This is a genomic window from Streptomyces sp. NPDC001068 (genome assembly GCF_042897315.1).
GTDB lineage: Bacteria > Actinomycetota > Actinomycetes > Streptomycetales > Streptomycetaceae > Streptomyces.
This window is the reverse complement of the sequence record NZ_JBIAYD010000010.1, coordinates 1-56,947: the sequence shown is the minus strand read 5'-3', so window position 1 is coordinate 56,947 and position 56,947 is coordinate 1. Positions and strand designations below refer to the sequence as shown.

General features: G+C 71.5%; 52 protein-coding genes (1 of these 52 cut by a window edge). 16 read left to right on the top strand and 36 right to left on the bottom strand.

The window, feature by feature from the left end; genetic code table 11:
* From ACFY3I_RS26990 to ACFY3I_RS26910, 17 genes are all read right to left on the bottom strand, one after another.
* Positions 1-180, bottom strand: the 5' portion of a protein-coding gene (locus tag ACFY3I_RS26990; protein ID WP_390863413.1) for a phosphatidylglycerol lysyltransferase domain-containing protein. Its footprint begins 1,620 nt before the window's first position; 180 of the gene's 1,800 nt are visible here — the first part of the coding sequence; the start codon lies at positions 178-180; its stop codon lies beyond the left edge, outside the window.
* A gap of 142 nt (positions 181-322) precedes the next feature.
* Positions 323-586, bottom strand: a complete 264-nt coding sequence (locus ACFY3I_RS26985) for a hypothetical protein (RefSeq protein ID WP_365289012.1) — start codon at positions 584-586, stop codon at positions 323-325.
* A gap of 349 nt (positions 587-935) precedes the next feature.
* The gene (gene pstB / locus ACFY3I_RS26980; RefSeq protein WP_390863410.1) at positions 936-1,817 is read right to left on the bottom strand and encodes a phosphate ABC transporter ATP-binding protein PstB; all 882 of its coding nucleotides are present in this window, start codon (positions 1,815-1,817) and stop codon (positions 936-938) included.
* 14 nt (positions 1,818-1,831) lie between these two features.
* Complete coding sequence (locus tag ACFY3I_RS26975; RefSeq protein WP_390863407.1) at positions 1,832-2,746, bottom strand: sortase; 915 nt, start codon at positions 2,744-2,746, stop codon at positions 1,832-1,834.
* Between the two features lie 74 nt (positions 2,747-2,820).
* The gene (locus ACFY3I_RS26970) at positions 2,821-4,812 is read right to left on the bottom strand and encodes an Ig-like domain repeat protein (RefSeq protein ID WP_390863405.1); all 1,992 of its coding nucleotides are present in this window, start codon (positions 4,810-4,812) and stop codon (positions 2,821-2,823) included.
* Positions 4,813-4,946: 134 nt separating this feature from the next.
* Complete coding sequence (locus tag ACFY3I_RS26965; RefSeq protein WP_390863403.1) at positions 4,947-7,559, bottom strand: hypothetical protein; 2,613 nt, start codon at positions 7,557-7,559, stop codon at positions 4,947-4,949.
* Entirely contained in the window at positions 7,556-9,241 is a 1,686-nt protein-coding gene (locus ACFY3I_RS26960; RefSeq protein ID WP_365289007.1) for a phosphate ABC transporter substrate-binding protein PstS, read from the bottom strand. The genes ACFY3I_RS26965 and ACFY3I_RS26960 overlap by 4 nt, the downstream gene beginning before the upstream one ends.
* Complete coding sequence (gene pstA, locus ACFY3I_RS26955; protein ID WP_390863401.1) at positions 9,241-10,623, bottom strand: phosphate ABC transporter permease PstA; 1,383 nt, start codon at positions 10,621-10,623, stop codon at positions 9,241-9,243. Before pstA ends, ACFY3I_RS26960 begins: the two co-directional genes overlap by 1 nt.
* 2 nt (positions 10,624-10,625) lie before the next feature.
* Positions 10,626-11,600: a phosphate ABC transporter permease subunit PstC gene (gene pstC / locus ACFY3I_RS26950; protein WP_390863399.1), complete on the bottom strand. Its 975-nt coding sequence runs from the start codon at positions 11,598-11,600 to the stop codon at positions 10,626-10,628.
* Positions 11,601-12,202: 602 nt separating this feature from the next.
* On the bottom strand, positions 12,203-12,865 hold the full coding sequence (locus ACFY3I_RS26945; protein ID WP_390863397.1) for a hypothetical protein: 663 nt from the start codon (positions 12,863-12,865) through the stop codon (positions 12,203-12,205).
* A 174-nt stretch (positions 12,866-13,039) separates the two neighbouring features.
* Positions 13,040-13,612, bottom strand: coding sequence for a hypothetical protein (locus ACFY3I_RS26940; RefSeq protein WP_390863395.1), 573 nt, complete (start codon positions 13,610-13,612; stop codon positions 13,040-13,042).
* Between the two features lie 120 nt (positions 13,613-13,732).
* Entirely contained in the window at positions 13,733-15,175 is a 1,443-nt protein-coding gene (locus ACFY3I_RS26935; RefSeq protein ID WP_390863830.1) for an ATP-binding protein, read from the bottom strand.
* Positions 15,176-15,184: 9 nt separating this feature from the next.
* Complete coding sequence (locus ACFY3I_RS26930; RefSeq protein WP_365289002.1) at positions 15,185-15,919, bottom strand: response regulator transcription factor; 735 nt, start codon at positions 15,917-15,919, stop codon at positions 15,185-15,187.
* Positions 15,920-16,088: 169 nt separating this feature from the next.
* Entirely contained in the window at positions 16,089-16,676 is a 588-nt protein-coding gene (locus ACFY3I_RS26925; protein WP_390863393.1) for an FMN reductase, read from the bottom strand.
* On the bottom strand, positions 16,673-17,770 hold the full coding sequence (locus ACFY3I_RS26920) for an LLM class flavin-dependent oxidoreductase (protein ID WP_365289000.1): 1,098 nt from the start codon (positions 17,768-17,770) through the stop codon (positions 16,673-16,675). Before ACFY3I_RS26920 ends, ACFY3I_RS26925 begins: the two co-directional genes overlap by 4 nt.
* Positions 17,771-17,880: 110 nt before the next feature.
* A complete protein-coding gene (locus tag ACFY3I_RS26915; protein ID WP_390863391.1) occupies positions 17,881-19,824 on the bottom strand; it encodes a sigma-70 family RNA polymerase sigma factor in 1,944 nt (647 codons plus the stop codon).
* 289 nt (positions 19,825-20,113) lie between these two features.
* Positions 20,114-20,584, bottom strand: a complete 471-nt coding sequence (locus tag ACFY3I_RS26910) for a hypothetical protein (RefSeq protein ID WP_365288998.1) — start codon at positions 20,582-20,584, stop codon at positions 20,114-20,116.
* A gap of 112 nt (positions 20,585-20,696) precedes the next feature.
* Here ACFY3I_RS26910 and ACFY3I_RS26905 point away from each other — a divergent pair, with 112 nt between their 5' ends.
* The 4 genes from ACFY3I_RS26905 (at position 20,697) to ACFY3I_RS26890 (ending at position 22,980) form a co-directional block, all read left to right on the top strand.
* Positions 20,697-21,035: a YnfA family protein gene (locus ACFY3I_RS26905; protein WP_365288997.1), complete on the top strand. Its 339-nt coding sequence runs from the start codon at positions 20,697-20,699 to the stop codon at positions 21,033-21,035.
* Positions 21,036-21,153: 118 nt separating this feature from the next.
* The gene (locus ACFY3I_RS26900) at positions 21,154-21,912 is read left to right on the top strand and encodes an SDR family NAD(P)-dependent oxidoreductase (protein ID WP_390863389.1); all 759 of its coding nucleotides are present in this window, start codon (positions 21,154-21,156) and stop codon (positions 21,910-21,912) included.
* A complete protein-coding gene (locus ACFY3I_RS26895) occupies positions 21,912-22,079 on the top strand; it encodes a hypothetical protein (protein ID WP_365288995.1) in 168 nt (55 codons plus the stop codon). The genes ACFY3I_RS26900 and ACFY3I_RS26895 overlap by 1 nt, the downstream gene beginning before the upstream one ends.
* A 100-nt stretch (positions 22,080-22,179) precedes the next feature.
* Positions 22,180-22,980, top strand: a complete 801-nt coding sequence (locus tag ACFY3I_RS26890) for an LAGLIDADG family homing endonuclease (RefSeq protein ID WP_390863387.1) — start codon at positions 22,180-22,182, stop codon at positions 22,978-22,980.
* Positions 22,981-23,023: 43 nt separating this feature from the next.
* On the opposite strand, the gene ACFY3I_RS26885 is transcribed toward ACFY3I_RS26890, so the two are convergent.
* Positions 23,024-24,217, bottom strand: a complete 1,194-nt coding sequence (locus tag ACFY3I_RS26885; protein ID WP_390863385.1) for an RtcB family protein — start codon at positions 24,215-24,217, stop codon at positions 23,024-23,026.
* Positions 24,218-24,445: 228 nt separating this feature from the next.
* Here ACFY3I_RS26885 and ACFY3I_RS26880 point away from each other — a divergent pair, with 228 nt between their 5' ends.
* The 3 genes from ACFY3I_RS26880 (at position 24,446) to ACFY3I_RS26870 (ending at position 27,754) form a co-directional block, all read left to right on the top strand.
* Positions 24,446-25,312 carry a DUF3558 domain-containing protein gene (locus ACFY3I_RS26880; protein ID WP_390863383.1) on the top strand — a complete coding sequence of 289 codons (867 nt, stop codon included), beginning with the start codon at positions 24,446-24,448 and terminating at the stop codon, positions 25,310-25,312.
* A gap of 132 nt (positions 25,313-25,444) precedes the next feature.
* Positions 25,445-26,353, top strand: coding sequence for a DUF3558 domain-containing protein (locus ACFY3I_RS26875; protein ID WP_390863381.1), 909 nt, complete (start codon positions 25,445-25,447; stop codon positions 26,351-26,353).
* Positions 26,354-26,452: 99 nt separating this feature from the next.
* Positions 26,453-27,754, top strand: a complete 1,302-nt coding sequence (locus ACFY3I_RS26870) for a DUF2637 domain-containing protein (protein WP_390863380.1) — start codon at positions 26,453-26,455, stop codon at positions 27,752-27,754.
* A 56-nt stretch (positions 27,755-27,810) separates the two neighbouring features.
* Here the strand turns inward: ACFY3I_RS26870 and lysS are convergent, their stop codons facing one another.
* A complete protein-coding gene (lysS, locus tag ACFY3I_RS26865; protein WP_390863378.1) occupies positions 27,811-29,553 on the bottom strand; it encodes a lysine--tRNA ligase in 1,743 nt (580 codons plus the stop codon).
* Between the two features lie 210 nt (positions 29,554-29,763).
* On the opposite strand from lysS, the gene argS reads away from it, so the two are divergent.
* The 3 genes from argS to ACFY3I_RS26850 all read left to right on the top strand — a co-directional run bounded on the left by argS (position 29,764) and on the right by ACFY3I_RS26850 (position 32,912).
* Positions 29,764-31,521: an arginine--tRNA ligase gene (gene argS / locus ACFY3I_RS26860; RefSeq protein ID WP_390863376.1), complete on the top strand. Its 1,758-nt coding sequence runs from the start codon at positions 29,764-29,766 to the stop codon at positions 31,519-31,521.
* Positions 31,522-31,603: 82 nt separating this feature from the next.
* Positions 31,604-32,377, top strand: coding sequence for a DUF4253 domain-containing protein (locus tag ACFY3I_RS26855; RefSeq protein WP_390863374.1), 774 nt, complete (start codon positions 31,604-31,606; stop codon positions 32,375-32,377).
* A gap of 331 nt (positions 32,378-32,708) precedes the next feature.
* Positions 32,709-32,912 carry a hypothetical protein gene (locus ACFY3I_RS26850; RefSeq protein ID WP_390863372.1) on the top strand — a complete coding sequence of 68 codons (204 nt, stop codon included), beginning with the start codon at positions 32,709-32,711 and terminating at the stop codon, positions 32,910-32,912.
* Here ACFY3I_RS26850 and ACFY3I_RS26845 read toward each other — a convergent pair.
* Positions 32,855-34,270: a helix-turn-helix domain-containing protein gene (locus tag ACFY3I_RS26845; protein WP_390863370.1), complete on the bottom strand. Its 1,416-nt coding sequence runs from the start codon at positions 34,268-34,270 to the stop codon at positions 32,855-32,857. The two genes, ACFY3I_RS26850 and ACFY3I_RS26845, sit on opposite strands and share 58 nt — an antisense overlap.
* Before the next feature lie 175 nt (positions 34,271-34,445).
* Here ACFY3I_RS26845 and ACFY3I_RS26840 point away from each other — a divergent pair, with 175 nt between their 5' ends.
* Positions 34,446-35,198 (top strand): DUF4232 domain-containing protein, encoded by a 753-nt coding sequence (locus ACFY3I_RS26840; RefSeq protein ID WP_390863367.1) that lies wholly within the window; start codon positions 34,446-34,448, stop codon positions 35,196-35,198.
* Between the two features lie 42 nt (positions 35,199-35,240).
* On the opposite strand, the gene hemB is transcribed toward ACFY3I_RS26840, so the two are convergent.
* Positions 35,241-36,233, bottom strand: coding sequence for a porphobilinogen synthase (gene hemB / locus ACFY3I_RS26835; RefSeq protein WP_390863365.1), 993 nt, complete (start codon positions 36,231-36,233; stop codon positions 35,241-35,243).
* Between the two features lie 241 nt (positions 36,234-36,474).
* On the opposite strand from hemB, the gene ACFY3I_RS26830 reads away from it, so the two are divergent.
* Entirely contained in the window at positions 36,475-37,272 is a 798-nt protein-coding gene (locus ACFY3I_RS26830) for a hypothetical protein (RefSeq protein ID WP_390863363.1), read from the top strand.
* Positions 37,273-37,326: 54 nt separating this feature from the next.
* Complete coding sequence (locus tag ACFY3I_RS26825) at positions 37,327-37,698, top strand: roadblock/LC7 domain-containing protein (protein ID WP_390863361.1); 372 nt, start codon at positions 37,327-37,329, stop codon at positions 37,696-37,698.
* A gap of 152 nt (positions 37,699-37,850) precedes the next feature.
* On the opposite strand, the gene ACFY3I_RS26820 is transcribed toward ACFY3I_RS26825, so the two are convergent.
* From ACFY3I_RS26820 to ACFY3I_RS26795, 6 genes are all read right to left on the bottom strand, one after another.
* The gene (locus ACFY3I_RS26820) at positions 37,851-38,927 is read right to left on the bottom strand and encodes a helix-turn-helix domain-containing protein (protein ID WP_390863359.1); all 1,077 of its coding nucleotides are present in this window, start codon (positions 38,925-38,927) and stop codon (positions 37,851-37,853) included.
* Between the two features lie 373 nt (positions 38,928-39,300).
* Positions 39,301-41,007 (bottom strand): uroporphyrinogen-III synthase, encoded by a 1,707-nt coding sequence (locus ACFY3I_RS26815; protein ID WP_365288977.1) that lies wholly within the window; start codon positions 41,005-41,007, stop codon positions 39,301-39,303.
* Positions 41,004-41,963 (bottom strand): hydroxymethylbilane synthase, encoded by a 960-nt coding sequence (gene hemC / locus ACFY3I_RS26810; RefSeq protein WP_365288976.1) that lies wholly within the window; start codon positions 41,961-41,963, stop codon positions 41,004-41,006. Before hemC ends, ACFY3I_RS26815 begins: the two co-directional genes overlap by 4 nt.
* On the bottom strand, positions 41,960-43,651 hold the full coding sequence (locus ACFY3I_RS26805; RefSeq protein ID WP_390863355.1) for a glutamyl-tRNA reductase: 1,692 nt from the start codon (positions 43,649-43,651) through the stop codon (positions 41,960-41,962). Before ACFY3I_RS26805 ends, hemC begins: the two co-directional genes overlap by 4 nt.
* Positions 43,648-44,403, bottom strand: a complete 756-nt coding sequence (locus ACFY3I_RS26800) for a redox-sensing transcriptional repressor Rex (RefSeq protein ID WP_365288974.1) — start codon at positions 44,401-44,403, stop codon at positions 43,648-43,650. Before ACFY3I_RS26800 ends, ACFY3I_RS26805 begins: the two co-directional genes overlap by 4 nt.
* Positions 44,404-44,683: 280 nt before the next feature.
* Complete coding sequence (locus ACFY3I_RS26795; protein WP_365288973.1) at positions 44,684-44,959, bottom strand: glutaredoxin family protein; 276 nt, start codon at positions 44,957-44,959, stop codon at positions 44,684-44,686.
* Between the two features lie 127 nt (positions 44,960-45,086).
* Between ACFY3I_RS26795 and ACFY3I_RS26790 the strand changes: the two genes are divergently transcribed.
* From ACFY3I_RS26790 to ACFY3I_RS26780, 3 genes are all read left to right on the top strand, one after another.
* Positions 45,087-46,025: an HAD family hydrolase gene (locus ACFY3I_RS26790; RefSeq protein WP_390863353.1), complete on the top strand. Its 939-nt coding sequence runs from the start codon at positions 45,087-45,089 to the stop codon at positions 46,023-46,025.
* A gap of 488 nt (positions 46,026-46,513) precedes the next feature.
* On the top strand, positions 46,514-47,299 hold the full coding sequence (locus ACFY3I_RS26785) for an ECF subfamily RNA polymerase sigma factor, BldN family (RefSeq protein WP_390863351.1): 786 nt from the start codon (positions 46,514-46,516) through the stop codon (positions 47,297-47,299).
* Positions 47,300-47,533: 234 nt separating this feature from the next.
* Positions 47,534-48,787: a DUF5667 domain-containing protein gene (locus ACFY3I_RS26780; protein ID WP_365288970.1), complete on the top strand. Its 1,254-nt coding sequence runs from the start codon at positions 47,534-47,536 to the stop codon at positions 48,785-48,787.
* Positions 48,788-48,917: 130 nt separating this feature from the next.
* Here the strand turns inward: ACFY3I_RS26780 and ACFY3I_RS26775 are convergent, their stop codons facing one another.
* The 9 genes from ACFY3I_RS26775 to ACFY3I_RS26735 all read right to left on the bottom strand — a co-directional run bounded on the left by ACFY3I_RS26775 (position 48,918) and on the right by ACFY3I_RS26735 (position 56,815).
* The gene (locus ACFY3I_RS26775) at positions 48,918-49,997 is read right to left on the bottom strand and encodes a lysophospholipid acyltransferase family protein (RefSeq protein ID WP_390863349.1); all 1,080 of its coding nucleotides are present in this window, start codon (positions 49,995-49,997) and stop codon (positions 48,918-48,920) included.
* 13 nt (positions 49,998-50,010) lie between these two features.
* Positions 50,011-51,072: an NAD-dependent epimerase/dehydratase family protein gene (locus ACFY3I_RS26770; RefSeq protein ID WP_365288968.1), complete on the bottom strand. Its 1,062-nt coding sequence runs from the start codon at positions 51,070-51,072 to the stop codon at positions 50,011-50,013.
* Between the two features lie 171 nt (positions 51,073-51,243).
* Positions 51,244-51,342: a 30S ribosomal protein bS22 gene (locus tag ACFY3I_RS26765; RefSeq protein WP_003948845.1), complete on the bottom strand. Its 99-nt coding sequence runs from the start codon at positions 51,340-51,342 to the stop codon at positions 51,244-51,246.
* A 132-nt stretch (positions 51,343-51,474) separates the two neighbouring features.
* Entirely contained in the window at positions 51,475-51,684 is a 210-nt protein-coding gene (locus ACFY3I_RS26760) for a helix-turn-helix domain-containing protein (protein WP_067299677.1), read from the bottom strand.
* Positions 51,685-51,814: 130 nt separating this feature from the next.
* Entirely contained in the window at positions 51,815-52,630 is an 816-nt protein-coding gene (locus ACFY3I_RS26755) for a phosphatase (RefSeq protein WP_390863347.1), read from the bottom strand.
* A gap of 208 nt (positions 52,631-52,838) precedes the next feature.
* Positions 52,839-54,011, bottom strand: a complete 1,173-nt coding sequence (locus tag ACFY3I_RS26750; protein ID WP_365288966.1) for an acetoin utilization protein AcuC — start codon at positions 54,009-54,011, stop codon at positions 52,839-52,841.
* Positions 53,962-55,209 (bottom strand): MFS transporter, encoded by a 1,248-nt coding sequence (locus tag ACFY3I_RS26745; RefSeq protein WP_390863345.1) that lies wholly within the window; start codon positions 55,207-55,209, stop codon positions 53,962-53,964. The genes ACFY3I_RS26750 and ACFY3I_RS26745 overlap by 50 nt, the downstream gene beginning before the upstream one ends.
* A gap of 118 nt (positions 55,210-55,327) precedes the next feature.
* A complete protein-coding gene (locus ACFY3I_RS26740) occupies positions 55,328-56,077 on the bottom strand; it encodes a VC0807 family protein (RefSeq protein ID WP_390863343.1) in 750 nt (249 codons plus the stop codon).
* A gap of 93 nt (positions 56,078-56,170) precedes the next feature.
* Positions 56,171-56,815: an HAD family hydrolase gene (locus ACFY3I_RS26735; RefSeq protein WP_390863342.1), complete on the bottom strand. Its 645-nt coding sequence runs from the start codon at positions 56,813-56,815 to the stop codon at positions 56,171-56,173.
* Between the last annotated feature and the right edge of the window lie 132 nt (positions 56,816-56,947).

The following is a 56,947-nucleotide window of genomic DNA, read 5'->3' as shown; positions in this document are numbered from 1 at the left end:
GACCTCGTGGCGGAACGGCAGGGACAGCACCGCCGCTATGTTCAGTACGGCGATCAGCCGCAGGTACCAGACGGTGGCGTCGGCGGCCCGCCTGCGCAGTGCGGCGCCGGGCGGGCCGGCGCAGGCGCGGCGGTCGGCGGATGCACGTGCGGAGGGCAGGGTCGACTGCTGTGCGGGCATGGTGACCGGTCACCTTGGGGACGGGGGCGGGGACGGGGCGATGGCGGAGGGAGCTGACCCTACAGTCAGTAGGGTAACGGCGGGAGACGGCGGAACGACCGCGCGTGGTGCGGAATACGGTGAGAAAGGGGAGGGCGTCCTCTTACGGACACTCCCGGTCGGCCCGACGGCGGGCCACCAGCACCCACGCGAGGTTCCCGACCGCCGCCCCCGCCGCCACCGCGGCGACGATCACCCCGCCCGTGGCCAGCCCGTCGCTGAACAGGTGCGGGCGCCGGTCGAGGCTGTGCAGGCCGAAGCCGGACAGCTCGTACACGCCCACCGCCGCGACCAGCAGACTCGCCACCAGCATCGCCACCGTGGGTGCGAGGCTGCGCCGCGTCTCCGTTGCGTCCGTGCCCTGCATGAGTACCCCCGATGAGCTGACGAGCCGCCGTGGCCGATGGGGAACCTACAATACGTAGGGTCCGGATGGCCTCAGGACGTGCGCATTCCTGTCGGCGTGCACGCGGCGGGGCAGCGCGCGCGGGGCCTGTGTGCACGGCGTACTCGGCGTACTCGGTGCGTTCGGTGTGCTCGTGCGCCGGCTCGCAGCCTCCCACCCTCGTGGTCCGCACGGGTGACGGCGCGGCGTACGCGGGGATGACGCCGGGGGGCGGACCGCCCTGTCCGGCCGGACCCACCGACACGTGCGCCGCCGGTTCCGCTCCCTGCGGAGACCCGGCGGCGCTCGACCGTCCTGCTGTGGGCGTGGCTCAGCCGAACCGGCCCGCCACGTAGTCGGCGGTGCGCTGGTCCTGCGGCGAGTTGAACACCGCGTCCGTGCCGCCGTGTTCGACGATGCCGCCCGGGGTGCCCTGCTCCGCGAGGAAGAAGGCGCACTGCTGGGAGACGCGGGCCGCCTGCTGCATGTTGTGGGTGACGATCACGATCGTGACCTCGCCGGCCAGGTCCTGGATGGTCTCCTCCACCCGGCGGGTGGAGGTGGGGTCCAGGGCCGAGCACGGCTCGTCCATCAGCAGCACCCGGGGACGGACCGCCAGGGCCCGCGCGATGCACAGACGCTGCTGCTGGCCGCCGGAGAGGGCGCCACCGGGCTGGCGGAGCCGGTCACGGACCTCCTTCCACAGGCCCGCGCGGGTCAGGGACTCCTCGACCAGTTCGTCCTTCTCCCGGCGGTTCACCTTGGTGCCGGTCAGCTTCAGGCCCGCCACCACGTTGTCGTAGATCGACATGGCGGGGAACGGGTTCGGCTTCTGGAAGACCATGCCGATCCTGCGGCGCGCGTCGGTCAGCCGCCACGACGCTTCGTAGATGTCCTCGCCCTCGAAGAGCACCTCGCCGCCGAACTGGGCCGAGGGGATCATCTCGTGCATCCGGTTGAGGGTGCGCAGGAACGTGGACTTGCCGCAGCCCGACGGGCCGATGAGCGCCGTGACCTCGCCCGCGGGCATGGTCAGCGACACCCGGCTGAGCACCTGGTGGGAGCCGAACCAGGCGGAGACGGCACGGGCTTCCAGGGTGGCGGGGGCGGGGCCCTCCGCCACCGGGACGGCGGCGGGGAGCACGGCGGTGTCAGCCGTCGCGCTGTCGGTCGTGGCGGTCTCGTCGACTTCGGTCGTGGCGGTCTCGGTCATCTCATTCACCTGGTTCACAGCAGATTCGGCAGCAGTTCGGTGGTCCGCGTGGCGACCTGGAGGCCGAGCACCGCGACGACGGGGGCGAAGACGATCCACGTCTGGTGGCGCCCCCAGCGGTGCCAGGTCCAGACGGCGGCCACGGCGGTGAGCAGCAGCGCCTGCAGCCACATCACCAGCGGCCACGGCACCCCGGAGGGGCGGGCGAGGGGTTCCTCGGAGGCCGGCAGGGTCCCGGCGCGGATCACCGCCGAGGGGGTCTGGAAGGCCTCGGAGACCAGGTCGGCGTCGACGCGCAGGATGCCAGAGGGGGCGAACTTCGGGCCCGTGGCCGTGATCAGCACCAGGCGGCTCTTGCCGGCGGCCAGCGCGGTCGGCGCCGGATCCCCGGCCCGTCGTACGTCGATGACCTGGTAGTTCGCCTTGCCCTGGCCGGTGATCACGGTGAAGGTGTCGCCGCTGGTCAGCTCGGCGAGCCGGCCGAACGGGCCGCCGTAGGCGCCGGCCCGGCCCATCAGCACGCTGGTGCCGGCCTGACCGGGCATCGGGGTGTCCCGGCGGTGCCCGGGGCCGTCGGTCAGCACGGAGGAGTCGGTGCCCTCCAGGACGACCTGGCTCAGACCGAGCTTCGGGATCTTGACGAGCGCGAGCGGGGTGCCCGGTGCCAGGAGCTTGCCGTCCTGGCCGGTCTGGGACACCGGGGCGGTGCCGAGGGCGAGTTGCTCGCGCAGCTGGTCGAAGTCGGCGTGCTGGGCCGCGTGCTGCTGGGCGCCGCTGACCACCAGCAGCTGCACGGTGATGCCGAGCAGCAGGGCGGCGAGGCTGAGCAGTCCGCCACGCGAGAGGTGGCGGACGAAGGTGACACTGCGGACGGGCCTGCGCGGCACGGCCGCAGCCAGAGCTTTCGGTGTCGGTACGGCGACGGTCACGATGCCCGCCTCCTTCGGAAGACGCGTGCGGGACCGCCGGGAGCGCTGAGGCTCCCGGCGGGCCCGTCAGGGGGTTACTTGGAGGTGATGGTGAAGTAGGCGCCGGTCTTCGAGTTCACGGTCGAGGAACCGACGTAGAAGGCGTGCAGGCTGTGCTTGCCCTTGGACAGCTTCGGCAGCGTGATGGTGACGTGGCCGCCGCTCAGGGTGCCGGTCGCGATGACCTTGGAGCCCTGGTAGATACGGACGGAGCCGCCCGGGGTGGTGCCGGTCGCGGTGACCTTGACGGTGACCTTGGCCTTGGCGGTGTGGCTCACCGAGGTCGGGTGCGAGGTGGAGACCGCCGCCGACGCCTTGGTGATCTTCAGGGAGACCAGCGAGGAGGACGCGTTGAGCTTGGAGGTGCCGGGGTACGACACCGACAGCGCGTGCGTGGCGACCTTGAGGTGGTTCGACAGGCCGATGGTGACCTTGCCGGACGAGTCCAGGGTGCCGGTGCCGACGACCGTGGTGCCGTCCTTGACGGTGACCTTGCCGGTCGGCTTCACACCGTGCGTGCCGGTGACCGTGACGGCGACCTTCGGGGTCTTGCCGTAGGCGGTGGTGGCGGTGGTGGCCTTGGTGGTGCTGGCGTACTTGACGGCGCCGGTCCAGGTGGCCGCCGCGCCGGTGCCGTTCACGTTGTTGGCGGTGACGGTGGCGGTGTAGGTACCGGTCGCCAGGGCCGTGAAGGACAGCGACCGGGTGGCGGCCGTGACGTCCTTGACGGCGACGACGCCGCCGTCCGGGCCGGTCAGCGTGACCCGGTAGTCGGTGACCGGCATGGCCGGGGCCGCGCTGTTCGGGGTCCAGGTGAGCTTGAGGCTCGCGTCGCCGACGGTGCTCTTGACGGCGGGCGCGTTCGGCACCGAGGAGTCGAAGGTGCCGCCCTCCTCCAGGCCGCCGAGCTTGGCGTGCCGGGCGACGGAGACCGAGCCGTTGTAGGACTCGTTGACGAAGCCGAACTTGGCGATGACCGTCTCGGCGTTGTCCGACGCCAGCTGCGCGGTGTGGCTGCCGCTGGTGACGAAGACGTCGTAGAGGTCCTTGTCGAAGAAGATGCTGGTCGGGTCGATCGCCCGGCTCGGCACGACGTTGTACACGTCACGGCCGAACGTCGAGTTCTCGTAGTAGGCGTTGACCGGGGCCAGCTTGCCGTTCACCGTGGTGATCGGGCTGGTGGCGCCGTCGTCGCCGGGCAGCTGCACGGAGGCCAGGTGACCGCCGGCGGCGGCCGCCTCCTTGCTGTAGTTGGGGGAGACGCCGTTGTTCTGGGCGATCCAGGAGCCGACGGAGAACGGGACGAGCGCGCCGTCCTCGGTGAGGGCCGCGTTGGCCTGGTTCTCCTGGACGACACCGATGTTCGCGGGAACGTCGCTGTCCTGAACGCCGATCGCGTTCAGGAAGAACTTGCGGGTGCCCGAGCCGCTCTGCGGGATCTTCGGGTGCACGGTCTGGCCGTTCACCACGGTCAGCGCACCGATGTAGATGTCGTGCAGCTGCTTCACCGTCAGGGTGTCCAGGCCCGAGCCCTTGACCGCGACGCCGACCGCGTCACGCGCCATCGGGATGTAGGTGAGCGCGGTGCCGGAGTTGGACGGACCGCCGGAGGAGCGGGCGAAGTCGACCTGGCCCTTGACCGAGGCGCCGGAGGCGTCCAGGTCACCCGTCAGGGACTGGCTCAGGGCGGTGCGGCCGGCGCCGGAACCGTTCGGGCGCAGGAAGGTGGTGCCGCCGGTACGGGTGGTGATCTTCGTTCCGGTGGCGCCCGTGAGGGGCTGGATCGCGTCGTACGAGGCGATGCCCGCGCCGTTCACCGACTTCACCGCGGTACCGCTGTAGCTGGTGGTGTTGACGGTGTCGCCGGCCAGGGCGTTGAGCACGTCCTGGGTGGTGTCCGAGCCGACGCCGACCAGCTGGCGGAAGGCACCGGCGTCGGGGTCGGCGACCGCCGGGCTGGCGAGGGCGATGCCGCCGGCCACCACGGCCGCGGCGACGAACGCCGCCTGAGAGCGCAGTCTGCGCATCGAGAGTCTCCTGTGACGAGAGCTGGCTAGCTGGGGTGTTGCCAGAGGTATCTGGCAGGGTGGTACGGGCCGTCCGCCCCGACTGCCTTTCGGGGCGGGCGGCCGTCTGTGGGAGCGCGCGAGGCGCTCGGTGGCTACGGGAACAGTCGGCGCAGTCGGCGCGACAGCTCCGGTAGTTCGGGTACGACGGTCACGGTCCGGCCGCCCGGCAGCGGGAGGCGCAGCGGGAGCCTGAGCCGGCCGCCGCCCGCGAAGGGCGCCCCGACTCCGGCGAACGCACCGAGCGCGGCCCCGACCGGGACGGCGTACCGCAGCGGGTTGGCCGGGTCGGCCGGGGTGTTTCCGGCCGCGGTGGTCTCCAGCGACTTGCCGCCGTCGAAGGACGCCTTGGGGCTCGGCGTGGCACTGGCGCCGTCGGCCGGTGTGTCCGTGCCGGGGCCGCCGGTGCTGCCGCCGTCGACACCGTCGGTGCCGGAGGGGGCGCCGCCCTCGGTGCTGGGACCGCCGCCGTCGGCCGGGCCGCCGGTGGAGGTCGGGCCGGTGTAGTCGAGGAGCGCGTCGGCCGCCTTGACGGCCTGACCGCGCAGCTTCGCGGAGAGCGGGGCGTAGCCCACGGGAAGCCGGCCCGGATCGGCGCCCGGGGTCTGGCCGGTGGACGAGGTGTAGCGCAGCAGGGCCGCGTAGTCCTGGCGGGCGGCCTTGCTGACCTTGCCGGGCCGGACCACCGCGTAGACCAGCTGGGCCAGCGGGTAGGCGTCCTTGGCCGTGGCGTTCGCCGGGGTGATCTCGGTGACGCCGGACCCGGTGGCGGTCGCGGCGGCCGCGGTCAGGGCGTCCGTGGTCGGGGCCACGTACCTGCCCGCGGTGTTCTTCAGCTCAGCCGTCTGAAGACCGTAGCGGGCGGCGGAGGCCGCGTCCGTGATCGTGATCACGAACCGCGAACCGACGATCTGCGGGCCGGAGGTCTTGTAGGCGGGCGGGGTGGCCAGCGGATCCCAGGTGGACTTCCACAGGGTGTCCGCTCGGCGGGCGTGCAGGGCGCCGGCGTGCATGTCCTCCACGTAGGGGTGGAAGTCGATCATGCACTGCTTGTTCGTGTCCGGCGCGTCCGAACCGGGCGGGACCGTGCACCACGGGTCGCTCTTCGGGTAGTCGTCGGCGTTCGACGGGTCGAAGGCGACGCCGAGCGGGTTCAGGTCCGTGTTGGTGCTGTAGTACGGGTTGACCCGCATGCCGTAGTCGTCGGGGACACCGGCGAGGAACTGCCGGGCCTCCTTGTCGGCGTAGACCCACTGCCAGACCGCGCGGGCGCTGTCCGAGTGGCCGAGCGAGGTCATCAGGTCGGTGTCGGTGGCCGGGGTCTCGGCGACCGACAGGTAGGCGAACTCCGGGTTCAGCTCGCGGAACTCCGGGTCCGAGGCGAGCCCGGACGGGTTCGTCCGCGCCCAGCCGTACCCCTTGGCCGCCTTGCCGTCGATGACCGAACCCCAGGTGGAGCTGCGGTAGGACTCGGTGAGCAGCTTGGCGACCAGGCGGGCGTTCAGCTTGATGGAGTCGACCTTGGTGCCGTCGAGTTTCTCCTCGGACGCGGGTGCGTCGGACGAGGACCTGCGTTCGATCGTGAAGGCGATGACGGCTCCGGAGAGCGCGACCGGCGCGTACGTCGTCGTGCCCGGGGGCGCCGGGGCGGCCGGGTCGGCGCCCAGTTTCCGGGTGGTGAAGGCGAGCCCCGACGTGCCGTCCGCGATCAGCCGGGACCGGGTGTCCGGCTCGCCGAGTTCGGTGTAGCTGAACACCTTGCCGACCGAGCAGAGCTGGGCCTGCCAGCTGGTCATCGCCTCGGCCGCCAGCTCGCTGCCGGTGGTGGGGCGTTCGTCGGCGCCCAGAGCGCAGTTGTTGCCGACGCTGTTGAAGTCCAGCTTGACCGCGATCCGGTTCTGCCAGTTGGTGGAGGACACCGGGGATCCCGCGTTGACCTGGCTGTGGTCCGCGTACGGCTTGCCGTCCAGGTCCAGGTGCCCCTGCGGGACGATCACCAGCCAGCAGGAGCGGGGCCTGGTGACGCCGTCGGTGGTGACCGGAACGCCACAGCCCAGGTGGGGTGCCTCGTTCGCGGTCTGGACCTCGAAGAACTCCTTGCCGGTGCCGCCCGCGCCGGTGCGGGCGAAGTCGATCTCGTTGGTGGTGTTGTAGCTGTACAGCGCGTTGTTCTGGGTGTTCGTGGTGATCGTGGTGCCGTCGACCGACCTGAAGGGGACCTCACCGCCGGCGTTCGGGTTGGCGGCGCCGTACCGGTCGTCCTGGCCGTAGTTGGAGGGGTCGGCGCTGTAGAAGACCTGCCGGGTGTCGTCCTGGCCGTTGCCCGGCCAGGACGAGCGGCCGGTGGTCGGCGAGGCGCCGTACTGGCACTGGGTCCGCGACGGACCGGGGTTCGACGGGACGGTGCCGTCGTCGTCTCCCCAGCACTGCATGATCTGCACGAAGTCGGTGTTGAACTGCGTGCCGGCGAAGGCCGTGGGCACGCCACCGGTCCAGCTCACCGTGACGGCCTGGCTGGTGAGGTGGGTGGTCTGGGAGACCGTGAACTTCATGTCCTTGAACTCGCCGCGCCCGGCGACCGTCACGGCGGAGCCGGTGGCCGCGGTGGCGGTGGGCGCGGTCTGGGCGACCGCGAGTCCGGCGAGGGCGCCGACCGTGGCGCCCGCGAGGAGCCGTACCAGCGCGTTGCGTATCCGACCGCGTCTCACCGCGTACTCCCCTCGTCGGTGCGGTTGCTGCTCTTGGCGCCGACCAGGCGGGACACCAGCGACGGCAGCAGGAGCAGGCCGAAGACCAGGACCGCGGCCAGCAGCATCAGCGTCTGGGTGGCGGTCCAGCCGTGCCCGGTGGCCACGGCGACCGGCTGGGCGAGGGCGACGGTGCCGCCCGCGGCCGTACCGCCGGAAGAGGCGGTGCCGCCGGAGCCGGTGCCGTCCGGGGAGACGGTCTGGCCGGTGTCGGGGTCGACGGACGGCGTGGCGCTGCTTCCGCCGGTGCCGCCGTTGTCGCCGCCCGTGCCGGTCGCACCGCCGGTGCCGGTGGAACCGCCGGCGGCGGAGGAGCCGTTGTTGTTGCCGGTGGAGGTCTTGGTGCCGCCGGTGCCCGTGGTGCAGGGCGCGGCACCCTTCTTGTCACAGGCGGCGGGGTACGGCGCGGTCTGCGCGAGCCGGTTCTGTCCGCTGGCCGTGAACGTCGGGTTGTTGCAGTTCTTGATGTTGATGTTCTGGGCCGCCACGCCCGGGATTCGGCGGATCTGGTCGAAGCCAGCCTGGACGAGGTTGATCGGCAGCGGTGAGTAGCCGAGCTTCGGCGCCTGCTGCTGTCCCTGGCACATGAAGTAGTAGGAGAACGCGCCGAGCGTTTTGCCCTTGACCTTGGTGAAGGTGCCCTGCACCTTCAGCGGCAGGATCATGTACGAGTAGCTGGACAGCGGGTAGTTGCGCTTGTCGGTGTCGTTGTAGACGCCGTCGAGCTGCTGGGTGAGGTAGTCCGCCGAGCTCTTGTTGGTGTTGATCTTCGCCTTGAGCAGCGAGACCGCCACGTTCTGCGGGGTGGGCTCGGTGTAGTAGCCCGCGTGGTTCAGGACCTTGGCGACCGGGTAGTGCGCGTTGAGCGCGTACGAGTAGTTGACGTACCCGATCGCGCCCTCGCCGTAGTTCTGGGCGACGTAACCGGCGACACCGAGGTCACCGGACTGGGCGATCATGCCGGAGACGGTCGGGTAGTACGAGGTCTGGCCGCAGGAGCCGGACCGGCCGACCTTTCCGCAGTACGCGTTCCACAGCGCCTTGTGCTGGTTCGCCATCCACATCGTGAACTGGGCGGTGGAGCCCGAGCCGTCCGAGCGGACCACCGGGACGATGGTGCGGTGCGGCAGCTGGAGGCCGGGGTTGTCGGCCTTGATCACCGGGTCGTCCCAGGTCTTGATGGCCCCGGTGAAGATCTTGGTGACCACGTCGCCGGACAGGCGGAGGTTGGTGACCCGCTTGCCGTTGACGGTGAGGTGGTACATGAACACCGTGCCGCCGGCCACGATCGGCATGTAGGCGTACGACCCGGACGCCGGGCGCTCGGCCGCGCTGCCGTCGGTGGGCTTCGTCTGGAACGGGATGTCGGAGACGGCGAAGTCGACGGTCCCAGAGAGGAACTGGCGGCGGCCGTCCGACGAACCGGTGCCGGCGTAGCTGATCCGCATGCCGTACTGGTTGACGGCCCGGCGCCACTCGTCGACGGCGTTCTCGGCCCAGGTGGAACCGGCGCCGGCGATGGGCGTGTAGCTGTCGGCGGACGCGCTCTGCGCCATGCCGATGACGGTGAGGGGGCTCAGGATGCTGAGAAGCGCGGCGAGTATGCCCAGCCGTCTCAGGGCGTTGAGGAGCTGGCTGGACATCAGTGGCTGTCTCCGTCCGTGGGGCCGTGTTCGGTCTCGTTGTCGGGTGCGGGTGGGTGGGGGCCGGTCGCGCCGTTCCCCGCGCCCTCTTCGGGGCGCTCGGTCCCGTCGTCGGCCGGGGAGGCTGCGGGCTCGAACAACCCCGGTCCCGGGGTGTGCAGTTCGGCGAACCGCTCGGCGTCCCTGCGCGAGGCCCGCGCGGCGCGCTTCGCCTGGCGCTTGTTCTGGTGGCCGGGGCCGCGGCCGCCGATCACCCGGGCGATCGCGAAGAGGACCAGGACCAGGGCCATCAGGACCGCCGCCGAGCCGAAACCGCGGGCGATCATCGTCGGCTCGGGGGACTTGACGAAGTTGAAGACGGCGAGCGGCAGCGAGACCATCGGGCCGCTCGTCGGGTCGGCGTTGAGCGCCGCCGTGAAGCCCGCCGTCAGCAGGACCGGGGAGGTCTCGCCGATGCCGCGGGCCGTGCCGAGGATGACGGCGGTCGCGAGGCCGGAGCGGGCCGTCGGCAGGACCACGTGCCACACCGTCCGCCAGCGCGGGGCGCCGAGCGCCTCGGAGGCCTCCGTGAGCGTGCCCGGCACCAGGCGCAGGACCACGTCCGACGCGCGGATGACGATCGGCAGCATCATCACGCTGATCGCGAAGCCTGCCGCCAGGCCCGACTTCTGCATGCCGAGGCCGAGGATCCAGACCGCGTAGACCATCAGGCCGGCCACGATCGACGGCAGCGCGGTCATCGCCTCGACGATCGTCCGGACGAACCGGGAGAAGCGGCCGCGGATCTGGTTGAGGTACACCGCGCAGGCCAGGCCCAGCGGGACCGTGATCGTCAGCGCGATGGTGATCATGATGAGCGTGCCGAGCATGGCGTGCGCGATGCCGCCGTGGGTCAGCGGGTCGAGGGGACCGGCCGCCTGCATGTCCTGGGTGAAGAAGTTGCCGTGCGGCAGGGCCTCCCGGCCGCGCCACGCGGTGAAGCCGACGACCATCGCGAGCGCGAGGAACATCAGCCCGCCCGCGGTCCACAGGACGATGGTCATCACGCGGTCCCGTACCGCCTGGCCGTCCTCCTCAAGCCCTGTCAACACCGCGTAGATACCTAGGAATGAAAGGTATGCGGTGACGAAGAACCCCAGTGCGCCGGAGAAGGGCGCGAGTTCACCGAAGAGCAGGATCGCGGTGCACAGCCCGGAGGCGGCGGCGCCCAGCAGGGACAGCACCCCGGAGCGGGTGAGCCCTCCGATCCGGCGCGGCGCGTCGGGGAGTTCGGCGGCCGCGTCGTCCGCGGGGACCTCCGCGGCCACGAGCGTCGTACCGGGCGCGGGAACGTCCCGGGGGGCGTCCTGCGGAGGGTTCTTCTCAAGGTCTACGACGGTCATCGTCAGGCCTCGCTCTGGGCGCCGGACCGTGACCGCGCCACGATCGAGGAGGCGGTGAAGTTGACCGCCAGGGTGAGCAGGAACAGCGCCAGGCCGGCGGCCATCAGCGCCGACATGCCGAAGGTGGAGGCATCGCCGTAGTGCAGGGCGATGAGCGAGGAGACCGAGTTCGAGCCGGTCTGCAGGATGTGCGGCTGGATCACGAAGACCGGGGAGATGATCAGGTAGACCGCGATGGTCTCACCGAGCGCCCGGCCGAGGCCCAGCATCGTGCCGCCGATGATCCCGCCCATGCCGTACGGCAGCACGACGCTGCGGATCATGCCCCAGCGGGTGGCGCCGAGCGCGTAGGCGCCCTCGCGTTCACCGGCCGGTGCCTGGGCGAACACCTCGCGCATCACCGAGCACTGGATCGGCGCGACCATCAGGGCGACGACGATGCCGGCGACGAAGGTGGAGGCGGTGTAGACGCTCTGGGAGGCCAGCGGTTCGCCCGGCTGGGTGCCGTCGACGTGCAGGAACGGGATCCACCCGAACCAGTCCGACAGCCAGCGGGACAGCCCGATCACGTGCTCCTGGAGGAAGAACAGCCCCCACAGGCCGTAGACCACGGAGGGCACCGCGGCCATCAGGTCGACCATCGTGACGAGCGTGCGGCGCAGGGACCGGGGCGCGATGTCCGAGATGAACAGGGCGGTCCCGATGGCCAGCGGCACGCTGATGGTGACGGCGACGGCGGCGATGAGCAGCGTGCCGGTGAGCACGGCGGCGATGCCGAACCTGTGCACGTCCGGCTGCCACTCGGCGGTCGTCAGGAAGTCCCAGACACCTCGGGCCCGCAGCGCCTGCCCGGCCCGGAGGAGCAGGAACAGACCCACCGCTGCCATGATCGCGAGGACGGTCACACCCGTGCCCGTCAACTGGTACCGGAACAACCGGTCCCCGAGCCCTCGGGCGGCGGACAGCTGCCTGGGCACGGGTCTTTCGGATTCCGCCCCTGCGGAACCCTCAAGTGTGGACACCACTGTGTCCCCCCTATACGAAAACGATTCTCCCCACACGGCCCCGAAGCGGGGTACCGCGCGGACAGAGTCAATGGCCGGTTCCTTGCGCACCAGAGCGTCAGATATGGAGAACAGGTGAACTGTTCATGCCTTTTGAGTGGGGGAGATGTGGGCGTGTGTGTACTGGAGGGTCGGAGGGGTCGGGTCCGGCGCGGCGGTGTGCGGGTGTGAAGGCACGGACGGCCGGGGGCGAAGGCGCCCGTGAGCGGGCGGACGGGGCCTGTGGGCTGCGCGGGGGCGGCCGGGGGGTGGGCGGCGAGGCTGCGGCCGGGTGAAGCGGGAGTTAAGTTGCTGTAGGGGAAACGGAGTTGGGCTGCCGATCACCGGGACCACCGGGCCGCAGAACCGGCGAGCGACTTGAGCCAAGATTCGGTAAACCGACCCACCGGACACCGCACGCCATCCCGGCCGACGGGACGGAAACGGGGGCCCGGCGGGCGGAGCCCCGTGAAGTGAAGGCCCTTGCGGCGGAGCCGTGTTGGTGGGGCGGTGCCGTGTCGGCGGGGGGAGCCGGTTCAGCCGCGGGCGGCCGCGGCGAGGGCGTGCCTGACGGCGGCCTCGTCACGGCCGAGGAGCGCCTTCTCCAGGCTGTGGTCGTCGTGCCGGGAGAACCGCTCGCCCTCGGCGACGTCCTCCTCGCTCAGCACCCGGCCGCACCACTCGCCACGGTCTGCGGTGTGCTCGTCGAAGGGCACGGCTGCGCCCTCACCGAGGACCGCCCAGCCGTCACCGCTCCAGCGCAGGGCGAGCAGATACGTGTGCCCGACCTGGAGCCGGGGCGCGTCGGTGGCCGGTTGCGGCACCCGGGCACCGCTGGACCGGTAGACCCGCCAGCCCGGGGCGACCATGTCGAAGTCCGTCCCGATCGTGTGCCGGGGCGAATCGCGGGACCACAGACGGCTGTCGACCCGGAAGGTCACCCGCCGGTCCATGGCGTAGGCCACGGCCCCCTTGCCGTAGGTCCGCCGGTTGGTCTCCCGTTCCCGCGTCGGGCCGGCGACGACCACGTGATCGGCGTACGACACCCAGTCCTCAGCGGTCTGCGACGGATACAGGTCCCCGGACGTCCAGCACCCCGGCACCGACTCCAGCCCCGGCCCGCCCACCAGCGCCCCGGCGACGACCCCGACGGCGGCCAGAACCGCGGCGACGGGCCGCGCCGGCACACGCCGGGACATGCCTGATCGTTCCCCCATACCGAAAACGCCCCCCTGCGCCCAGAACAGTCCCCGCGGCCCCGGACCCGGTCAAGATCCGTCACCGCGGCGATCACCTTAGGCACGACCCGCCGAAGGCGAACGAGGGGCATCTGGACTCGGCACAGAACTGTGACGGGGACAGGGGCGGGCGGTTCAGCAGGACTCGCGGGCCGGGACGAACTCCAGGCGGGCGTGCCGGTCCGCCGTCAGGGCGTCGCCGTAGACCGAGCGGCTGACCTCGTACCAGACGTCGTCCCGCTTCCTGACGCCGTTCACGTCGTCCAGTTCCACGCACCACTTCTCGGTGCGCACGGTCCTCCGGTAGGTCTCGGTGCCGCTGCGGACCTTGGTGCAGGACCGGTGCCGCTCGGTCGTGTACCAGGTTCGGGTGGTGCGTCGGCCGCCGGTCCTGCTGGTGGAGGTGTGCCGGACCCGGCGGGTGGCGGTGGTGCACCTGGGGACCAGGTGGGGCCGGGTGGCCTTGACGGTCTTCGCGCCGACGTGCCGGACTGCCTCCTTGAGGCCGTGGACGCTGTCGTCCCGGACCGACGGGGTGCTGTCCTGCCCGGAGCCGGTGTCGCTCACGGAGCCGCTGTCGTAACCGTCCGACGTGGTGCCGCCCGACTCCCAGGCGGTGTCCCCGCCGCCGTCGCCGCCCGAACAGGCGCCGAGCGTGCCGATCACCATCGCAATGGCCATGCCCACCGCGAACCGCTTACCGAACATGACTCCCCGCCCCTGCGAACCGTGCCGATCACCGGCCGGTGATCACGCCCGATTGTGCAGGGAGGCCCCGCGCGCCCGCTCGTCGGTCCCCCCGCACGCCCGCTTCCGCGCGGGCGCGGTTCACGCCCGCTCCGTGCCGCCGCCCGCCAGTCCCCCGCCCACCGTGAACCCGATCACCGCGCCGCCGCCCGCCCGGCGGAAGGCGAAGGGGGCGCCGCCGTGGGCCATCGCCACCTCGCGGACGATGGACAGGCCGAGCCCCGAGCCGGGCAGGGAGCGGGCGTCGGCGGCCCGGTAGAAGCGGTCGAAGATCCGGATCAGGTCGCCCTCGGCGATACCCGGACCGCGGTCCAGGACCTCGACGCGGACCGTGCCGGGCCTCGCGGGCCCGGAGACGCTGATCTCGATGGGCGCCTTGCCGTCCCGGTCGAACTTGGCGGCGTTCTCGACGAGGTTGGAGACGGCCCGCTGCAGCAGGCCCGGACGGCCGTCGGTGGTGGTGTCGCCGGCGGTCCGCAGCAGGATCTCGCGGCCGGTGCGGCGGCGGGCCAGCCCGGCGACGTCCTCCGCGATGTCGGCCAGGTCCACGCGCTGCGGCGGCTCCATGTCGGACTGGCCGGCCGCGAGGTCGACCAGCTCGTTGACCAGGTCGGTCAGCTCGCGTGCCTCCTGGCCGAGGTCGGCGACCAGCTCGTCGCGGGTGGCGGGCGGGAGTTCGTCGATCCGGCGGAGCAGGGAGATGTTGGTGCGGAGTGAGGTGAGAGGGGTGCGCAGTTCGTGCCCGGCGTCCTGGACCAGTCGGCGCTGGTCCTCCTCCGACTGGGCGAGGCGGCCGAGCATCCGGTCGAAGGCCCGGCCCAGCCGGCCCACCTCGTCGAGTCCCGTCACCGGCACCTGGATGCCGAGCTGCCTGGTGCGGGCCACGTCCTCCGCGGCCGAGGTGAGGATCACCAGCCGGCGGGTGATCCGCCGGGCCAGCCACCAGCCGAACAGCCCCGCGGCCACCACCACCGCCGCCATCAGCGCCAGTGTCCGCTGCTGGAGCGCCCGCAGCAGGTCCTCCGTGTCGCTGAACTCCTGCGCCACCTGCACCGCGCCCCGGCCGTCGCCGAGCGCCACCGTGGCGATCCGGAACAGGTCGTCGCCGACCCGGACGTCCTTGTGCTGGGCGGTCGTCCCGGCCGCCGCCGCCATGGCGGCGGCCCGGTCCGCGCCGGTGACGGGCAGTGCCGGGCTGCCGTGGTCGACCACCTCGCCCCGGGCGCCGAGCACCTGCACGTCGGTACGGACCGGCCGGACCAGGTCGTGTCCCGGCCGGGAGGAGGAGAAGAAGTCCTCGGGGACCATCCGGTCCTGCTTGACCTCGTCCTGGACGTCGGAGACGACCTGGGTGAACACCGACTGCTCGTCGACACGGACCAGCCGGGCGGCGGCGTTGTAGGACAGGATGCCGACGACGACGGTGACGGCGGCGGTGACGGCCGCGAAGGAGACGACGAAGGTGGTGCGCAGGGAGACGAGCCCGGGCCTGCGGGTGACGAGGACCCGCCGGAGCCGCCGCAGGCGTCCCACTCAGTCCTCCCGCAGCACGTAACCCACGCCCCGGACCGTGTGGATCAGCTGCGGCGCGCCGGGCTCGTCGAGCTTGCGGCGCAGGTAGCCGACGTAGACGGCGAGGTTCTTGGAGCCGGGGCCGAAGTCGTAGCCCCAGATACGGTCGTAGATCGTGGAGTGGTCCAGGACGATCCCGGCGTTGCGGGCGAGCAGTTCCAGCAGTTCGAACTCGGTGCGGGTCAGTTCCAGCTCGCGCCGGCCGCGCCAGGCCCGGCGGGCCTGGAGGTCCATCCGCAGGCCGGCCGCCTCGATCTGCCGGTCGGAGATCTGCGGCTCCCGGCCGGACTCGGAGACGCCGCCGCCCGGGCCGCCGCCGGTGGTCACCGGGGAGGTGCGCCGCAGGAGGGCCCGCAGCCGGGCGAACACCTCCTCGACGTCGAAGGGCTTGACGACGTAGTCGTCGGCGCCGGCGTCCAGTCCCGCGATCCGGTCGGCGGTCTCCACCAGCGCGGTCAGCATCAGGATCGGCGTGCGGTCGCCCTCGGCGCGCAGCACGCGGCACACCTGGAGGCCGTCGATGCCCGGCATCATCACGTCGAGGACGAGGACGTCGGGCCGGTCCCGGTGGGCGCTCGCGAGGGCTTCCACACCGTCCGCGACCGCCGTCACCTCATAACCCTCCAGGGTGAGAGCCCGCTCCAGGGCGTGGCGGATGGCGCGGTCGTCTTCGGCGAGCAGCACAGTCTGGGACACAGACCCAGTCTGCCAAGGCCCCGGCGGTCAGGCCGGAGTGAGCGGGCCTACGATCACCCTTTTTACCGGCCTCTCACCGTCACAGGGGCAACGGGCGTCGAGCCTGGGCTGTCCGCCCGGCGAGGGCCGGTCGCGCACCTCCCCGTGCCCCTCGCGGGGCACGTCCCGTTCAGCTCGCCGCCAGCCGCGCCAGCTGCTCCTCGAACGGCACCACCACCGGCGGGGCCTCCCGCTTCGCACCGCTCAGCCCTGTCATCAGCGCCGCCAGCTCCCCCGCCGCCCGCTCGACCCGGTCCTCCAGACCCTCCGCGCCCCAGTCCTCCGACGCCGCGTACACGCCGGTCGGTACGACCACGGCCCGCAGGTAGGCGAAGAGCGGCCGCAGCGCGTGCTCCAGGACCAGCGAGTGCCGGGCCGTGCCGCCGGTCGCCGCGATCAGCACCGGTTTGCCCACCAGCGCTTCCTTGTCCAGCACGTCGAAGAACGACTTGAACAGGCCGCTGTAGGACGCCGTGAACACCGGCGTGACCGCGATCACGCCGTCCGCGTCCGCCACCGCCTCCAGCGCGGCCGCGAGCCTGCGCCCGGGGAAGCCGTTGGTGAAGTTGTGCGCGATCTCGACCGCGAGGTCGCGCAGCTCCACCACCTCGACCTCGACGCCGTCGGCCTGCCGGTCCACCGCGGCCGCCAGCCGGTCGGCCAGCAGCCGGGTGGACGACGGCACGCTCAGCCCCGCCGACACGACGACGAGCTTCATGCCCCGACCTCCTTCGTCTCCGCCGCGGCGGCGGCCACCAGGGACGCGTGGGTCGGCGCCTCCGGGACGCCGGCGGGACGGCCGTTCGCGAACTCCTTGCGCAGGACCGGTACGACCTCCTCGCCCAGCATGTCGATCTGCTCGAGGACCGTCTTGAGCGGCAGCCCGGCGTGGTCGACCAGGAACAGCTGGCGCTGGTAGTCGCCGGCGTACTCCCGGAAGGCCAGCGTCTTCTCGATGACCTGCTCGGGCGTGCCGACGGTCAGCGGCGTCTGGTCGGTGAAGTCCTCCAGGGAGGGACCGTGGCCGTAGACGGGCGCGTTGTCGAAGTACGGACGGAACTCGCGCACCGCGTCCTGCGAGTTGTGCCGCATGAACACCTGGCCGCCGAGGCCGACGATCGCCTGCTCGGGCGTGCCGTGCCCGTAGTGGGCGTACCTCGTCCGGTACAGCTCGACCATCTGCTTGGTGTGGTCGGCGGGCCAGAAGATGTTGTTGTGGAAGAAGCCGTCGCCGTAGTAGGCGGCCTGCTCGGCTATCTCCGGCGACCGGATCGAGCCGTGCCAGACGAACGGGGCCACCCCGTCCAGCGGCCTCGGGGTGGAGGTGAAGCCCTGCAGCGGCGAGCGGAACCTGCCTTCCCAGTTCACCACGTCCTCGCGCCACAGCCGGTGCAGCAGGGCGTAGTTCTCGATGGCGAGGTTGATGCCCTGCCGGATGTCCTGGCCGAACCAGGGGTAGACCGGGCCGGTGTTGCCGCGGCCCATCATCAGGTCCACCCGGCCGTCGGCCAGGTGCTGGAGCATCGCGAAGTCCTCGGCGATCTTCACCGGGTCGTTGGTGGTGATCAGCGTGGTGGAGGTGGAGAGGATCAGCTTCTCGGTGCGTGCGGCGACGTACCCGAGCATGGTGGTCGGCGACGACGGCACGAACGGCGGGTTGTGGTGCTCACCGGTGGCGAAGACGTCCAGGCCGACCTCCTCGGCCTTCAGCGCGATCGCGACCATCGCCTTGATGCGCTCCCGCTCGCTCGGCGTCCGGCCCGTGGTGGGGTCCGGCGTGACGTCGCCGACCGTGAAGATCCCGAACTGCATGCTCGCTCACCCTCCAGGTTGTTTACGGTTCAACTATACCTGGACAACGAGACCCCACCCTCCGGTATTCCCGGACCGGCATCCCCTCCGCCTCCACGCTCCAGGACGGCTCAGCGCGCCACCCGGAAGGCCCGGCCCGCCGCCGTGGCCGTCGTACCGTCCGTGAACAGCCCGCTGCTCGGCTTCGACGGATCCGCGCCGAGCCCGAACCACGCGTACCGCTGCAGGTAGGGCAACGCGTCCAGCGCCTTCGTGGACGCCGTGACGAAGTCCGCCTGCTGCTGCGCGGACGGGAAACGCGTCCCCTGCGAGAAGTCGATCAGCGCGTACTCGGTCAGCCAGATCGGCTTGTGGTACCGCTCGTACACCGCCGCCAGGTACGACGTCAGCTGCCGCACGGCCTGCGGGGTACGGAAGTCGCCCCCGTACCAGTGCAGCGTCACGAAGTCGACCCGGTACCCCTTCGCCCGCGCCCCGGACATGAACCGGTCCAGCCAGCCACCGGCCCGGTCGCCGCCGTAGGCCACCGCCGGACTGCCGAGCACCTTCCCCGCCCCCATCAGCTTCGGCCACAGCGCGAGCGCCTGGTCGACCGACATGTTCGACTGCTGCGCCATGTCGGGCTCGTTGAAGCCCAGCAGGTACGGCCCCGCCGCCCGCGCCTGCGCCAACGACGCGTCGGTGACGGAGGCGGAACCCCAGATCATGGGCACGAAGGAAGCCGAGCCCGGCGTGGTCACCCCCTGGTGCTGCGTGTTCCAGGTGTAGTACCAGCCCGCCCCGCTCGCGGCCAGCGCCTGGCTCACCCCGTCGAAGGACCACACGCCGACACCCTTCCGGGCGCTGGAGGCGGCCGCCTGCACGGGGACCGCGGCGCGCGAGGACGGGGTGGGCCGCGCGGACCGGCTCGGGGACGCACTCGGCCCGGCGGAGGACCGGGAGGGCGACGGGGAGGGCGAGTGCGCGGCCGGACGCGTGGGACTCGGGGAGGCGACCGCCACCGGCCTGGGCGGCGGAGCCGTCCGGGCCACCGGGGCCGACGGGCCCGCCGTCAGCCGGGCCGCGACCAGCGCGGCCACCGCGACGAACGCGACCGCCGCCGACCCGCCCACCACGACCTGCCTGCGCACCGCCCGCCCGGCCCGCCGGGCGCCCCGGCCCGGATGCCCGTGCCGCCCGCGACCGTGGCCGTGGCCGTGGCCGCGAGGGACACCGCCGGACGCACCGGGAGCTCCGGAAGACGCCGCGACGTGGGCGAGCACCCGCGCCGGATCCAGCCCCGCCGGCACCGCCACCAGCGGCAGACCGCTCAGCAGCCGGTCCATGGGCAGCAGCCCCCGCTCCAGACCGGCGCACTCCCCGCAACCGCGTATGTGACGGGCGAACCGCTTACGCCACAGGGGACTCGGCACGCCGTCCCACGGCGCCGCCGTCTCGTCCAGCCGGACACAGCGCGGATCGGCACCCAGCCCCCGCACCACACCCCGCGCGACCTCCATCTGCTTCTTCATGCGCTGCACCCGCACCGCCGCATGCCGGTCGGACAGCCCCAGCGCACCGGCGAGGTCGGCACGCTCCAGCTCGCCGGTCTCCTCCAGCCACCACAGCGACAGCAGCTCCTGGTCGTCCGGATCGAGCCAGCGTGTCGCCTCCGCGATCTCCCGGCGCTGCTCGGTCAGACCGAGGCGCAGGATGGTCAGACCGGCGAAGTCCGGCGCGGGATCGGTGATCGCCTCCGCCTCCTCCAGCAGGGCCCGGCGGTCCCGGTCCACGGCCCGCAGCGCCTCCCGGTTCCGTACCTGCCGGATCGTGATCGCGACCAGCCAGGACCGCAGCGCCGAGGGGTCCCGCAGCGCCGGCAGCCCGCGCACCATGCGCAACAGCGTCTCCTGTACGACGTCGTCGACATCGGCGTGACCGTTCAGGGCCCTGCCGACGATGTTGTAGACCAGCGGCAGGCAGTCGCCGACCAACTGCTCCAGAGCCCGCCCGTCACCCGCCCGGGCAGCCGCCACCAGGCCGGGGTCGGGTCCTCTCCGGTGGTTCTCGATCATCTGGGTCTGTTCCTCCGCGCGGGAATCCGGCCGTCGAGCCGCTCTCCGGACCGGCTCTCACAACGGAGACCCGCGTGGCGCACGAGGACAACAGAAATCCGGCGGGCCGCCGACGAAATCTCTCCGGGACCGCAATGTATGTCCCGCGGTCACCCCGCACGAGGTCTTCCACGAACAGAACGCGGGCCGCCCGCGGGCGGCCCGCGGGTCGTAGGCGGGCGGTGCGCGTACCGATCAAGCTGCGCGCCGGACCCCGTCACCGGCGGTTCGGAACGGCCGGGCCTCCCGGTCAGAAGGCGTACGGATCCCCCGTCGCCAGGACCAGCGCCCGCTGCCTGTCGTTCGTACGGTCGTGGTCCACCGCACCCCCGCTCCACACCACGTCGACCTCCAGCGTCACCTCCGACGGCCGGTCCCGCAGCCGTACCGGAACCTCCAGCTGCTCGCCGGGCACGCCGACGGAGAGCGGCCCGGTGCCGCACACCACCTCGCGCTCGCCGGAGCGCGCGCAGGCGGCCGGCAGCCGCTGCGTGTCCGCCAGCGCAGCCGACCAGCTCAGCCGCACCGTCGCGTCCTGGACGAGGTCCGGCCCGAGATCGCGCGGAGTCACCAGAACCGTGACCACGCCCTCGTTCATCACCGCCGACCCGTGCACCTCCAGATCGGCGTCACCCGCCCACGCGGTCCCACCGGTCCCGACGACAAGTACGGCGGCGGCCATCACACCGACCACCGCGAGCCCACACCGACGCATCGCCATGACACCCGTCCCATCCGTCCGTCTACGGCATCCCTACGGATGTATGCCACCCGAGCCCCGCCCCAGGCGCCCTCCAACAGGTGACAGCCGTACGGCGTGACACGCTGCCCACATGCTGATTCTCCGCTCCGCGGCCCTCTTCGTCGTAGCGGCCGTCCTCGAGATCGGCGGCGCCTGGCTGGTCTGGCAGGGCGTACGCGAACACCGCGGCTGGCTGTGGATCGCCGGGGGCGTCCTCTCCCTCGGCGCCTACGGGTTCGTCGCCACCTTCCAGCCCGACGCCCACTTCGGCCGCATCCTCGCCGCGTACGGCGGGATCTTCGTCGCGGGCTCCCTGCTCTGGGGCGCGGTCGCGGACGGCTACCGCCCGGACCGCTGGGACGTCACCGGGGCGCTGGTGTGCCTGGCCGGCATGGCAGTGATCATGTGGGCGCCGCGCAACGGAGGATGACCCGGCCGACGCGAAGGGGCCCGGGGCCCGGCACGCGGGCGCCCATCAGCGGAAATCCCGCCCCGCCTATCCTTGTCGCGACAGGCCCGCACACCGATCCCCCGCCGAGGAGCACCCCATGGCCCCCTCCCCCATCGCGGTCGTCACCGGCGCCAGCAGCGGCATCGGCGCCGCCACCGCGCGCAGGCTCGCCGAGGCCGGCTACCGCGTCGTCCTCACCGCCCGCCGGGAGGACCGCATCGAGGCGCTGGCCAAGGAGATCAACGAGGCCGGCCACCAGGCCACCGCCTACCCGCTGGACGTGACGGACCGCGCGGCCGTGGACGAGTTCGCCACCGCCTTCAAGGCGATCGCCGTCCTCGTGAACAACGCCGGCGGGGCCCTCGGCGCCGATCCGGTCGCCACCGGCGACCCGGCTCACTGGCGCACGATGTACGAGACGAACGTCATCGGCACCCTCAACCTCACCCAGGCCCTGCTCCCCCGCCTGGAGGCGAGCGGCGACGGCACGGTCGTCGTCGTCTCCTCGACCGCCGGCCACGGCACCTACGAGGGCGGCGGCGGCTACGTCGCCGCCAAGCACGGCGCGCACGTGCTCGCCGAGACGCTCCGTCTGGAGATCGTCGGCAGGCCGGTCCGCGTCATCGAGATCGCCCCCGGCATGGTGAAGACGGACGAGTTCGCCCTGACCCGCTTCGGCGGCGACGCGGAGAAGGCGGCCAAGGTCTACCAGGGCGTCGCCGAGCCCCTCACCGCCGACGACGTGGCGGACACGATCACCTGGACGGTCACCCGCCCCAGCCACGTCAACATCGACCTCCTGGTGGTCCGCCCCCGCGCCCAGGCCTCCAACTCCAAGGTCCACCGGGACCTGTGATGCCGGACGACGATCCCGCGGCGGCGCTGGAGCGCCAGCTGGAGGAGGTCCGCCTCGAAGCGGAGACCAGGAACGAACGCCAGGTCTGGTACTTCCTGGCCTACTTCCTCTTCGGCATCCACGTCCTCGCCTTCGTGATGATCTACGCGGTCCGCCACGCGAAATGAGCGACAAGGCCCTCGACAGGGATGCAGCCCAGCCGAGGGCCTCACCAGCATGGAAATAAAGCTTCCTGTGGCTGATTGTGAGCCTAACGCGCACCGGTTCATGGACCTCACGGTGCCCGACTACGCGTACATGTTCGGGTTCTTGCAGGCAGACGGTCATCTGGCGAAGGGGGCGGGCCGGAAAGGGCGCTTGGTCGTGGAGATCGGCGTCCGCGACATCGAAGTACTGAGGGCGTTCCAGAAATTGACGCCGTATTACAGCAGTATCACCGAACGCACCCGGTCGACCAACTTCGCCGAGGTGCACACCGCCGCCGTCTGGACTCTGTGTTCCCTCGAAGCCAGGACCAGGATCAACCAGCTGGGCCTTCCCTACGGCCGCAGGTCCCAGTCGATCACGCCGCCACCCGTCGCGTTCTCGCACCGGGACTATCTGCGCGGCCTGCTCGACGCGGACGGCTCGGTCGGCTTCACCGGCAAGGGCTTCCCCTTCGTCTCCCTCACCACGGCCAGTTGCTCCATCGCGTCGTACCTGGCCGACTACGCACTGGACGTGACGGGGGTCGCGCGCAACCCGAAGCGCAACGCACGCGACGACATCTACGACGTGCTCTACGCGATGGAGCGGGCTCAGCGCCTGGCAGCCGACCTGTACTACCCGGGCTGCCTGGCCTTGGCACGCAAGCGCACCGCGGCCGAATCACTGTCGGGCTGGGTGCGTCCCCCGGGCATGAGGTCCGCGTACACCGCTCGCCGCTGGACGGAGCCCGAGGACCGGATCCTGCTGAAACTCGGCAACCCCGCTGCGGCGGCAGAAGTGCTCGGCAGGACGGCCGCGAGCTGCGGTGTCCGCCTGTGGCGTCTGCGCAACGGGACCACTTCCCGAAGCACTCATCAGTGACCAGGTGAACGAGGGGCACCGGCTTCACCCGGTGCCCCTCGCATCAGCCCTTCACGCAGATGAACTGCTTCAGCTTCGCCACGACCTCCACGAGGTCCCGCTGCTGTTCCATGACCTGGTCGATGTTCTTGTAGGCGCCCGGAATCTCGTCCAGCACCCCGGAGTCCTTGCGGCACTCCACGCCCCGCGTCTGCTCCTCCAGGTCCTTCGTCGTGAAGCGCCGCTTTGCCGCGCTACGGCTCATACGCCGCCCCGCTCCGTGAGACGCGGAGTTGAACGCCTTCTCGTTCCCGAGCCCCTTCACGATGTACGAGCTGGTACCCATGGAACCCGGGATGATCCCGAACTCACCGGAGCCCGCGCGGATCGCGCCCTTTCGGGTCACCAGCAGGTCCATGCCCTCGTACCGCTCCTCCGCCACATAGTTGTGGTGGCAGGAGATCTCCGCTTCGAAGACCGGCTTGGCCTTCTTGAACTCCTTGCGGATCACGTCCTTCAGGAGCGCCATCATCAGCGTCCGGTTGTACTTCGCGTACTCCTGCGCCCAGTAGAGGTCGTTTCTGTAGGCCGTCATCTGGGGGGTGTCCGCGACGAAGACGGCGAGATCGCGGTCGACCAGGCCCTGGTTGTGCGGAAGCTTCTGGGCCACGCCGATGTGGTGCTCGGCGAGTTCCTTGCCGATGTTCCGGGAACCGGAGTGCAGCATGAGCCAGACCGAATCCGACTGATCGAGACACACCTCGATCATGTGGTTACCACTGCCCAGGGTCCCCATCTGCTGATGCGCCCGCTCCTGACGGAATTTGACCTCCTCCGCCACCCCGTCGAACCGCCCCCAGAACTCCCCCCACCCGGCCGTCGTCAGCCCGTGGAAGTCCCCCGGCTCGACCGGCTCCGCGTGCATCCCCCGGCCCACCGGAATCGCCTGCTCGATCTTCGAGCGCAGGCGCGAGAGGTCGCCGGGGAGGTCGTTCGCCGTCAGGGACGTCTTGACCGCGGACATCCCGCAGCCGATGTCGACGCCGACCGCCGCCGGGCACACGGCTCCCCGCATGGCGATGACCGACCCGACCGTGGCGCCCTTGCCGTAGTGGACGTCCGGCATGACCGCGAGGCCCTCGATCCACGGCAGGGTCGCGACGTTGCGCAGCTGCTGGAGCGCGCCCTCCTCGACGCCGGCCGGGTCGGTCCACATCCGGATGGGCACCTTCGCGCCCGGTATCTCCACGTACGACATAGCTTCCTCGTTCCCCCGCGGGTCATTTGATAGAAGGGGCAAACGCCCTGAAACAGACAAAAGGCAAATGCATCGCCAAGGTGCCCGGAATCAGACTCGGGACCGGCGTCCACGGCAGTGCGTGCGATACACATTGTCTCCAGGGGACGCCCCGCCGCGGCAAGCGATTAACCAGCGGGGACACTGGACCAGGACCGAGCGACCCAGTGAACGGAAGGGAGCCTGACCGTGCAGCGGAAGGCATACGTAACCGGCACCGCCGCCCTCCTCGCGGCCCTGCTGGCCGGCTGCACGAGCGGTTCCAGCGGTGGCGACGACCTCAGCGACAAGAACGCGGACGCGGGCACCTCCACCATCGCCGCCCAGCCCGGCAAGTACCGCACCCTCCCCGAGCCGTGCGGCGCGATCAGCCAGGGCACTCTCGACACCCTGCTGCCGGGCATCGCCGAGATCACCGACGAGGAGCAGCGCGACAGGGCCTACGCGGGCGAGGCCACGCTCACCTACGACACCGACCGCAAGGTCGGCTGCCGTTGGAAGGTCGAGTCCGCCGACGCCACGGACCGGCTGTCCGTCGACTTCGAGCGCGTGGTCTCCTACGACAACGCGGTCAGCGACGACAACGAGGCGCAGACGATCTACACGCAGCGGGAGTCCGCGGCGGGCATCCCCGAGTCCGCGCCCCCGAGCGCCACCGAGTCGGAGTCGCCGTCCGGATCGCCGTCCGGATCCCCCTCCGGATCGCCCTCCGCGCCGGCGACCGGGACTCCGGCCTCGTCGGCCACCGTGCCGACGTCCGCGTCCGCTCCGGCGTCCACGGCCTCCTCGGACTCCGCCTCGACCCCTCCGGTCGATCTCCAGCCCCGCACCCTCACCGACCTCGGCGACGAGGCGTATCTCGACGATCAGCTCAGCGGCTCCGGTTCGACCGCCGAACAGCGCACGGTGACTGTGGTGTTCCGCACGTCCAACGTCGTGGTGACCATCGAGTACGAGGAGCAGCCGATGGCCACCGGGACCGTCCCGGACAGCGCGGAACTGCAGGACAGGGCCCAGAAACTGGCCGCGCAGCTGGCCGAGGACCTCAACAGCTGAGCGCCCGGGGCCGCCCCGCGCGCCCCGTCCGCAAAGCCCGCGAACCAAAACCGCACAGCTCCCTCACCGCGTACCGTGGCCCCTCGGACCCGATCCGACCGCAGGAACCCCGAACGTATGAGTGAAGGAACCATGCAGCGAGTAGCAGTCCAGCAAGGCGACCGGCACGACCGGAACGAGCGGAACGCGCAGCGACGGGCAGGGCGCCTGCGCCGCGGCCTGGTCTGCGCGGCCGTCGTCCCCGCCGTGGCGTTGTTCGCGGCGGCCTGCTCCTCGGGCTCCGACGACGGCAAGCAGGAGACGGGCGGCGGCTCCGGCCCGGCCACCGCAACCGCAGGCACCGGCACCGGGACGGGCACCGGCGGTGGCGCCGCTTCGCCGACGGTCCAGGCGGCCAAGTATCAGAAGATTCCCAAGCCGTGCGCGGTGCTGTCGAAGAAGACGCTCACCGCACTCGTACCGAAGGGTGCGAAGTCGGGCAAGGAGGGCTCTTCGGACGATGTGGCCACGCGGGGCAGCTGCTCCTGGAGCAGCCTGGACAACAACGGTGTCAAGGGCTCGCAGTTCCGCTGGCTGAACATCTCCTTCCTCCGTTTCGACTCGGACGCGAGCCGGGGTTCCGGCGAGAAGCAGGCCGAGGCGTACTACGGGAGCCAGCTGCAGGAGGCCCAGTCGGTGACCGGGGCGAAGAACACCAAGTCGCAGCCGGTGACCGGCACCGGCGACCAGGCGACGGTGGTGCGCTACGACCTGAAGAAGAAGGAAGGCGCCTTCCGGCAGCAGACGGTCGTGGCCCGGGTCGCGAACGTGGTCGTCACCGTCGATTACAACGGTGCGGGGCTGGCGGGCGAGAAGACGCCGGACGCGGACACTCTCGCGAAGTCCGCGGAGAAGGCCGCGAAGGAGGCGGTCGGCTCGGTCGCGACGGCCAACGACTCGGCTCCCGCGCCGAGTTCACCTGCGGCAACGCCCTCGAAGAAGGCCTCCAAGTCGCCGTCCGCGAGTGCCTCGCCCTCCAAGTCGTCAGCCAAGAAGGACTGACCGGCCACACGCAGGCCGCACTGATGTGCCACCCTGTTGCGCGCAACAACATGCAAGGGGAGGGGAGTACGGGTGTCCGCGCCAATACAGCTGACTCGGATGCACCGCGTTCTCATCGGCGTGGTCGTGGCCGGCGCGATGGTCATCGCCGGGATCGGCTTCGCCGGTTCGTACGCGGCCGTCCGTGAGCTGGCCATCAAGAAGGGCTTCGGGAACTTCTCGTACGTGTTCCCGATCGGCATCGACGCCGGCATCTGCGTCCTGCTCGCCCTGGACCTGCTGCTGACCTGGATCCGCATCCCCTTCCCGCTGCTGCGGCAGACGGCCTGGCTGCTGACCGTGGCGACGATCGCCTTCAACGGCGCGGCGGCCTGGCCGGACCCGCTGGGCGTGGGCATGCACGCGGTCATCCCGATCCTGTTCGTGGTCGCCGTCGAGGCCGCCCGGCACGCGATCGGCCGGATCGCGGACATCACGGCGGACAAGCACATGGAGGGGGTGCGCCTCACCCGCTGGATGCTCTCCCCGGTGCCGACGTTCCTGCTGTGGCGGCGGATGAAGCTGTGGGAGCTGCGCTCCTACGACCAGGTCATCAAGCTGGAGCAGGAGCGTCTCGTCTACCAGGCGAGACTGCGCTCCCGCTTCGGCCGGGCCTGGCGCCGCAAGGCCCCGGTGGAGTCCCTGATGCCGCTGCGGCTGGCCAAGTACGGCGTGCCGCTGGCGGACACGGCCCCGGAGGGTCTGGCGGCGGCCGGCATCGACCTCCCGGCGCTGCTGCCGGCCCCTGCGGCCGCCGGCGAGCAGCGCGCGGAGCTGGTCCCCGCCCCCCGGGCCGGGCAGCAGGAGGTCCCGCAGCAGGCCGTGCCGGAGCGCGAGCCGGAGGCCAATCCCTGGCTCCAGTCGAGAGACCCGCAGCAGATCCAGTACCAGGGCGGCTACGACCCGACGTACGACCCCCGGTACGCCGCCTGGCTCGCACAGCAGCAGTACGAGCAGGAGCAGTACGCACAGCAGCAGTACCCCCAGGACCAGTTCTTGCAGGAGCAGTTCCCGCAGGACCAGTTCCCGCAGGAGCAGTTCCCTCAGGACCAGCGGCCCCTCCCCGAGGAGTCTCCCGCGGAGACCACCGGCAGCTTCCCCATCCCGTCCGGTCCGGGCCGCACCCGTGAGCTGGGCGAGGGCGGCGGCCCGCCGGAGCCCCGGGCGCCGTCGGAGGAGGACTACTACCTGGTCTTCCGCGAGTCGATAAAGGGCGGCAACGGCGCTCCCACCCCGCGCGGGTTCATCGCCGACGTCGAGGCGACCTACGGCGTCGCCCTCGACGAGGCCGAGTCCAAGCGCATGGTGACCCGCTTCTCCAACCGTCTCAACGCGGAGCTGGCGGACGAGCACATCGCCTGACCCGGGCACGCGGAAGGGGCCCTCCGAGAACCGGAGGGCCCCTTCCGTGCGTCGGCCTACGCCCCGAGCAGGGCCCGCACCCGCTCCTGACCGACGGCCAGCAGCAGGGTGGGCAGCCGGGGGCCCGTGTCCCGGCCCACCAGCAGGTGGTACAGGAGCGCGAAGAACGTCCGCTGAGCGGTCTTGATCTCCGGCGGCAGTTCCTTCGGCGTGGCGTCGGCGGAGAACCCGGCCTGCACCTTGGGCACGCCGTACACGAGGTGCGTGAGCCCGTCCAGCGACCAGTGCTCGGCGAGCCCGTCGAGCAGCAGTCGTACCGACTGCTGGGACGCCTCGTCGAGGGACTTCAGCAGCTCGGCGTCGGGCTCCTCGCGGACGATGGTCCGCTGGTCGGCCGGTACCTGGGTGTTGATCCAGGCCTCGGCCTTGTCGTAGCGGGGGCGGGCCTCGTCCACCGACGTCAGCGGGTTCGCGGGGTCCAGTTCGCCGAGGATGCGCAGCGCCTGGTCCTCGTGGCCGGCGGTGATGTCGGCGACCGACGCCAGCGTCCGGTACGGCAGCGGTCGCGGGGTCCGCCGCAGCTCACCGGCGGCCGTGCCCACCGCGCGGGCGTGCGCGGCCACGTCGGCGGGCAGCGCGGTCCCCTCGGCCACCTTCGCGTCCAGCTTGTCCCACTCGTCGTAGAGCCGCTGGATCTCCTGGTCGAAGGCGATCTTGAAGGACTGGTTGGGACGGCGGCGGGCGTAGAGCCAGCGCAGCAGCTGCGGCTCCATGATCTTCAGCGCGTCGGCGGGCGTGGGCACGCCACCGCGCGAGGACGACATCTTCGCCATGCCGCTGATGCCGACGAACGCGTACATCGGCCCGATGGGCTGCTCGCCGCCGAAGATCCCGACGATCTGTCCGCCCACCTGGAAGCTCGACCCGGGCGAGGAGTGGTCGACACCGCTCGGCTCGAAGACGACGCCCTCGTACGCCCAGCGCATCGGCCAGTCGACCTTCCAGACCAGCTTGCCCCGGTTGAACTCGCTCAGCCGGACGGTCTCGGTGAAGTCGCACGCCGTGCAGACGTAGGTCAGCTCGGTGGTGTCGTCGTCGTACGCGGTGACGGTCGTCAGGTCCTTGCCGCAGCCGCCGCAGTACGGCTTGTACGGGAAGTACCCGGCGGAGCCCGCGGAACCGTCGTCCTCGCTCGCCGCGCCCGAGCCCTCCTCGGCCTCCAGCTCGGCCTCGTCGACGGCCTTCTGCTGCTGCTTCTTCGCGGGGGCCTTCTTGGTGCGGTACTGGTCGAGGATCGCGTCGATGTCGCCGCGGTGCTTCATGGCGTGCAGGATCTGCTCCCGGTACACCCCGGAGGTGTACTGGGCGGTCTGGCTGATCCCGTCGAACTCCACGCCCAGCTCGGCCAGCGACTCGACCATCACGGCCTTGAAGTGCTCGGCCCAGTTCGGGTACGCGGACCCCGCCGGGGCCGGCACCGAGGTGAGCGGCTTGCCGATGTGCTCGGTCCAGGACGCGTCGACCCCGGCGACGCCGGCCGGCACCTTGCGGTAGCGGTCGTAGTCGTCCCAGGAGATCAGGTGCCGGACCTGGTGGCCGCGCCGCCGGACCTCGTCGGCGACCAGGTGCGGGGTCATGACCTCGCGCAGGTTGCCGAGGTGGATCGGGCCGGACGGCGACAGACCCGACGCGACGACGACCGGTTTGCCCGGGGCCCGACGCTCCGACTCCTCGATGACCTCATCCGCGAAACGGGAGACCCAGTCGGTGGTCTCGGTGCTCTGAGCCACGATCGGCACGTCCTTCTTTCTGACATGGGGCAGCCGGTACGGTCGCACGGCTGACCGCTCCAGTGTCCCAGGCACCTCCGCATCCACGAAACGGGTTCCCGGCGCGCCCCCGGCAACGCGCCACCCGTCTCCCGAGTCCGTGGCCGCGAAAACCCCTTTACCCCCCGTGAAATACTGGACGCGTCTGTCAGAACCCCCGAGGAGAACGGCTCCCACCCCATGGCCCCGGTCACGTCCCTCAGCGACGCCGTAAACAAGCAGCTCACCGACGCCCTCTCGGCAGCCTTGCCGGAGGCCCCCGTCGACCCGCTGCTGCGACGTAGCGACCGGGCCGACTTCCAGGCGAACGGCATCCTCGCCGCCGCCAAGAAGGCCAAGGCCAATCCCCGGGAGCTGGCGGCACAGGTCCTCTCCCACGTCGTCACCGGCGCGGACCTGATCCAGGACGCCGAGGTCTCCGGCCCCGGCTTCCTCAACATCACCCTCTCCGACAAGGCGATCACCGAGAACCTGGCCGCCCGGTACGCGGACGGCGACCGGCTCGGCGTGGCGGCCAAGGAGAACCCGGGCGTCACGGTCATCGACTACGCCCAGCCGAACGTCGCCAAGGAGATGCACGTCGGTCACCTGCGGTCCGCGGTGATCGGCGACGCGCTGCGCGGCATGCTCGACTTCACCGGCGAGCGGACGATCGGCCGGCACCACATCGGCGACTGGGGCACCCAGTTCGGCATGCTCATCCAGTACCTGATCGAGAACCCGGAGCAGCTGTCCGCGGAGACCGACACGGACGGCGAGCAGGCCATGTCGAACCTGAACCGGGTCTACAAGGCCTCCCGGGCCGTCTTCGACACGGACGAGGGCTTCAAGGAGCGGGCGCGGAAGAGGGTCGTCGCCCTCCAGTCCGGCGACAAGGAGACCCTCGACCTGTGGCAGCGGTTCGTGGACGAGTCGAAGGTCTACTTCTACTCGGTCTTCGAGAAGCTCGACATGGAGGTCAGGGACGACGAGATCGTCGGCGAGTCGGCGTACAACGACGGCATGCCGGAGACCGCGCGGCTGCTTGAGGAGATGGGCGTCGCGGTCCGCTCCGAGGGCGCGCTCGTCGTCTTCTTCGACGAGATCCGCGGCAAGGACGACCAGCCGGTGCCGCTGATCGTGCAGAAGGCGGACGGCGGCTTCGGCTACGCGGCCTCCGACCTGACGGCGATCCGCGACCGGGTCCAGGACCTCGACGCCACGTCCCTGATCTACGTCGTGGACGTCCGGCAGTCCCTGCACTTCAGGATGGTCTTCGAGACGGCGCGGCGGGCCGGCTGGCTCACCGACGACGTCACCGCGCACAACATGGGCTACGGCACGGTGCTGGGCGCGGACGGCAAGCCGTTCAAGACGCGTGAGGGCGAGACCGTACGGCTGGAGGACCTGCTGGACGAGGCGGTGCAGCGGGCCGCCGAGGTCGTCCGGGAGAAGGCACAGGACCTCACCGAGGCCGAGATCAGGGAGCGGGCCGCGCAGGTCGGCATCGGCGCCGTGAAGTACGCGGACCTGTCGACGTCGCCGAACCGGGACTACAAGTTCGACCTGGACCAGATGGTCTCGCTCAACGGCGACACGAGCGTGTACCTGCAGTACGCGTACGCCCGTATCCAGTCGATCCTGCGCAAGGCGGGCGAGGTCCGGCCGGCCGCCCATCCGGAGCTGGAACTGCACGCGGCGGAGCGGGCGTTGGGCCTGCACCTGGACGCGTTCGGCGACACGGTCTTCGAGGCGGCCGCGGAGTACGCCCCGCACAAGCTGGCCGCGTACCTGTACCAACTGGCCTCGCTGTACACGTCGTTCTACGACAAGTGCCCGGTCCTGAAGGCCGACACCCCGGCCCAGGTGGAGAACCGCCTCCTCCTGTGCGACATGACGGCCCGCACCCTCCACCAGGGCATGTCTTTGCTGGGCATCAGGACGCCCGAGCGGCTCTGACGGCACGTCACGGCGGCCCGTCCCCTCGGCGAGGGGACGGGCCGCCGTGTCGTTGTCAGTGGGCGCCCTTACAGTCATCGCCATGGCGACTCTTCCCAACCCGCTGCCCAAGCTGGCGACCGACCCGAGCGGTCGGTCCCTGGGGCTCCAACTCCCGCCCGGGACACTCCTGGACGAGACCCTGGACGGTCCGTGGCACCAGCCGCTGCTGTGGTACGCCGGGCAGCCCGCCGGACCCGGGACCTGGACGGCGCTGGGCGCGCCGGCCGCCCGCGCCGGGCTGCTTCCGGTGCTGATCGACGTCTCCGAGATCGACGACTGGGACTTCGCGCCCGAGGAGACCTCGTACCCCGGGGACCACGACCCCGACGAGGTGCTGGAGGACTACTGGGAGGAGGACCCGCCGGACGGCGAGGAGTGGCCGGGGCTCGCCGCCGCCCCCGCGCTGGTCGCCGACCCGGACCTGCGCGCGGCCGACGTCGCCGACGCGCTGAGCCAGGGGCGGCCCTGGCTGAAGGAGCCGCACCTGGCGCTGGTGTCCGCCCGGCGCAGCGCCGACATACCGGCGGCCATCGGCTGGAGCGGGCCGGTCAACCACGACGAGGACGTGGCCCGGTTGTGCGCGGTGCTGCGTTCCTGGGAGGACCGCTTCGGGATACGCGTGGTGGCCCTCGGCCTGGACCATCTGGCCGTCTCCGTGGCCGCGCCGCCCGCCGACCTGGACGCGGCGGAGGCGGTGGCCGCCGAGCACTTCGCGTTCTGCCCGTACAGCGTGCTGCCCGGCGAAGACGACACCCTCTCGTCGTACGCCGGGCAGCTGGTCGGCGAGCGGCTGTGGCACTTCTGGTGGGACTGACGGTGGGACTGACGATGGGACCGGGGGTCAGGCCGCGAGTGGGTCCGGGGGTGGGACCGAGCCGACGGGGCGGACACGGCGGGGAATGACCCGTCCGGGCCGCCCAGTCGTCCGGCCGGGCCCCCGGGCGTCCCGTCCCGGCGTCCCACGGGATGGGATCCGCGCAGGTCGTAGGCGTGGACCGGGCTCAGCCGTCCCGAATCGTCCGAGACATGTGGCGGTTCGGGCCTCCCGGCCCACAGGCTGAGGGCACACCGAGATCGCCGGCCCCCGGGTCGTACCGATCGCGCCGATCGCGCCGCGCACGCCGACGACGTCAAGGGAGCCCCGTATGTCCGCCAAGCACCCCGCCCCGACCGCCGGCCGCCGCCGTCTCCTGACCGCGGCGGCCCTGGCACTGGTCGCCGCGTCCGCTCTCGGCGGCTGCCGGGACGGCGAGGGCGTACGCGACGAGGGCCCCTCCGCCGCGTCCCTGTCTCACCCCGCCGGCGAGGACGCGGTCCGCCAGGCCTCGCCGCCGAGCGGGAACTCGTAGGCGGGCCGCCCGTTGTTCCCGCTCGTGCGGAACGGCCGCCCCTTGTCGTCGATCCGCAGCGTCCCGTGCCGTGACCCGCTGGACCAGGACAACTCCAGGTACCAGCCCACGGAGTACGCCGAGGCGTCGGCCGTGATGTAGAAGACCTCGGGGTCCGACTCGCTCACCTTGAAGGGGAAGTCCCGGTGCCCGGCCTGCGGCACGACCGCCGGCCGCATCGCGTCCAGGGCGACGGTGAAGGAGCGGGTGGGCACGCCCCCGCCGCAGCCGACGCCCGGGTATCCCATGGCGTAGTCGTTCCAGGCGAGCGGTGAACTCCGCTGCGTGGTACGGACGGTGAGGCCCTCCAGCACCACGGACTCCGTGCCGGTGCCCTGCAGGGTCAGCGTGACGTACTGCTCTCCCGAGGAGACCGCCTGGTGCGCGGTCACCCACGCGGTCGCGTCGGTCTCCAGGGGCGGCGGTGCCACGTCGGCCGGGCCCCGGTCGATCAGGTAGTGCTGGGAGCAGGGGCTCTCCCAGCTGTACGGCTTGGTGTTGACGGTGAGCGGGGGTGTGTCCGTGCCGTCGTCCGCGGCGGCCGAGGGGGCGGCCGGGGCGGCACCGCCGGCCGTTCCGCCGGTCCGGGCCGACGACGAGGGCGATGACGACGGGGAGGAGGACGGCGAGGTCGTGGCCGGTGCGGCCGTCGGCTTCGTCGACGAGTGCCCGGTGCGGTGCGGCGCGGCACCGGCCACGGTGGCGGCACCCGCGACACCCGGGTGCCTGTCGTCCGTCCCGCCGGACGGGAGCTGTACGGCGAGGGCGGCGGCGCCGGCCAGGACGACGACCGCGATCCCGGCCAGCAGCGCGGGCCGCCGAGCCCGGTGCCCGCGCCGCCCGGCGACGCCCGGCCCGAGCACCACCTCCGGATCCGGCATGACATCAGCCCGGGACCCCGGCTCCGGCTCCGACTCCGTTCCCCGCTCCGACTCCGACTCCCGTCCCGGCTCCGGCCCCCGCGCCGACCGCGACTCCGACTCCGACTGCGGCCGCGACTCCGACTCCGGCTGCGAGTCCGCCGTCGCGACCTTCCCGGCCGGCTTCTCCGGGGCGTCCGTCTTCCGTCCCCGCGACGCGTCCGCCAGCACCCACCGCCGGTGCAGCTCGACGAGTTCGTCCGGACCGGCCTTGCAGAGCCTGGCGAGGCGTTCGACGGGCGCGTAGTCCGCCGGCACGGCATCCCCGTTGCAGTAGCGGTGCAGGGTCGAGGTGCTCATGTGGAGCCGCTTGGCGAGCGTGCCGTAACTGAGGCCCGAGCGGTCCTTCAACTCCCGCAGTTGCTCCGCGAAGTCGCTTCCCGCAGTGCCGTCCGACACGGTTCCTCCGTCCCCCGCATCCCGGTCCGCGTTCCAGGACAGGGAAGTTCTTCCAGTTCAGAGCCGGTACGGCCGTTCCAGCGTCCCTGATCGTCCGGCAACCGTGGCGGACGGGACGAAGAAGCGCACAGGCTGTGGCCATCCAAGCACGCCACCACTCGAAAGAGGATTCGACATGCGCACCGCCCGCCGTGTCCGCCTGCTCGCCGCCACCGCCACCGCCACCGCCGTCGCCGCCCTCGCCCTCACGGCCTGTGAGAACGGCACCGGGACCCGGGACGAGGGAGCGTCCCCGGCGGCCAAGCCCGCCGCGAACGCGACGACACCGAAGCAGACGGCCACGACGCCCTCGGGGACCTCCGACGCCGGGACCGGGACGGGCAAGGGCGCCGGCGGTGGGGGGACGGATGCCGGCACCGGCGGGTCGGGGTCCTCGCCCGCGGGCGGCACGGCCGCCACCGCGAAGGCGCCCGGCACCGGCCGGGGCGGCAGCGGTTCCGCCCAGGTCCTGTGCAACGGCTCCGACACCGCCGTCACCGTCCAGCCGCTCTCCCGCCCGCTGAACCACATGCTGATCACGGTGCGGAACACCGGCAGCAGGACCTGCTACCTGACCTACTACCCCGTGCTGCGCTTCGACGACATGCAGTGGGTCCCGCAGCCCGCCGCGGAGACCCACCCGCAGGCGGTCACCACCCTCGCTCCGGGCGAGTCCGGGTACGCGGGCGTGCTGCTGTCCGCGGCCGACGGCAGCGGCGACGGCGGCACGACCGGCCGCAGGCTCACCGTGGCCTTCCAGGGCATGACGCCCAACAGCACGGGCGGGGCCTCGGCGACCCCGGCACTGCCGGCGAAGGGCGTCTACTACGACAGCTCGCTGCGGGTGACCTACTGGCAGCAGGACCGGAACGACGCCCTCGACTGGTGAGCCGGCACCGGCCCGCGGCGGCCACCGGCCCCGCCGGGGGGTTCAGCCGAGCATCCGGGCGGCCTCGACCGCCCAGTACGTGAGGATGTTCTGGGCGCCGGCCCGCTTGATGCCGGTCAGGCTCTCCAGGATGGCCCGGTCACGGTCGATCCAGCCCTTCTCGGCGGCCGCCTCGATCATCGAGTACTCACCGGAGATCTGGTAGGCGGCGACCGGCACGTCCGCGGTGTCGGCGACCCGCGCGAGGATGTCGAGGTAGGGCCCGGCCGGTTTGACCATCACCATGTCGGCCCCCTCCGCCAGATCCAGGGCCAGCTCCCGCAGGGATTCCCGGGCGTTGGCCGGGTCCTGCTGGTAGGTCTTGCGGTCGCCCTTGAGGGACGATCCGACGGCCTCCCGGAAGGGCCCGTAGAAGGCGGAGGCGTACTTGGCGGTGTAGGCGAGGACGGCGACGTCCTCCCGCCCGATCTGGTCGAGGGCGTCGCGGACGACGCCGATCTGCCCGTCCATCATCCCGCTGGGCCCGACCACGTGGGCGCCCGCGTCGGCCTGCACCTGGGCCATCTCGGCGTACCGCTCCAGGGTGGCGTCGTTGTCGACGCGCCCCTCGGAGTCCAGGACCCCGCAGTGCCCGTGGTCGGTGGTCTCGTCGAGACACAGGTCGGACATCACGAGCAGTTCGTCGCCGACCTCGGCCCGCACGTCCCGCAGGGCGACCTGGAGGATCCCGTCCGGGTCGGTGCCGGGCGTGCCGAGGGCGTCCTTCTTGTCCTCCTCCGGCACCCCGAACAGCATGATCCCGGAGATGCCCGCCTCGACGGCCTCCAGGGCCGCCTTCTTCAGGGTGTCCCGGGTGTGCTGGACGACGCCGGGCATGGCCGCGATCGGCACCGGTTCGGTGACGCCCTCGCGGACGAACGCCGGGAGGATGAAGTCCGCGGGGTGCAGTCGCGTCTCGGCGACCATGCGCCGCATGACGGGGGTGGTCCGCAGCCGACGCGGCCGGGTGCCGGGGAAGGAGCCGTACTTCGTCATGCTCCCTACGCTACGCCCGTCACCTGGGGCGACTTGCCGACGTGCCGTCGGTGCCGTCGGTGCTCCGGCCCGGCGCGGGCCGGAGCGTCCGGTCACGTCTTCGGAGGTCAGACCTCCAGTTCGCTCTCCAGCCCCTTGAGCTTGTGGCGGGCCAGGGCGAGGTTGCCGCGGGTCCGGTCCAGCGCGAGGTAGAGGAAGAGCGAACCGCCGACGGAGGTGAGCGGGCGGACCGACTGCTCGCATGACCGACCGGCACCTCCCGTCCGCCCGCAACGTCCCCGCCCTGCTGGCCGCCCTGCACGCCGAACGGCGCAGCTGCGCCGTACTGGTCTCCGGCGTTCCCGGCGGTGTCATCCACGTCCGCGACGGCATGGCCGTGGGCATGGACACCCCGGGCGCGCCCGGGGTCGAGGTCCTGCTCCTGAAGTCGTACCGGATCGCCGAGGACGACTGGGCGGCCGCTCGCGCCGGCGGAACCGATCCCGCCCGGCTGGCCCTGGGACTGGTCTCCCAGGGCCTGTTGGGCGCCGTGGAACTGGAGGTCATCGGCCGGTCCGCGCTGTTCGACGCCGCCTTCGCGCTGGCCCTGATCCGGCCGGACGGCTGGGAGGTGGGCGACCCACGGCCGGTGCTGGACACCGGCACCGCGGTGCCGCCCGGCCGGCTGGTCACCGAGAACACCCGCCGGATGAGCCCGCTGGCACTCGAACGCGGTGCCACCGCCCGCTTCGCCCGCGACCGTCTCGAACCGTCCCCGGAGGCCCGCGATCCGCAGCGGGTCGCCCGGCTCTCCCTCCGCCACCGGGCCGTCCTCACCGCCGCCGACGGCCGCAGGACACCCCGGGACATCGCGTTCGCCCTGGGCCGAGGCCTGTTCGCCGTCATGCTCGACCTGCGCGACCTACTGGCTCTCGGCCTCCTGAGGCCCCCGTCCGGGGCCGCCGTGGGCCGCCCCAGCACGGCCCCGCGCCACCCACCCCACCCCGCCACGGCAGCACCGAGCCCGTCGGCGGCCCCGCTCCCCCGTCGCAAGCGCTAGCCCCAAGGAGGCCGGCCGCCTCCGCACCACCCAGCACGACAGGAAGAAGGCACCATGAGCGACCCCGTGCAGGACATCCTCGTCTCGTTGCGCGACCGGGTTATGGGCATCTCCGAAACCACCCTCGCCACCGTCGACGGTCTGGTGGTGGCGAGCGACGCCGACAGGACCCACCCCGAGTCCATGGCCGCCCTGGCGGCGGCCGCCCTCTCCCTGGGCCACCGCCTGGCCGAACAAGGCAGCACCGGCACCCTCCGCCGGCTCACCGTCCAGTGCGGCGCGGGGCACGTCGTCGTGACCGCGGTGGGCACCCGTGCCCTCCTGGCCGTGGTGGCCGACGAGGGCCTGGACTGCCTGGCCTTCGACCGCGAGATCCCGACGGTGGTCGAGGACCTGAAGAAGGTCCTCGCCAATGACACGGCTTAGTTGAACCGGCGGGGTGCGGTCGATTCCGTGCCCATGGCCGTACCGGGCGGACGTCCCGGGAAAAGCACCGTATCCGTGTCGGCGCAGTTCCATCGGCAGCGGTGGCCGAGACGGGTGAACCGCGGCTGCCACCGTCGTCTGCCGGGCCCCGTTCAGGCCACGCGGACATCGGAGGCCGCTACTGAGCCAGCGCGTCGGCAGTCGCGGCAGTGGCCGGGCTCCGGGGCACGGAAGGCGCGCTCGCAGCCGTCACAGGTCTGGAAGGGATGGAGACCCCGGTGGCTCGTGCGGGCGTCCGCCGCCACGGCACGTGACGCGGGGATCGCCGGCAGGGGAGCGGGCAGCATTTCGCGGAGGCGGTAACCGAGCACACCGGCCGGGCGTCGCATGTCCGCGGGGAGATCGGCGGTCAGTGCACGGTGTACGACGGCTGCCGGGACACCACGGTCGAACCAGGCGGTGACAGCGGGGGCGAGCCGGATCACGTCCCGCGGGGAGAGCGTGAGACGGTCGTCGGTGCGGCGCAGGGCCGCGAGGAGGGCGGCAGCCTTCTCATGGCGTGCGTCGGGGCAGGTCTCCACGGCGGACGGGACGTGCGGGCCGGGCTGGTCGTGGGCCGCCTCGGTGCGTCGCTCGGACGCTGGGGGTGGCACGTGCTCCGGATCGGACTCGGGCTCAGGATCGGACTCGGACCCGGACTCGGGACCGGGCACGAGCTCGGGACCCGGAAGGACAGAGGTGGCCGGTGCCTCGTGGGGCACGGACCCGGTGCCGTCTCGGTCGTCCTCCTGAGGTGCCTGTCGGTCGTCCCCCGACGGGCGGGCCGCCGCAACGCTTCGCGTCCGGCCTCGCGCCGCGCCCGCCCCGCCGGGGGTGTGGTGGGCGTACGTCCGGGTGAACAACCGTCCCGCCCCGGTACGCTCCCGGACCCGCTCCAGGTAGCCGTGCGCCTCCAACTCCCGCAGGGCGAAGGCGATCCGGTCACGCCCCTCGGGGAAGCGGTCGGCGAGACTGCGGATGTCGACCGGGGCCCCCTCCGGCAGCGACAGGATGTGGGTACCCAGCCCGATCGCGGTCAGCGACAGCTCGCGGTGCTGGGCGAGGTGATTGCCTACGACGGTGTAGTGGCCCGACTGGTACGTGCGTACGTGGGTGACACCGGAGTGGGTGGTCGTCGGCCGAACGTCCTGATTCGAGCGCGGCGCGGGGATAGGCTTGTTGCCAGCCATGGGGAAGGTCCTGTCTTCCTCGTTGGTCAGGCCCTCGCACTGGGATGCCAGTCCCGGCGGGGGCCGAAGCATGTATGCGGTTGTGGATGTTGCCTGCGGCGAGACTGCCCGCCCGAGCCACTGCCGCGCCAGCCACACCGACCGGATTCACCCGCCCGTGTGACGAAGGCGGGGTTTGGTCGGTTGGAGGGTTTTTCCCCAGGGTTATTCGGTCTTTTACGGCCCGCAGCCCCGGAGCCCACCTCGCCGTGCGACGCGTTTCCCGGCTCCGGTTCCGGGCCTCACGGCGGCACGCAACCGGGTACCGACAACGCAGGACGCCCCGCCGTCCCGGTCGGGACGGCGGGGCGTGCACTTGCTCAGGCGGGGCGCGTTACGTGGTCGACCGGCGCCGCCGCGCCCCCGGCCGCCGTTCGCTCGGCCGCGTCACCGGGTCGCCGGCCTCCAGCGCGGCGGCGCGCCGGCGCAGGCCGAACTCCGCCAGCGCCTCGGCCAGCTTGCCGACCGACGGCTCGGGAGCCATCACGTCGACCCGCAGCCCGTGCTCCTCGGCCGTCTTGGCCGTGGCCGGGCCGATGCAGGCGATGACCGTCACGTTGTGCGGCTTGCCGGCGATGCCCACCAGGTTCCTGACGGTGGACGACGACGTGAAGAGCACCGCGTCGAAGCCGCCGCCCTTGATCGCCTCCCGGGTGTCGGCCGGCGGCGGCGACGCCCGCACGGTCCGGTAGGCCGTGACGTCGTCCACCTCCCAGCCCAGCTCGATCAGCCCGGCGACCAGCGTCTCCGTGGCGATGTCGGCACGCGGCAGGAACACCCGGTCGATCGGGTCGAACACCGGGTCGTAGGGCGGCCAGTCCTCGAGCAGCCCGGCCGCGGACTGCTCGCCGCTCGGCACCAGGTCCGGCTTCACGCCGAAGGCGACCAGCGCCTTCGCGGTCTGCTCACCGACCGCCGCGACCTTGATGCCCGCGAACGCACGCGCGTCGAGCCCGTACTCCTCGAACTTCTCCCGGACGGCCTTGACCGCGTTCACCGAGGTGAAGGCGATCCACTCGTACCGGCCGGTGACCAGGCCCTTGACCGCGCGCTCCATCTGCTGGGGCGTGCGCGGCGGCTCGACGGCGATCGTCGGCACCTCGTGCGGCACCGCGCCGTACGAGCGCAGCTGGTCGGAGAGGGTCGCCGCCTGCTCCTTCGTGCGCGGCACGAGCACCTTCCAGCCGAACAGCGGCTTGGACTCGAACCACGACAGCTGGTCACGCTGGGCGGCGGCGGACCGCTCACCGACCACGGCTATCACCGGCCGGCCGCCCTCCGGGGAGGGCAGCACCTTCGCCTGCTTCAGGGTCTGGGCGACCGTGCCGAGGGTGGCGCTCCAGGTCCGCTGCCGGGTGGTGGTGCCGGCGACCGTGACGGTCATCGGGGTGTCCGGCTTGCGGCCGGCGGCGACCAGCTCCCCGGCGGCCGCGGCCACCGAGTCGAGGGTCGTCGTCACCACGACCGTGCCGTCGGAGGCGCCGACCTCGGTCCAGCACCGGTCGGAGGCGGTCCGGGCGTCCACGAAACGCACGTCCGCGCCCTGCGCGTCCCGCAACGGCACACCGGCGTACGCGGGCACGCCGACCGCCGCGGCGACACCGGGCACGACCTCGAAGGGAACACCGGCGGCGGCGCAGGCGAGCATTTCCTCGGTCGCGTACGTATCGAGTCCGGGGTCCCCGGACACGGCACGCACGACCCGCCTGCCGCCCCGCGCGGCCTCCATGACAAGATGAGCCGCATCCCGCGCGGGCGGGACCGCAGCGGTCGTTGACGCTCCGTCAACAACCTTGAGTTGAGGCGCGCCTGTGCCCTGATACGGGTCCGACGAGGAACCCGGATTCATGGGTACGACGGAGACGCCCTGCCTGGCGTGGGCCCTGATCACGTCGAGCACCTCGTGCTCGGCGACCAGGACGTCCGCGGCGGACAGTGCCTCCACGGCACGCAAGGTCAGCAGCCCCGGATCCCCGGGTCCGGCACCCAGGAAGGTGACGTGCCCGTGTTCGAGGCCGGCGGGAAGGTTGGTGGGGCTCACTGTGCTCGCTCCCCCATCAGACCGGCCGCGCCCTGGGCAAGCATCTCGGTGGCGAGTTCGCGACCGAGCGCCGTCGCCTGGTCGTTTGTCTCGGGCACGGGACCGGTGGTGGACAACTGCACCATGCGCGAGCCGTCGGTCGTGCCGACGACGCCACGCAGGCGCATTTCCTTGACAGTCTGCCCGTCGGCCAGAAGGTCGGCCAGCGCGCCCACAGGGGCGGAGCAGCCGGCCTCCAGGGCGGCGAGCAGTGATCGCTCGGCGGTCACGGCGACCCGCGTGAACGGGTCGTCGAGCTCTCCGAGCGCGGCGATCAGCGACGCGTCGTCCGCGGCGCATTCGACCGCCAGTGCCCCCTGGCCGGGGGCGGGCAGAACCGTGTCGACCGACAGGAAGTCGGTGACCTCGTCGAGGCGGCCGATGCGGCTGAGTCCGGCCGCGGCCAGCACCACCGCGTCCAGCTCGCCCTCGTGTATGTATCCGATGCGCGTGTCGACGTTCCCGCGGACCGCGACGGTCTCCACGTCCAGCCCGTGGGTGCGGGCGTACGCGTTCAGCTGTGCCATCCGGCGCGGCGAACCGGTGCCGACGCGGGCCCCGCGCGGCAGGTCGGTGAACTTCAGCGCGTCCCGGGCGACGATCACGTCACGCGGGTCCTCGCGTACCGGTACGGCTGCCAGGACCAGGTCCTCGGGCTGCGTGGTCGGCAGGTCCTTGAGCGAGTGAACCGCGAAGTCGACCTCACCGCGCAGCAGTGCGTCCCGCAGGGCGGTCACGAAGACCCCCGTGCCGCCGATCTGTGCGAGGTGCTCGCGGGAGACGTCGCCGTAGGTGGTGATCTCGACGAGCTCGACGGGCCGTCCGGTCACCCGGCTCACGGCTTCCGCCACTTGCCCGGACTGGGCCATGGCGAGTCTGGATCGCCTTGTCCCCAGTCGCAGTGGGTTGTCACTCATTCCGGTCGGTCCTTCTTGTCTGTGCTGTCCACGGCCCGGGAGACGGATGCCACCGTCTCGGGGTCGAGGTCGAACAGGGTCCGCAGCGCGTCCGCGTACCCGGCGCCGCCGGGTTCCGCCGCCAGCTGCTTGACCCGTACCGTCGGCGCGTGCAGGAGCTTGTCGACGACCCTGTGCACGGCCTGCCGGATCTCCCCGCGCTGCCGTTCGTCCAGGTCCGGCAGGCGTCCGTCGAGCCGGGCGATCTCGCCGGCCATCACGTCGGCGGCCATGGTGCGCAGCGCGACCACGGTCGGCGTGATGTGCGCGGCCCGTTGTGCCGCCCCGAAGGCGGCCACCTCGTCGGCGACGATCCGCCGTACCTGGTCCACGTCGGCCGCCATGGGGGCGTCCGCGGACGCCTCCGCCAGCGACTCGATGTCCACCAGCCGCACCCCGGCCAGCCGGTGCGCCGCCGCGTCGATGTCGCGGGGCATGGCGAGGTCGAGGAGGAAGAGCTCAGGGGCGGGCCGGTCGAAGCCGGCGACCGGCTCGGGCCTGCGCAGCTCGGGGATGCGCCCCACCCGGGCGGCGGTCGCGGCGAGCGCGTCGATCAGCTCCGCCTCGGCCTCGGGCGTGCGGCGCCCGGCCTCGCGGATGTCGACGGTGCCGTTGTCCACCCAGGCGGCGTGCTGCTCCAGCTCGGCGGCGGCCATCCCGGCGACGGCGGCCTCGCCCATCACGGAGAAGCCGCTCTGCGCGGCCGTGAGGTCGAGCGGGCAGTTCTCGTCGTTGCCGGCGGGGCCGGCGGGCTTGGGGATGCCGTGCGCGGGCCGGTCGTCCGCGATCTCGGCGACCGGTGCGCCGGTCCGGCCCTCGACCGCCGCGGCGATCGCGTCGGCCGTGAGCACCAGTCCGGTGGCTCCCGTGCAGGAGACGGCGACGTCGGCACGTGTCAGCTCGACCGGCACCGAGTCCATCGGTACCGCGCGGGCCACCACGTCCGTGTCCTCGCTGTCGTTCAGGATCTGCGCCAGGCGCTCGGCACGGGCGTACGTCCGGTTCGCGACGACGATCTCGGCGACACCGGCCCTGGCCAGCGTGGCGGCGGCCAGCGAGGACATCGAACCGGCGCCGATGACCAGCGCCTTCCTGCCCTTGGCCCAGGTCTCCACGTCGGTGCCGGCGGCGAGCTGCGCCAGCCCGAAGGTGACCAGGGACTGTCCGGCCCGGTCGATCCCGGTCTCGGAGTGGGCGCGCTTGCCGACCCGCAGCCCCTGCTGGAACAGGTCGTTCATCAGCCGGCCGACGCTGTGCAGCTCCTGCCCCAGCGCCAGCGAGTCCTTGATCTGGCCGAGGATCTGCCCCTCGCCCACGACCATCGAGTCCAGTCCGCAGGCCACCGAGAACAGGTGGTGGACGGCCCGGTCCTCGTAGTGCACGTAGAGGTGAGGGGTGAGCTCGTCCAGGCCGACCCCGCTGTGCTGGGCGAGCAGGGTGGACAGCTCGGCCACTCCGGCGTGGAACTTGTCCACGTCGGCGTAGAGCTCGATGCGGTTGCAGGTGGCGAGCACCGCGGCCTCGGCGGCCGGTTCGGCGGCGACCGTGTCCTGGACCAGCTTGACCTGGGCGTCCGTGGTGAGCGCGGCCCGTTCCAGGACGCTGACCGGGGCGCTGCGGTGGCTCAGTCCGACGACGAGGAGACTCATGCCGGCATCACGGCGGGTACGTCCCCGTCGGGTCCCTGGTCGGTGGACTCCTTGTGGGCGGCGGCCGGCGGAGCGGTCGCCTCGTGCTCCTCGCCGGCCTTGCGCTGCTCGTGGAAGGCGAGGATCTGCAGCTCGATGGAGAGGTCGACCTTGCGCACGTCGACCCCGTCGGGGACGGTCAGCACGGTCGGGGCGAAGTTCAGGATGGAGGTGACCCCGGCGGCCACGAGCCGGTCGCAGACCTGCTGGGCGGCACCGGCGGGCGTGGCGATGACCCCGATCGACACACCGTTGTCGGTGATGATCTTCTCCAGCTCGTCGGTGTGCTGCACCGGGATGCCCGCGACCGGCTTGCCGGCCATCGCCGGGTCGGCGTCGATGAGGGCCGCGACCCGGAAGCCGCGGGAGGCGAAGCCGCCGTAGTTGGCGAGGGCCGCGCCGAGGTTTCCGATGCCGACGATCACGACCGGCCAGTCCTGGGTCAGGCCGAGCTCGCGGGAGATCTGGTAGACGAGGTACTCGACGTCGTAGCCGACACCGCGGGTTCCGTACGAGCCCAGGTAGGAGAAGTCCTTGCGCAGCTTCGCGGAGTTGACCCCCGCGGCGGCGGCCAGTTCTTCGGAGGAGACCGTGGGGACCGAGCGCTCCGACAGTGCGGTCAGCGCCCGGAGGTACAGCGGAAGCCTGGCGACGGTGGCCTCGGGGATCCCTCGGCTGCGGGTCGCCGGTCGGTGAGTTCGGCCAGTTGCCACGGTGCTCCTGCGGGTAGAGCGGGGCTGCGGACGGTCACACGTTCCCAGACCGCCCCGTCGACAGCAGGCTATGTCTTTGTGAACGCGTGCACAAAGATGGTGTCCGATTTGCCCGGCCAACGTGACCGGGGTCACGCACCCCCGGCGCGGCCGCGGGGGACCGGCGCACAGGCGCTCGCGCTCCATCTCGAACGGGGGCAAAACAGTACACACTCCTTACTCATCCCGCCCCCGAGACCAAGCCGCCGTCGATCCTAGGCGACTTTCCGGCCCGTTTGGACTAGTCGGTCAGTGCCTTGCGGAGGCGGTCTTCGTTCACACGCCAGAAGGTGTGCTGTTCACCGTCGACGAGTACGACGGGAATCTGCTCCCAGTACAGATCGTGCAGTTGCGAATCCTGGGTGATGTCCCGCCCCTCCCAGGGCACACCCAGTTCGCCGCACACCTTCTCGACCACGACCTGTGCGTCATCGCACAGATGACAACCCGGCTTACGGATCAGAGTGACCAGACGCGCACGAGACGCAGGTGCCTTGCGGCCGAAGAGAGGACTCATGCGGTCCATTCTCCCGCCCTGCCACACCCTGTTCGAGGCCTTGTTTAACGGGCCGGTCGCAGAGAGTTCACACCCGCCCAACTCCCGCGACTCCGGGACCACCGAACAAACTGGCTATGCTCACGACATGGCCGCTCTCGGATGGCTCACTCCCCGTAGGCGCTCCGCCACGGCGCGGAGCGTGTTGGCAGGCGAGGCCTCGGCGGAGGCCGCGCGCAAGAGCCAGGGATCCCTGGCCCAGGACGCCGCGTCCGCCGTCCCCAAGGACGCCGAACCGGACTTCCCGGTGCTCGGCGACACCAAGGCCGCCGCCTTCTTCGACCTCGACAACACGGTCATGCAGGGCGCCTCGATCTTCCACTTCGGCCGGGGGCTGTACAAGCGGAAGTTCTTCGAGACCCGCGACCTGGCCAGGTTCGCCTGGCAGCAGGCCTGGTTCCGGCTGGCCGGCGTCGAGGACCCGCAGCACATCCAGGACGCGCGGGACTCCGCCCTGTCCATCGTCAAGGGCCACCGGGTCGCCGAACTCCAGACCATCGGCGAGGAGATCTACGACGAGTACATGGCCGAGCGCATCTGGCCCGGCACCCGCGCCCTCGCCCAGGCCCATCTGGACGCGGGCCAGAAGGTGTGGCTCGTCACGGCGGCACCGGTGGAGATCGCCGACGTGATCGCCCGCCGGCTGGGCCTGACCGGCGCGCTCGGCACGGTCGCCGAGTCGGTGGGCGGCATCTACACCGGCAAGCTGGTCGGCGAGCCCCTGCACGGCCCGGCGAAGGCCGAGGCGGTACGCGCCCTCGCCGCCGCCGAGGGCCTGGACCTGTCCCGCTGCGCGGCCTACAGCGACTCCCACAACGACATCCCGATGCTGTCCCTGGTCGGCCACCCGTACGCCATCAACCCGGACACCAAGCTGCGCAGGCACGCCCGCGAGATGGACTGGCGCCTGCGCGACTACCGGACCGGCCGCAAGGCGGCGAAGGTGGGCATCCCGGCGGCGGCCGGAGTGGGAGCGGTGGCCGGCGGCACGGCGGCGGCGATCGCGTTGAGCCGGCGGCGGCGGTAGCGCGCGGCACGACATCGCTTCAGGGCCGCGGGCCCGTCGGCGGGTGCCCCGCGGTCGCCCGCGCGATTCCGCGCGCCCTGACGCGCGCCCCCGACGCGCGCCCCGGAGGCCACCCCCGGCGGCCACCCCCGGCGGCCGCCGTCGACAACCGTCCCTGATCGGCGCCCCTGACCGGTGCCCCGCGGACGGCGGCGAGTCCCCTCCGGCGCCCCAAACCTCGCGCGCCCGAATTATCGCGCCGTCCCTCCAACACGCCCTCGACTCCGCCTCAACACGCATGTTTCTGATCAACAATCGATCACTCTGTGGCACTTGAACCACCTCAAATCGGTTACGTAAGCGACGCAATCGGTGATTTGAGCAACTCGGTGTAGCAGTGCCTGCACGAAGCGTTATTCTCCTCAGACGCAAACCGGTACCCCTCCGTCGCTACGACGGGTGAAAGGTTCCGTACTGCACGTGATGGAAGCTCTGCCTCTGGGAGTCCCGTGTACCCACACGTCGGGGTTGACGCCTCGGGCCTGGCTACGCTGCGCGCAACTGTCGCAACGGTCAAAGAGACGCTGCGCGGCCTTGTCCCGACCGCGTACGCCGTCCCCGCCCTCGCCACCACCGCACCGATCGGTCCGTGCTACGCGCTGGCCGACGGCAGTGCGGCCGTCGGCAGACGCGGTCGTGCCGCCGGCACCGCCGCGGCCACCGCCCGCCGTCCGGCCGCGGACAGCGACAGTGCCCGGATGATGGACCTCGTGGAGCGCGCCCAGGCGGGCGAGTCCGACGCCTTCGGACGCCTCTACGACCAGTACAGCGACACCGTGTACCGCTACATCTACTACCGCGTCGGCGGCAAGGCGACCGCCGAGGACCTAACCAGCGAGACGTTCCTGCGCGCCCTCAGAAGGATCGGCACCTTCACCTGGCAGGGCCGCGACTTCGGCGCCTGGCTGGTCACCATCGCCCGCAACCTGGTCGCCGACCACTTCAAGTCGAGCCGGTTCCGCCTCGAGGTCACCACCGGCGAGATGCTCGACGCCAACGAGGTCGAGCGCTCACCGGAGGACTCCGTCCTGGAGTCCCTCTCGAACGCGGCACTCCTGGAAGCCGTACGCCGCCTCAACCCCCAGCAGCAGGAGTGCGTGACACTCCGCTTCCTCCAGGGACTCTCGGTCGCCGAGACCGCCCGGGCGATGGGCAAGAACGAGGGTGCCATCAAGACCCTCCAGTACCGGGCCGTGCGCACCCTCGCCCGGCTCCTCCCGGACGACGCACGCTGAGCCGGGCACGCTCGGCGACAGCCAACTCACGCTTGGTGAAGGCCCGTTGTCTTTCTCAGTCGATCGCCGGTCGTCCGTAACCCAAGTGCCGAGCCGCTCGTTGTGCGGGATACAGGCTCCCTGTGGTCACGTCCAGCAAGACCCTGATCACACGATCGTGTGGATCGGTCGAGGGCGTGCAACCCTCAGGACCCCCTGGGGAGTCGACTGTCATGACGAGAGGAGGTGCCGCCAGTGATCGCGAACGTATCAACGCACCGGCGGGCGAACGCCTTCGCCCAGGCCCTGGAGGAGCAGCCCGACCGGGACCCGGCGGCCGAGCGGCCCGAGGGACCGGCGGGCGATCCGCCGGCCACCGCGGACCGGGCCGAACGGGCCGAGCAGGGCGAGCTGTTGGTCCTGGCGACAGGGCTCGCCGCACTGCCCAAACCGGTACTCGACCCTGAGGTCAAGGTCGTGCACCGGGCCCGGCTGGTGGCCGCGATGGAGGCCATGCTGGCGGAGGGCACCCTGGGCGGGGTGGCGGACGCGTCGGTTCCCGGGCAGCGCTCGGCCCGGTCCAAGGGCACGCACCGGGCCAGCCCGCTGGGCAAACTACGACCGCGTTCCCGGCTCACCAAGGGACTGGCCGCGGGCGGCCTGAGCGTCGGCGTCGCCGCCGGGGCCTTCGGCGGGGTCGCCGCCGCCAGCTCCGACGCACTGCCCGGCGACTCGCTGTACGGCCTCAAGCGTGGCATCGAGGACTTCAAGCTCAACTACCTGTCCGACGGGGACGACCAGCGCGGCCAGACCTACCTCGACCAGGCCTCGACCCGGCTGATGGAGGCCCGCCGGCTGATGGACCGGGACCGCGGCGGCCACCTCGACCACGAGTCCATCGGCGAGATCCGCCGCACCCTGTCCGGGATGCAGCACGACGTCACCGAGGGCCACCGGCTGCTGCACGAGGCCTACGAGCGCGATCCGAACTCGCTCGGCCCCATGCAGGCGCTGTCCGCCTTCGCCCAGTCCCACCGCGAGGCCTGGGGTGCGCTGCGCGACAAGCTCCCCGTCCAGCTCGGGGACGTCAGCCAGCAGGTGACGTCGGTCTTCGACGCCATAGACGAAGAGGTCGCCCCGCTGCAGTCCCTGCTTCCCCAGCCGCCGCAGAACACCGGCGGCAGCACCGGCAGGCAGGACTCCGGGACGGCGTCCACCGGATCCTCCGGCCGCCACCGGTCGACGGCTCCGGCGTCCCCGGGCAGCTCCGCCTCGGGCCACGAGTCCGGCACCGGCAGCCCCAGTGGCTCGGCCTCCGGCAGCGCCACCGACGACCTGATCGGCGGCACCACGGGCGGCCTCCTGGACCCGCCGAAGTCGGGCAGTTCGGGCGGCAGCAGCGCGTCCCCGTCCAAGTCCCCGTCCAGCGGACCGGACGTCACCCTGCCCCCGCTCCTCCCCGGCCTGCTCCCGGGCCTGGGCATCGACAGCGAGGACGCGGGCAACTAGTCGGCGATGTCACACACCCCGCGCCCCTGAAGGGGCGCGGGGTGTGTGACATCCGGCTCCACCGCGTGGCCACGACCAGCCCCCACGCACCCGCATCCGCATCCGCATCCGCATCCGGAACCCAAGGTCCTCAGAAAAACACCGACCGCCGCTGCACCAGCAACTTGTACAGCGTGTGCTGGATCTGCTCTCGCACCTGATCGGTCAGGTTGAACATCAGCATCGGATCCTCCGCCGCCTCCGGCGGATAGCCGTCCGTCGGGATCGGCTCCCCGAACTGGATCGTCCACTTCGTCGGCAGCGGCACCGCCCCGAGCGGCCCGAGCCACGGGAACGTCGGCGTCAGCGGGAAGTACGGAATCCCCAGCACCCGGGCCAGCGTCTTCGCGTTGCCGATCATCGGGTAGATCTCCTCGGCCCCCACGATCGAGCAGGGAATGATCGGCGCCCCCTGCCGCAGCGCGGTCGAGACGAACCCTCCCCGCCCGAACCGCTGGAGCTTGTACCGCTCGCTGAACGGCTTCCCGATGCCCTTGAACCCCTCCGGCATCACCCCGACCAGCTCGCCCTGCTCCAGCAGCCGTTCGGCGTCCTCCGCGCACGCGAGCGTGTGCCCGAGCTTGCGCGCCAGTTCGTTCACCACCGGCAGCACGAAGACCAGGTCGGCCGCCAGCAGTCTGAGGTGACGATTCTCCGGATGATGGTCGTGCACGGCGACCTGCATCATCAGACCGTCCATCGGCAGCGTCCCGGAGTGGTTGGCGACGATCAGCGCACCGCCCTCGGCCGGGATGTGCTCCAGGCCCTTCACCTCGACCCGGAAGTACTTCTCGTACACCGGCCGCAGCAGGGACATCAGGACCTGGTCGGTCAGCTCCTCGTCGTACCCGAAGTCGTCGACCTCGTAGTCCCCCGTCAGCCGCCGGCGCAGGAACGCGAGACCGCGTGCGACGCGCTGCTCCAGGCCGGCCTGGTCGTGCTGCTCCGTCACATCCGTCTCAGGGTTCTCACGGCTCACGTTCACATCTTCCTGCGCGGGGATCCGCCCGGCGAGAGGCTGGACCTCGCGCACCGCCCCGGACTCGCGCACCGCCGCCTGCTCAGCGCCGCCCTTGCGCCGGCTCCCCGACCCCCGGCGCCGGGCCGGCCGCTGCACGGCAGCTCCGCGGGACCGGTCGTCGTCGAACGGAATGACCTTGGCGTCCGCCATCGTGTTGCGCTCCTCAGTTGGCGCTCTGCGTCGGTGTCTTCCCGCCGCTCAGGACGGGCAGGGCGGCGATCCGGTCGACGGCTGCCGCCACCGCCTGCGGCGGCAGCAGCCCCGTGGCCTGTGCCCGTACGAAGTCCGCGAACGTCTCCGCCGTCGTGTACCTCGGCTGGAATCCCAGCGTCTCCCGCATCTGGCCGGTGGCGACCACCCGGCCGTGCGTCAGCAGCCGGATCTGCTCCGGCGAGAAGTCGCTCATGCCGAGCGTCCGCACCAGCGAACCGGCCCAGGTGACCGCCGGCAGCAGCAGCGGCACGGTGGGCCGCCCCAGCCGCCGCGAACACTGCGAGAGCAACAGCACACCGTCGCCCGCGATGTTGAACGTGCCGCTGTTCAGGGTCCCGCGGGCCGGCTCGCGCGAGGCGATCCGCAGGACGTCGATCACGTCGTCCTCGTGCACGAACTGCAGCCGCGGGTCGTACCCGAGGACGGTGGGCAGCACGGGCAGGGAGAAGTAGGAGGCGAGCGGGGTGTCGGCGGTCGGTCCGAGGATGTTGGCGAACCGCAGCACGCACACCGCCACGTCGGGCCGCCTCCTGGCGAACCCGCGCACGTACCCCTCGACCTCGACCGTGTCCTTCGCGAACCCCCCGCTCGGCAGGGACTTCGGCGGGGTCGTCTCGGTGAAGACGGCGGGATCCTTCGGCGCGGACCCGTACACGTTGGTACTGGACTTGATCACCAGCCGCTTGACGTTCGGAGACTTCTGACACGCACCCAGCAACTGCATGGTCCCGATGACATTGGTCTCTTTCACCGAGGCCCGGCTCCCGCTGCCGAGCGGCGTGCCGGTCACGTCCATGTGGACGACGGTGTCGGCGCCGGTCTCGGCGAGGATGCGGGCGACGGTCGGCTGCCGGATGTCGGTCTGGATGAAGTCGGCCCCGCCCAGGTGGTGCTCGGGTGGCACCGCGTCCACGGCGACGACCCGTTCGACGTCGGGGTCACGCTGGATCCGTCGTACGAACCGGCCTCCGAGTTGACGGGCCACTCCGGTCACGAGCACGACCTTCGCCAAGATCAGCGCCTTTCTTCCGTGTTCCCGTATGCGGGCCAACTTAGCGCGTTGATGTTGCGCCGGCATGACCCCCAGCGGGCCGGGGTGAGCCGTCACGGCCGGAAAATGCGTATGGCCCCCCACCGTACTGGTGGGGGGCCACACACAAGCTCTCGCGGCTCGGTGCCGTAATTACTTCTTGTTACGGCGCTGAACGCGCGTGCGCTTGAGCAGCTTGCGGTGCTTCTTCTTGGCCATCCGCTTGCGCCGCTTCTTGATAACAGAGCCCACGACTACCCTCGCTCACTTCTCATCACTCGGTGCTGGGCGCCATGGGCCCATACGACCTACGAGGGGCTAGCCTACCCGCCCGAGCGCTGAGGTCGTAATCGAGGTGCTCCGGGACGAATCCCGGAACGGCCGTCAGGCGGTCTCGACCCCCACATAGCTCTCGCGAAGGTACTCGTGTACCGCTTGCTCCGGGACGCGGAAGGACCGCCCCACCCGGATCGCGGGCAGATGACCGCTGTGCACCAGCCGGTACACGGTCATCTTCGACACTCGCATCACCGCGGCGACCTCCGCCACGGTCAGGAACACAACCTCGTTGAGAGGCCTCTCGCCAGCTGCCATGACACACCTGAACCTTCCGCACTCGACGGGCCACCGGCTTCCCCTTCCGGTGACTCTTCGTCGTTGCGTGCTCACTCCCCAATGTAGGGGCGGGTGATGCGAGTGGGGAAGAGGTGCACCCATCGGCGGCCTACTGTGACAGACACGCTCGATTGAGTACGTAGCGGGTCAGCGGCGTGTAGTAATCAGACCGCACGCCGTCATCAACCGGAACGGCGACGGACACCACCCCCTCGGCCTCTCCCACAAAGAGCGCGGGGTCATCCGTATCCGCAAGACCAATGGCCTCAAACCCGAGCTGACCAGCACCGCAGACCCACCCGTGGTCCCCCACCACCAGTTCGGGAAGCGGTCCGTCACCGCCGGCCGCCGCGGCCAGCGCGACCCGAACCGGCAGCGGCGAGTGCGTGTGCTCACCCGGCGCACAACCGGGGCGTTCGCCTTCCGATTCCCGCACCAACCCGACACCTTGTACGTAATCGAGGCTGCGGGTGCGTAGACCGAACCGGGTCGTTATGTCGACACAGCGACCCTGCGCGGGGGTGAGAATCTCACACCCCGCCGCCGACAACGCGTCCGCGAGACCGGCGTAGAACCCGATCAGCCGGTGCGGATGGCCGGTCCCGAACAACACGGGAGCCCGCCGTCGGGCCACCTCCCCCACGCGTTCCGCGAAGGCGTCCAGCGCGACCACCGTCAACTCGGGATCGATCACATCATGCCCTGAAACGCATCGCGGATCGTCCGAAACCCCACACCTGCTCGCCATCAACCGAACCAATTCCCGCTCGGTCCAGTCCCCTTGCGGGTCGATACCGATCAACACCCGGGGATCCCGAGCCGCGAACAGCCGATAACGCCGAAGACTCCGCTCCCGAGCGGAACCCACCACCCCCGCCAGCCCCACGGCCACCAGGTAGTCCCGAAGCCCAGCACCACTCAACACCCCAGCGATGGTGACGCACCCAGCCCACCGAACACCCCGAAACCACCCCAACACCCCACGTCCGGCCTAACGCCCCACGCCACCCACCGCAACCGTGACAACCCCATGAGCCCGCCACTCACCAGCCCGTCCGGCGTTTGAGGACGAGGCCGTTCAGGCCGACGCGGGGGTCTGGGGGCGGCAGCCACCAGGGCGGGGGCGAGAACCCCTACGCCAGCAGCCCCCGCAGCGGAAAGGCCGCACGCCGAGTCGCCAGCACCGCCTGGTCCAACCGGTCGGCGGGGTCGTAACCCGCCTCCCACCGCGCCCAGTCGACCGGCCAGCGCCCGTCCGTCATCCGCCCCGGCCCCAACTGCCGGGTCCTGGCGTACACCTCCTGCCGCCACGCCTCGGGAACCAGCGTCTCCGGCGCGATCTCCCGCCCCGCGGCGATCGCCACCAGATGCGTCCACGACCGGGGCACGACGTCCACCACCTCGTACCCGCCGCCCCCCAACGCCACCCACTTACCGCCGGCGTACTCGTGCGCCAGCTCATGGCAGGCCACCTGCACGGCCCGCTGCGCGTCCAGCGAGACGGCCAGGTGCGCCAGCGGATCCTCGAAATGCGTGTCCGCGCCGTGCTGGGACACCAGCACCTGCGGCCGGAAGTCGGCGACCAGCTCCGGCACCACCGCGTGGAACGCCCGCAGCCACCCCGCGTCCCCGGTCCCCGCCGGCAGCGCCACGTTCACCGCCGAGCCCTCTCCCGCCCCGGCCCCGACCTCCGTCGGCCACCCGGTCTGCGGAAACAACGTGCGGGGATGTTCGTGCAGCGAGATCGTCAGGACCCGCGGATCCTCCCAGAACGCGGCCTGCACCCCGTCCCCGTGATGCACGTCGACGTCGACGTAGGCGACGCGCTCGGCCCCCAGCTCCAGCAGCCGGGCGATGGCGAGCGAGGCGTCGTTGTAGATGCAGAACCCGGAGGCGGCCCCCGGCATCGCGTGGTGCAACCCGCCCGCGAAGTTCACCGCGTGGTCGGTGTCCCCCCGCCACACCGCCTCGGCCGCCGCCACCGACTGCCCGGCGATCAACGCGGACACCTCGTGCATCCCGGCGAACGCGGGGTCGTCGACCGTCCCCAGCCCGTACGACTGATCGGCCGCCCCCGGATCCGCCGAAGCCGCCTTGACCGCCTGGACGTAGTCCTCCCGGTGCACCAGCCGCAGCGTCGACTCCCCGGCCGGTTTCGCCGCGACGACCTCCACCGCCCGGTCGAGCTCGAAGGCCTCGACCAGTTTCCGGGTCAGCGCCAGGCGGACCGGATCCATCGGGTGGCCCGGACCGAAGTCATAGCCCGTTACTTCCTTGTCCCACATCAGCTGTGCGCGGCCGCTCATGTCCGTCACCGTATCGGTCCGTCCGGGTCGCGAACGAACGGGCGTACACCAACGTCACCAGCACCAACACCATCGGCACGAGCATCGCCCCGCGGTAGCTCCAGGCGTCGCCCAGCGCACCCACCAACGGCGAACCGACCAGGAAGCCGACATAGTTGAAGATGTTCAGCCGGGCGATGGCCGCGTCCGAATCGCCCGGGAACAGCCGTCCGGCCGCCGCGAAGGTCTGCGGCACCAGGACACACAACCCCAGCCCCAACAGGGTGAACCCGGCCATCCCGACCCACGCTCCGGACGCCCCCGCCACCACCGCGAACCCGGCCGCCGCCACCAGCGCGCCCAGCCGCACCACCGCCACGGCCCCGAACCTCCGCACCCCGAAGTCCCCGAGGGCCCGGCCGACCAGCGTGGTCACCATGTACACGTTGTACGGCACCGTGGACAGCTGCTCACTGCTTCCCAGCACGTCCTTCAGATACTTGGCACTCCAGTTGGAGACGGTCGAGTCACCGATGTAGGCGAACGTCATCACCAGGCACAGCGGCAGCAGCAGCTTGAAGACCACACCAGCGCCACCCGCCGGCGCGCCCACCCCGTCCCCAGCGTCCGTCGCGACCGCCGTGCTCTTCGCCGACGCCGGCCCGCCGTCCACGTAGAACCGGCTCCCCACCAGTGCCGCCGGCAACAGCACCGCGACCACCGGCAGGTACGACACCCACAGCGCGAGATGCCAGTGCGCCCCGACCCACGCCAGCGAGGCCCCCAGAATTCCGCCCAGGCTGTAGGCGGCGTGGAAGCTGAGCATGATGCTGCGCCCGTACGTCCGCTGCAGACTCACCCCGAGCATGTTCATCGTGGCGTCCAGCGCCCCGACCGCCAGCCCGAACGCGGCCAGCGCCACCGCGAGCGCGGCCACCTGTCCGCCGGCCCCGACCCCGAGCAACGCCAGCATCACCACGGGCTGGGACCAGCGCAGCAGCCGGCTGGGCCGGACCCGCTTCACCAACTGCTCGGTGGTCACACTGCCGACGCCGGCCAGGACCGGCACGGCCGCGAGAAAGACCGGCAGCAGCGCGTCGGAGACGCCGTACCGGTCCTGGATGGCAGGGATGCGCGTCACGAGCAGCGCGAAGGTGGCGCCCTGCGTGAAGAAGCTGAACGCCAACGAGGCCCTGCCGCGCCGCAGCACATCTGTCATGGCGGCGAGCGTAGGGCCCCGGCGTACTCGTGGGTAGATCCAGTCAAAGATGAATTTCCTTCAGCTTTACTCCGCTGTCGCCCGGGGAGACTCAGTGGCCCCGGGCGACACCGCGAGCTCAGGCGGCGACCGCGAGCCGGCCGTCCCGCTCCGCCTCCGCCGCCGCCTCCTGGCCGGCCTCCCCGCGCCGCACCTCGTCGGTGATCAGGCAGGCCATCGGCTCGGCGGCCACCCCGCCGCAGACCACCATTCCCAGCGTGATCGCGACGACCAGGAGGAGCGAACTCAGCCAGACCATGGTGTCCACGGGGATGGTGTAGGCGCCGACCACTCGGGCGACGCACTCCACCAGCAGCATCAGGCCCCAGATCACCGAGAAGACCCGCTCCTTCCGCAGGAACTCCGCCGACCCGGCCACGGTCCCGGACGCCAGCCGCTCCCAGGCCGCCTCCCGGGCAGCGTCGCCCTTGACCAGGAACGGCTTCAGACCCGCCGTCATCATCGGCCTGCCCACCGCCACCGACACCAGGATCCCGATGCCGACCGTACTGCTGACCGCGCCGTCCTTGGCGAGCATCAGCCGCGGGTCGCCGGACACGAAGCTGAGCGCCAGGCCGACCACGTTCACGACCAGGATCAGCGCCGCGAGCCCGTTGACCCGGCGCTCCCTGACCACACCCCACACCGTCCGCACGGCCGGCACCACACTGCTCCAGGCGAGCGCCGCGAAGGTGCTCATCCCGAAGGCCCCCTTGAAGAAGTAGTACGACCCGAGGGGCACCGCCACATCCACGATCAGCGGCCGGAGGTTCTCCAGCACGCCGGCCTGCCGCTTGCTCGGGGTCCCGGTGTTCGTCGTCTTCGTCATGCCCTCAGCTTCGCGTCCGGGCGGGGTCCCCCAGTAGAAACGAACGTCCACGGCTCGGCATGACAATTGTCAGCGCCCTCACGATGCCCTCGGTCATTCCAGCAGGTCAGCCAACTGCCCCGGGTCGGAGAAGAGTTGGGTGGCGCCCCGCAGCCGGTCGGCCGGCGTCATCGCGGTGAACCCGTACACGTCCATCCCGGCCGCGACGGCGGCCTGGACCCCCAGCGGACTGTCCTCGACGACGGCGCAGCGCTCCGGCGCGACCCCCATCCGCTCGGCGGCGTGGAGGAAGAGGTCGGGCGCCGGCTTTCCGCGCCCCACGTCCTGGGAACTGAACACGCGCGACGGATCGAACCAGCGGTCCAGTCCGGTGGTGCGGTGCCCCACGCGGATCCGCTCGTGGCTCCCCGAGGACGCCACGCAGTACGGCACCCCGTCCGCCGTCAGCCGCTCCAGCACCTCCGCGATCCCGGGGACGGGCTTCAACTCCCTTTCGAAGGCGGCGAACACCCGCGCGTGAAAGACGTCGTCGAAGTCGTCCGGCAGCCGCTGCCCGGTGCGCTCCTCGACGAGGTCGTGGACGCGGTGCATCGCGGATCCCATGTAGTCCCGTATGGAGTCCTCGTAGGAGGTGGGGTGCCCCAGCTCGGTCAGATAGGAGGCGAGCAGCCGGTTCGAGATGGGCTCGCTGTCGACGAGCACGCCGTCGTTGTCGAAGATGACCAGGTCGTAGCGCATAAGGCCGAGCATAAACGCGAAAAGGCCCACACCATACGGTGTGGGCCTTTCCCAAAAATTGTTCGGCGGTGTCCTACTCTCCCACAGGGTCCCCCCTGCAGTACCATCGGCGCTGTAAGGCTTAGCTTCCGG

What these genes read in the sequence shown, in the direction of transcription:
- ACFY3I_RS26985 (WP_365289012.1), bottom strand. Translation starts at nt 586, where the DNA reads ATGCAGGGCACGGACGCAACGGAGACGCGGCGCAGCCTCGCACCCACG.
- pstB (WP_390863410.1), bottom strand. Translation starts at nt 1,817, where the DNA reads ATGACCGAGACCGCCACGACCGAAGTCGACGAGACCGCCACGACCGAC.
- ACFY3I_RS26970 (WP_390863405.1), bottom strand. Translation starts at nt 4,812, where the DNA reads ATGCGCAGACTGCGCTCTCAGGCGGCGTTCGTCGCCGCGGCCGTGGTG.
- ACFY3I_RS26960 (WP_365289007.1), bottom strand. Translation starts at nt 9,241, where the DNA reads ATGTCCAGCCAGCTCCTCAACGCCCTGAGACGGCTGGGCATACTCGCC.
- pstA (WP_390863401.1), bottom strand. Translation starts at nt 10,623, where the DNA reads ATGACCGTCGTAGACCTTGAGAAGAACCCTCCGCAGGACGCCCCCCGG.
- ACFY3I_RS26945 (WP_390863397.1), bottom strand. Translation starts at nt 12,865, where the DNA reads ATGTCCCGGCGTGTGCCGGCGCGGCCCGTCGCCGCGGTTCTGGCCGCC.
- ACFY3I_RS26940 (WP_390863395.1), bottom strand. Translation starts at nt 13,612, where the DNA reads ATGTTCGGTAAGCGGTTCGCGGTGGGCATGGCCATTGCGATGGTGATC.
- ACFY3I_RS26925 (WP_390863393.1), bottom strand. Translation starts at nt 16,676, where the DNA reads ATGAAGCTCGTCGTCGTGTCGGCGGGGCTGAGCGTGCCGTCGTCCACC.
- ACFY3I_RS26920 (WP_365289000.1), bottom strand. Translation starts at nt 17,770, where the DNA reads ATGCAGTTCGGGATCTTCACGGTCGGCGACGTCACGCCGGACCCCACC.
- ACFY3I_RS26915 (WP_390863391.1), bottom strand. Translation starts at nt 19,824, where the DNA reads ATGATCGAGAACCACCGGAGAGGACCCGACCCCGGCCTGGTGGCGGCT.
- ACFY3I_RS26910 (WP_365288998.1), bottom strand. Translation starts at nt 20,584, where the DNA reads ATGGCGATGCGTCGGTGTGGGCTCGCGGTGGTCGGTGTGATGGCCGCC.
- ACFY3I_RS26905 (WP_365288997.1), top strand. Translation starts at nt 20,697, where the DNA reads ATGCTGATTCTCCGCTCCGCGGCCCTCTTCGTCGTAGCGGCCGTCCTC.
- ACFY3I_RS26900 (WP_390863389.1), top strand. Translation starts at nt 21,154, where the DNA reads ATGGCCCCCTCCCCCATCGCGGTCGTCACCGGCGCCAGCAGCGGCATC.
- ACFY3I_RS26895 (WP_365288995.1), top strand. Translation starts at nt 21,912, where the DNA reads ATGCCGGACGACGATCCCGCGGCGGCGCTGGAGCGCCAGCTGGAGGAG.
- ACFY3I_RS26890 (WP_390863387.1), top strand. Translation starts at nt 22,180, where the DNA reads ATGGACCTCACGGTGCCCGACTACGCGTACATGTTCGGGTTCTTGCAG.
- ACFY3I_RS26885 (WP_390863385.1), bottom strand. Translation starts at nt 24,217, where the DNA reads ATGTCGTACGTGGAGATACCGGGCGCGAAGGTGCCCATCCGGATGTGG.
- ACFY3I_RS26875 (WP_390863381.1), top strand. Translation starts at nt 25,445, where the DNA reads ATGCAGCGAGTAGCAGTCCAGCAAGGCGACCGGCACGACCGGAACGAG.
- ACFY3I_RS26870 (WP_390863380.1), top strand. Translation starts at nt 26,453, where the DNA reads ATGCACCGCGTTCTCATCGGCGTGGTCGTGGCCGGCGCGATGGTCATC.
- argS (WP_390863376.1), top strand. Translation starts at nt 29,764, where the DNA reads ATGGCCCCGGTCACGTCCCTCAGCGACGCCGTAAACAAGCAGCTCACC.
- ACFY3I_RS26855 (WP_390863374.1), top strand. Translation starts at nt 31,604, where the DNA reads ATGGCGACTCTTCCCAACCCGCTGCCCAAGCTGGCGACCGACCCGAGC.
- ACFY3I_RS26850 (WP_390863372.1), top strand. Translation starts at nt 32,709, where the DNA reads ATGTCCGCCAAGCACCCCGCCCCGACCGCCGGCCGCCGCCGTCTCCTG.
- ACFY3I_RS26840 (WP_390863367.1), top strand. Translation starts at nt 34,446, where the DNA reads ATGCGCACCGCCCGCCGTGTCCGCCTGCTCGCCGCCACCGCCACCGCC.
- hemB (WP_390863365.1), bottom strand. Translation starts at nt 36,233, where the DNA reads ATGACGAAGTACGGCTCCTTCCCCGGCACCCGGCCGCGTCGGCTGCGG.
- ACFY3I_RS26830 (WP_390863363.1), top strand. Translation starts at nt 36,475, where the DNA reads ATGACCGACCGGCACCTCCCGTCCGCCCGCAACGTCCCCGCCCTGCTG.
- ACFY3I_RS26825 (WP_390863361.1), top strand. Translation starts at nt 37,327, where the DNA reads ATGAGCGACCCCGTGCAGGACATCCTCGTCTCGTTGCGCGACCGGGTT.
- ACFY3I_RS26820 (WP_390863359.1), bottom strand. Translation starts at nt 38,927, where the DNA reads ATGGCTGGCAACAAGCCTATCCCCGCGCCGCGCTCGAATCAGGACGTT.
- hemC (WP_365288976.1), bottom strand. Translation starts at nt 41,963, where the DNA reads ATGAGTGACAACCCACTGCGACTGGGGACAAGGCGATCCAGACTCGCC.
- ACFY3I_RS26805 (WP_390863355.1), bottom strand. Translation starts at nt 43,651, where the DNA reads ATGAGTCTCCTCGTCGTCGGACTGAGCCACCGCAGCGCCCCGGTCAGC.
- ACFY3I_RS26795 (WP_365288973.1), bottom strand. Translation starts at nt 44,959, where the DNA reads ATGAGTCCTCTCTTCGGCCGCAAGGCACCTGCGTCTCGTGCGCGTCTG.
- ACFY3I_RS26790 (WP_390863353.1), top strand. Translation starts at nt 45,087, where the DNA reads ATGGCCGCTCTCGGATGGCTCACTCCCCGTAGGCGCTCCGCCACGGCG.
- ACFY3I_RS26775 (WP_390863349.1), bottom strand. Translation starts at nt 49,997, where the DNA reads ATGGCGGACGCCAAGGTCATTCCGTTCGACGACGACCGGTCCCGCGGA.
- ACFY3I_RS26760 (WP_067299677.1), bottom strand. Translation starts at nt 51,684, where the DNA reads ATGGCAGCTGGCGAGAGGCCTCTCAACGAGGTTGTGTTCCTGACCGTG.
- ACFY3I_RS26750 (WP_365288966.1), bottom strand. Translation starts at nt 54,011, where the DNA reads ATGAGCGGCCGCGCACAGCTGATGTGGGACAAGGAAGTAACGGGCTAT.
- ACFY3I_RS26745 (WP_390863345.1), bottom strand. Translation starts at nt 55,209, where the DNA reads ATGACAGATGTGCTGCGGCGCGGCAGGGCCTCGTTGGCGTTCAGCTTC.
- ACFY3I_RS26740 (WP_390863343.1), bottom strand. Translation starts at nt 56,077, where the DNA reads ATGACGAAGACGACGAACACCGGGACCCCGAGCAAGCGGCAGGCCGGC.
- ACFY3I_RS26735 (WP_390863342.1), bottom strand. Translation starts at nt 56,815, where the DNA reads ATGCGCTACGACCTGGTCATCTTCGACAACGACGGCGTGCTCGTCGAC.